Here is a 57,671-nt window from a genome sequence, read left to right as displayed (position 1 = left end):
GATAACATCTGATTCAATCGGGCAGATATATAACTGTGCTATTTCTGCTCCACTCACTTTTCCGATATTTTTAATTTTAAAACGAATTTGTATCTTTCCACCACTATATACTTCCGGTACATTCAATTCCGAATAGGAAAAAGAAGTATAGGAAAGTCCATAACCAAACGGATATTTTACCGGAACATGGAATGTCTCATAGTAACGATAACCTACAAAAATGCTTTCCCTGTATTCTACATCATCATTCGGAGGTGCAAAATATCTCCATGCCGGAGTATCTTTTTCTGAAAACGGAATTGTCTCTGCCAATTTACCGGATGGATTCACCTCTCCACTGATTAAGTCAGCAACAGATTCCCCTACAGCCTGTCCTCCGAGGTACATGTGAAGAATTGCTCCTACATTCTTTTCAAAACTAAAATCCATAGGCGCACCACCGAAACTAATTGCTGCAATATGATTTTTTCCGACAGTTTCTGCAATTTCAGCCAACAGCTCTTCCTGATTTTGAGGGATTTTAAGATTTTTCCTGTCGTATCCTTCTCCTTCATAAGATTCTGTAAGACCGATAAAATATAGAATCACACAATCCTTTTTTCTATATTCCTGTTTCAGTTTTTCTATCGTATCCTGTAGTTGCTTTTCTCCTAATTCCTCCGTTTCATTCTGATATCCCTGTATATAAGTTACCTGATATCCTTTTTCACGTATTGCTTCAATCGCATTTGTCATCTTCGTCGGCTGGATATGACTGCTCCCACCTCCCTGAAACCGCATCTGCCTGGCAAGCTCTCCAATAATGATTACCTTCTTCTCTTTTCCAATTGGCAAAACACTATTATTTTTCAAAAGTACTGCACTTTCATTTTCCAGTTTACGTGCCACCTGATTCTGTTCTTCCATATCTACCTCATAATTTTCTTCTATATTTTTATGAAGTGATACAAAATTCTGCAGAACATTCTTAGTCCAGTTATCCAGTTCCTGAGCCGTAATCCGGCCATCCTTATACGCTTCTTTTAACACATCTGTGTGGAAGCCTTTCGGATCTGGCATTTCCAGTGTCAGACCATTTTTCATACAGCTTACAATATCATTTGCTGCTCCCCAATCCGACACCACACCACCTTGATATTTCCATTCTTTTCTCAGAACATCTGTCAGTAAGTATTTATTTCTTGCTCCAAATTCGCCATTAATCCTGTTGTATGAAGCCATTACAGAAGTCGGTTTTGCTTTTTTCACAACTTCTTCAAAAGCCGACAGATATATTTCCCTAAGAGTTCTTTCATCAATCTGGCTATTGGATGTCATTCGTCTTGTTTCCTGTGAATTAACAGCATAATGCTTTAAACTCGTACCTATTCCAAGGCTCTGTACACCTTCGATATATCCCGTTGCCAGCTTTCCTGTCAAATACGGATCTTCACTGAAATATTCAAAATTTCTTCCGCATAAAGGAGAACGCTTGATATTGATTCCGCAGCCTAGCACAATGGATATCTGCTCTTTTTTTGCTTCTTTCGCAATCGCTTCACCCATCTTTTTAACAATAGCAGGATTCCAACTGCAGGCTATTGCACTTGCAGTTGGAAAACAGGTTGCAGGCTTACTGGTTTCAATATCCCCAACCTTTTCCTGTTCCAGTTTTCGAATCCCATGTGGTCCGTCTGTCATCATAATAGAGGGGATTTTCCCATTACAGTCATAAGTATGCCAGTCACCAACACCGCCTAAAAGCCGGATTTTTTCATCTATTGTTAACTGTTCACATATTTTATCAATGTTCATGGCTTATCCCCTCTTTCAAAGTCCACATCTAATGCCAATATTCTGTCGAAGTTGTTATCCATTGTGATTCATCTCTGCTTGGATATGTATCTGAGTATTTTTCTGCACGTTCTATCATTCTGATATACGCTTCAGCAGAATTAAATGTTGCATTAATATCCACAATATTGCTATTGGTTGACATCTTTTTCCAGAAATCTGGTACTAAACCATAATGTGCAACACCACGATCACCGTTAACATCAAATGTGACATTTCCTGTAGTTTGTTTATTAACCTTTGCTGTTACTCCATCCGCATAAATTCCCGGATATAAATCTGTAAAAGTGTCATAATCAACTGTATCGAAACTTTCTTGTACTTTATCAAAGTTCGGTAACATGCATGCACCATTAACATCGCTTCCATACGGTATTCCAAGAATCATGTCATCTGACTCATCATCGTTCATGTTATACCATGTAGTCGGCACTTCGTATGGTCCGTCATATTTAAAGTAATTTTGATTATCCAATATTCCTGTAGTCGGTGTTTCTGAATTATTACTCAGTTCTATCATATATTCCAGATAATCCGTTGCACATCTCTGATGTCCTGTTGTTGTTTCCCACATCATAGGTGATATAATTCCACCAAGCTGATATATTTTTATCATACGTGGAATATCCAATTGTTCCCATGCCTCATCTTCTGGATTAAACATATCCAAAATTCTTGTATGAGAACATATAATTCCCGGATATTTTTCTTCCCATAAGATATCCAAGGTATCATTTAAGGACTTGTCACTCATGTGATCAAGTTCTATAATCATGTGTCTGTTTATCATCTGATGAATCATCCATTTTCCAGTCTCTGTAAGTCCCTCAACATTGGCATGTCCCTGTGCATCTTCTGGAAGATCTGCTTTCGGCTGTTTGTAGAATACTCTTGGATTGGTGCTTACCTCTGGTTGATAAAAATCTGATGTTTTCAGGTAATTCATAATACTGAATATTTCCCCCTGATATAACTGACATCCACCGAAACCGTTATTCAATGCATGTATCATATAAAAACTTCTTATTCCCAGATCATATACTTCATCCAATTGCTTTTCTATATTTTCCAGACCTGTGTTCATTTCTTCTTCTGTGATTTCTCCAGCATTATATTTTCCAACAAAATCCGTATCTGCACCAAAAATTGTGTCTACTTCAATTCCTAAGAATACAGCCATTTTGCCCTGACTGATCACATCTCTTGCCTGTTCGGATGATGTTACAATTCTAAACCATCCTTCATTCGGTCCACCACACTGTGCATCTATATAATCCTGCATTTTATATACATACTCTATTTCCTGTCGGATTGCGTCCATATCATTTGTTACGCCATTTTTATAAGGCGGAAGTACATTGGTAACTTTTCCTAATATTTCATTATTTAAGCACTGATGTACCAGCACTCTTTGCCCCGCCAGATAGGAACGCTCCAGCCATTTATAGTATGTCTGTTCGTGGTTTGTAGAATAACTTGTAGGCCAGTAACTAAAATTTGGATATCCCGATGTATTATGTGTCGTTGCACCATCTACTGCTTTTCCCCAAATATCATACGCTCCATTTACTCCATGCAGATCCGTACAATCATTGAGTGCATCTGCAATTCCCAGGGGACTAAATGCATCTCCATTAAATACAACTTCTCCTGATCCTTTGTTATGACACAAATGTGCATGAGTATCTGCTGTTCCGATAATGTTTTCACCACTTGACGGTCTCGCCATCACGTTCGATGTCGTTATTGGATTCCCATCCCCGTCATAAAAATCAATATTTATATCTGCTTCCGGAAACGGGTTATTTCCTTCTGTAAGTTCCAGTTCAAACCGGCATGTATCATCCACATTGTCTTTCCAAACCAGTGAAGTTCCCTTAATTCCAACATATTTCTTTTTAACATAAGAATAAAAAGAAAAGGAATTATCTTCATACTGCTCTACTTTAAATCGCGTCTTATCTGACAATGTCTTATTTCGGACAATTGCATTAAAAATGTTATATGTGAGATACTTGCTATCCTGATCAAAAAGAATATATTCTCCCAAGTCAGATGCTTTAAAGTAGAATGTCATTCCACTATCGGCTGTATCTGCCTGAGCTTCATATCCTGCTTTATTTCCAAGCAAGTATTTCCCATTACTGATAGACTTGATTTTAAAATAATGATTGGCCAGTGAATAAATACTTTGTTCCGAAGAACTTTCTGTCTCTGCTGTTGCTGCATAACAATTACTTGGATATGCAAAACCACCAACAGAAGTTCCAACTAACAGCATTGCCAGTAAAAAAATTACTTCTTTTCGTTTCATAGCATCTATCTCCTCTCTCTTAATCTCTTAATTGCATTTTATCTATTTCCGGCATATAATTATATTGATTTATCGTGTTTTATGTCAATTTATCGTGTTTTTGACAGGAGGAATTACCTATGTATAAAATGAAGTCAGACATCAATTTTTCACTCACACATGAAATGTTGGAAAATGCAGAAAATGAACGGATACATACATCTTATGCACAGGAAAAAGCAATTCTCGAATGTGTTTCAAACGGAGATATTCACGCATTGGAGAATACCTATTATTCACTCCCAACAACTGTTTACGGAAAGATGACCTCTTCCAATTCCAAATTAAAATTACTTTTTTATGCAAGTATTGCTAATACAACTTTAGTTACCAGATATGCCATCGAAGGAGGACTTAATGAGGAAACTGCTTTTTCCTTAAGTGATGTATATATACGAAAAATGGAACAATGTACCGATGTTGACGCTTTAATGAAATTAAATGAACAGATGGCTATTGAATTTACGCTTCGTGTTGCTGAAGCAAAAAAGACGCAAAAAAACTACTATTCACCAGCTATTTCTCGCGTCATTAATTATATCTATCATGGTAAAAATAAAACTTTAACCTTAAATCAACTGGCATCTTTAGTTAATTTAACACCTAAATATCTGTCTGCCCTGTTCCATAAAGAAACCGGACAGACGCTTACTGTTTTTATCCATAAAGTTCTCATTGAAAAGGCACAGAATTTACTGGCACATTCCGACTATAGTCTGGGTGAAATCAGTACTTACTTGAATTTTTCATCTCAAAGTTATTTTATTTCTATTTTTAAGAGATACACTGGTATAACTCCCGGACAATATCGTAAAATGCATCGCCAGATTAGTTGGTAAAATAGAAAATAACATAAGAATATCGATGATTAAACATTACTATCGCCAGAACTTTTCTCGTCTTGAAGATAAAAGAAAGCTACCAGTTTTTCCTCTGATAGCTTTCCATTCATTCTTATTCTGTTGGGAACATCGCTGCTTCCAGCTTATTCATCTCTGTATCCGAAAGACCATATTTTCCTGAATTATCTTTTTCCACGGATACTTTTACAGTAACAGTTTTTCCATAACTGTTCTTTTCAAGACTCTTCTGGACACTTTCTGTTAATACGGCTGCAAAGACTTCCGGATCATTTCCATCCAATCCCTGCTTTATTTTTTCATTGCTTACCTCTGTAGAGCTTTGTTGCAATGTCTGAAATACATTGGATGGTTCAACTTGTACACTTACTGTATAAACTCCATCCTCTTCTTTCACATCCTGTACTTTGTATTTTGCCAGTTTCTTTACTTCTGTCAGTTTTTCCGTATAATCAGCAATTCCTTTATCCGTAATGTTATCGGAATCATCAAATTGCTATTGGATGCTCTCATTAAAATCCTCTTCGATTTCTTTGCATCTTTTTCCGAGAGTTCTAACAGATTCGCATAGTCCTTATATTCTCCATGATAGTATGCATCAAGAGAACTTTGGACGTAAGATTTGGCATCGAAGTCTGGTTGTTTAGAGCACGCACTAATCCCAATACTTAACATTATCGTTCCCAAAATCATTAGATACTTTTGTAAGTTTTTCATCCTGTTATCCTCATACTTTTACTTCACAAAAAAATCCACAAATTTTCCGGCCTTTGATGGCAGTTTAAATTTATATTCTTGTCCTTCATACTTGAAAGAAAACTTTCCACCAAATAATCCGGCTTTTCCTTGGATATTTTTCATATTTGGAATATAAATTTTTGCCCATCGTTCATCATACGAATTATCAATGTTAGCATGATGAATATATAATATATTTTCATTTATACTTAGCAATGCTAAACCTCTGATACTTCATATTGTCTCTTCTAATTTTCCAAGTAAATCATTCATTCATTGGCTTATTACAACAACTGTTCCAACTAATTCCTCTACTTCATTTTTAAACAGGATAAAAGTCGAATTTTAAGAAATGGCACTATATAACTCTATATAGCACCATTATCTCTTAAAAATTTCTTATACATCTCTTCAATTTTCTTCAAATCTTCATGGTGCAAATCACCTATTTTAAAAATAAAACTGTCTTTTGTAAGAAGTGTTACTTTTGATACTCTTGCAGTAGAAGCCAATCTTAAACCAGCTTCCTCCCAATAAATAATTGGTGTATCATAAGGATCTTCTTTCCTTGCTTTGTGTTTGGTGATTTTAACTGATAATACACCAAGAATATTTTCATCAAGTACAACAACAGGTCTATTTATTGATTTGCTTTCATCTTCCTCTAAAGGAAATTCCACAAACCACACTTCACCTTTGTTCACTATTTAACACCTTTCTCCTTTTTCATTTGTTCAAACATATCATTCCATTCAGATTCATCATTCCATTCGTCAGCAGATGATATGACAGCTTTGCCTTCTTTATTATAATTTGTGTTCTGCATTGCTAACTTATATGCTTGTAATCCATAAATTCCAGTATTCATATCAGGCTTAAATGGTAATGCTTGCTCCCTTACTGCCTGTTTCGCAGCCATAGTAAAGAAAGTAGTCATATCAAGTCCAAGACTGGACATAAGTTCTTGCAATTGAGCCTTTAACGTTTCATCAATTCTCATTGTTACATTTGTATTTGCCATATATATCACTCCTTTCTTAATATTATTATATTCTCCATTTTTGCCTTTGTCAATACAATGTATTAACATTGCACATGAAAATTAAAATTACTTGGCATTTTTAATCGAACATTTTCAGTTCTGGCATATATTTCTGTATTCAGCCTGCATTACGTCTACTATTGTGGATTCGAAGAATCTGTCTGAATATGGCTCATAAAATAATGTCTTCGGTATTGATTCGTTGATATAGGTGTTGCATTCACCAAACATATATGAACCGTATATATACCGTTCTTCCGCTTTTTTAACATTTAAAGCATCCATAATCTTTTCATGAGCTTCTTTACCATACAGTTCTTTAAGCTTTCTCTGATAATCTTTATAAGACTGGTCAACTAAAGCGTATATCTCTTGAATGATGTCGGAATAACACACTCTTCATCCATGACTATGACATACGATAAATACAGTTACAGTTTCACCAAGGTAATTGAGTCGCTCGGATTAAATAAGGAGCATCGACCACATAATCCACGAAAAACGTTTATAACCAGATGTAGGAAGGCGGATGTTGATATAAATGCTCTGAAGCAAATGGTTGGTCACTCGATTAAGGATATAACGGAATCGGTCTATACGGTTCGTGATGTAGAATGGCTAAAAAAAGACCTGGAAAAAATGCAATAAAAGGGAGCTCTCTTAATCAAAAGAAAAGCTCCCTAATAAATTACCATCTGGTTGTCAAACGTGGTTGTCAAATAAGTGTCAAACAGTTGTCAAACGGCACGATTTCAACTACTTTTTACCACATCTTAATACTCTTAAAAGTGTTGATTTTACGCACTTTCTTAGAATTTACCAGCTTTTGCTGCTTCCTCTACGGATACTGCTACAGCTACAGTAGCACCAACCATTGGGTTATTACCCATTCCGATTAAGCCCATCATCTCAACGTGAGCTGGTACGGAAGAAGAACCTGCAAACTGTGCATCAGAGTGCATACGTCCCATAGTATCTGTCATACCATAAGAAGCAGGACCTGCAGCCATGTTATCTGGGTGAAGGGTACGTCCTGTACCACCGCCGGATGCTACAGAGAAGTATTTCTTACCCTGCTCGATACATTCTTTCTTGTATGTACCTGCAACCGGATGCTGGAAACGTGTTGGGTTGGTAGAGTTACCAGTAATGGAAACACCTACGTTCTCATGATGCATGATTGCAACACCTTCCTGAACATCATCAGCACCGTAACATTTTACAGTTGCACGAAGTCCGTTAGAATATGCTTTTTCATATACAACATTAAGTTTTGCTGCTTTGTAATCATACTGTGTCTCAACAAATGTAAATCCGTTGATACGGGAAATAATCTGTGCAGCGTCTTTTCCAAGTCCGTTTAAGATAACACGAAGTGGTTTCTGACGTACTTTGTTTGCTTTCTCAGCGATTCCGATTGCACCTTCAGCAGCTGCAAAGGACTCGTGTCCAGCTAAGAAACAGAAGCACTCTGTCTCTTCCTCTAATAACATTTTTCCAAGGTTACCATGTCCAAGACCTACTTTTCTGTGGTCAGCAACAGAACCTGGAATACAGAATGCCTGAAGACCTTCACCGATTGCTGCAGCAGCATCAGCAGCTCTTTTGCATCCTTTTTTGATTGCGATTGCAGCACCTACAGTGTAAGCCCAGCAAGCGTTCTCGAAACAGATAGGCTGGATTTTCTTTACCTGATCATATACATCAAGTCCAGCATCTTTTGTAATTTTTTCAGCTTCTTCAATAGAGCTGATACCATAGCTGTTTAATACAGCGTTAATCTGGTCAATTCTTCTTTCATATCCTTCAAATAATGCCATTATCTTCGTCTCTCCTTTCTTACTCTTCTCTTGGGTCAATGATCTTAACAGCATCAGCTACACGACCATACTGGCCTTTTGCTTTTTCCCATGCAGTGTTAGGGTCATCACCTTTTTTGATAAAGTCTGTCATTTTTCCAAGAGAAACGAACTGATATCCGATAACTTCGTTGTTCTCGTCAAGAGCGATGCCTGTTACATAACCTTCAGCCATCTCTAAGTAACGAACACCTTTCTCCTTTGTTGCGTACATAGTACCAACCTGGGAACGAAGTCCTTTTCCTAAATCTTCCAGACCAGCACCTACTGCAAGTCCGTCATCAGAGAATGCACTCTGAGTACGTCCGTAAACGATCTGTAAGAATAATTCTCTCATTGCTGTATTGATTGCGTCACAAACAAGGTCAGTATTTAATGCTTCAAGAATTGTTTTTCCCTGAAGAACCTCTGCTGCCATTGCTGCTGAATGTGTCATACCTGAGCATCCGATTGTCTCAACCAGTGCTTCTTCAATCACACCATTTTTTACATTTAATGAAAGCTTGCAGGCACCCTGCTGTGGTGCACACCAGCCTACACCGTGTGTAAATCCTGAAATATCTTCAATTTTTTTGGAATGAACCCATTTTCCTTCTTCTGGAATTGGAGCTGGCTCATGTTTTGCGCCCTTGGCAACAGGACACATGTTTTCGACTTCCTTCGTGTAAATCATTATAAGACTCCTTTCGATATGAAATATATATCATGTTAAACTTTGTTATACATTTAACACACCGCCCTCATTTTCTCACATTTTTTGACATTCGTCCAGTCTTTTTTACAGGAAATGCCCCTTAATTTTCTCAATTTGTTAATCTAATGCCTCCATCCGCTCAAATGCAAAGGATGCTCCGATTGCTCCAACCAGTGTCAGCAGGAATATAACGACTATCATCATAATAAATCCTGCAGTCACAGAAATGAACGCTCCCGTTGCTACTACCACAATGATTCCGACACATAATACCAGTCCCTGGAACAGCATCCGAAGAATCGTTCTGCCCAGTTCTCCAAACATTTTCCCTATCACGACATCTGCCAGCATATTCATATAAAGCTTATTAGCATTCAGGCACATATATAAAATGACGGTCAAAATCATGTAAGACACCGGAAGTCCCATTACGATACTGCCCGGCAGCGTAATCAGAAGTCCGTCAATCAGCGCACGGATATGCTCCATTTTGGTGGCATACCACATTTTCTTAAAATTGCTGTCCGGAATCAGATAGGTGTATGGATTTGCCAGTTCCTTCGACCACTTCGTCTTATAACCGCTGAAAATAAAGATAACATAGGCAATGACGCCCGGAATTACAAACATTTTAAAAGGCTGGCTGGAAATTTTATTATAATAAGAAACAACCGCAATTGCCACACCTATAACCAGAAACAGCACCGAATTCCAGCCAAAGATAAAGAAACGGTTTTTACGGTATTCTAATACCTGCCGGTAGAAAATTGCTTTAGCGTAAGTTCCCTTATAAGCCATCTTTACATTCCGCAAATACTTTTTCTTGCCATTTCCCACTACGACTTCGCCCTTTTTCGAGCGTTTCATCCGGTCATCATAATCTTCTGCAAATTTTGCAGCATCTTCATAGAATTCTCCGGTACACTTCATCTTTTTCGCATAAAGTACCAGCAAAACAGTACTGGTTAAAAGAAGTACGGTTGCCACCACATTGATTCCTACAGGGCCTATGATAATAAGCTGAATCAATGCAATTTCCCAGCCTATAATCGGAATCAGCTGTACCACCGGAAGCTGGATTAAGTCCACAAACACAGATAACTGCATGCCTTTCACCGAAACAAAGTAGATTGCCACCAGTGTAAAAGCTGCCATTACTCCATACATAATATAAGTAAGTACGGTAAAGAACTGTTTGGGAAGTGTTTCATTTCCATAGCAGATAATCATTAACGCTCCCTCTAAAATATTTTCCAGCACACCAGCATAAAGGAAATATAAAATCATCTTATATGGTGTAACACCAAATACACCAATTCCAAGTACCAGTACAAATAGTTCAACAATAAAATTGGTTAAGAACTGCTTCATTCCGGCATGAAGAATAACTTTCTTCGGTTCTTCCGGTGCAGCAAATACAAAATGTACTTCTGACGGGCGGAACAACAGTCCTTTTCTCTTGATATAGGAAATCAGATTTGCCGGAACAATCATAACCATCAGTACGGATAAAACAGTTGCAATTCCTTCCGGGCTGTTTAATCCGAAATCGACAGACATGGAACCAAGTCCATACAATACCAATGCTGCATATAAAACAACAAATACCAGTGCAAGAAAAGTCTGTGGCCGTTTCAGGCTCCGCTTCAATTTATTCTTAATGGTCTGGAAAAAAACAAAGGAAAGACTACTCATGTTCTTCACCACCAGTCTTTGGTTCTGTCACTTCAAAGAATAGTTCTTCTATGTCTTTATCCGCAATTTCATTTTTGTTAAATGTTGCTATAATTTTCCCTTGTTCCATTACAAACATCACATCCCACAAATCTTTTACCATTTCAAGCATATGGGTACTGATAAGAATGGTACAGCCTTTCTCTTTTAACTCAAGCACAACTTCTTTCAGTTCTTTTATGGCTGCCGGGTCAAGTCCAACCATTGGCTCATCCAACATAACAACCTTTGGATGAATAGCAAGTGCACAACAAATACTGACCTTCTGCATCATTCCTTTGGACAATTCATTTCCCAGCTTCTCCTGTTTATCCAGAAGTTCAAAACGTGTCAGCAGTGCATCTATTTCTTTCTCTGTAATGTCACTGTTATATGCCCGCTTCACATATTCGATATGCTCCCGCACCGTCAGTGCTTCAAACATTGCCGGAATCTCCGGTACATAGCCAAATATTTTCTTCGCTTCCAGGCTTCTTGCCTTCATTCCATTAATACCAACACCGCCTTCATAACGAAGGAGTCCTGCAATACTCTTTATAATGGTTGATTTTCCGGCACCATTTGGTCCAAGCAGGATACCGACCTGACCATCCTGCACCATAAAGCTGACATGGTCCACTGCTACATTCTTTCCATATTTCTTAGTAAGCTCTTGTACTTCTAACATTTTCACCCTCCAAAATTCACGAGAAACACTCTTTGTAAGCTTCCCGTATATACTGCGAGAAACACTCTTTTCAAAGTTCTCGTCCAACTAAAAAGCAGCCGTATGTATTACTTAATTAATACAGTAATGCATACAGCTGTTTTTGTCAACCATTCATTTCTTAATTTTCTATTGTCATTTTTCTGCAAGCAGCTACCGCAGGTAACTTCTGCGGGTAAATTTCCATCCGTTTAACCTTCTGCTTTACTTACAATTTCATTCTTATTCTTATAAATAGAATGCGCCGGAACTACTCCACGTACCGGGGAAAGCGGATAAATATTGGTATGTGGTCCGATGACCGTTCCCGGATTCAATACGGAATTACAGCCGACCTCTACAAAATCTCCTAACATGGCACCAAATTTCTTACGTCCGGTTTCCATCTTCTCATCAGCAGATTTTACTACCACCAGTGTCTTATCGGATTTTACATTGGATGTGATGGAACCTGCTCCCATGTGTGACTTGTATCCTAAAATAGAATCTCCCACATAATTATAGTGTGGTACCTGCACGGAATTAAAAAGAATGACATTCTTTAACTCGGTAGAATTGCCTACCACCGTTCCTTTTCCGACAATTGCATTACCACGAATGAATGCACAATGTCGTATTTCAGCATTTTCATCAATAATTAAAGGACCATTTAAACATGCTGTCGGTGCCACGGCAGCGGATTTTGCCACCCAGATATCCTCACCCTTCTGTTCATAAACATCCGGATTCAATGTTTTTCCCAGTTCTTTGATATAATCTCCGATTCCGGCAAGTGCCTCCCACGGATAAGTAAATTGTGCAAGATAATCCTTTGCGATTGTCTCCTCTAATGTATACATATTACTGATTTTGCACTGTTCCATCTTTCTCTTCCTCTCTTTCTTCTTCCGGTTTCCGGTCAAAATCAAAACGGATTTCATCCTCTTCAAACTTCAGACAGGTATCAAATACATTTCCTGCTTTCGAAGTAAATCCGGTTATTTTTTTAGCGGTATATCCTTTTGCAAAAAGCTCTTCTAATACTTCTTCAGCCAGTTCCACCTTTGCTACATAACGGTTCACCCGGAATCCGCAGTCACATTCATAGTACCACTGGCTTTTCTTTAACAATGCCCCACACTTTGGACATTTTACTTTTGTCTCTTCCGGTTTCGGACGCTCCGGAAAGTCAAATTCAATGCGTCCATCCTCGGTAAGCTTCAATGGTGCATCAAATTTCTTGCCATTCTTAGATTTAAACCCTGTTATAATTTCTGTCTTTCCTGTCAGTAAAAGTGCTTTTACCTGAGTTTCCTTTAATTTTACTCCGGCTATTTTACCGATTGAGAAACGGCAGCTGTCCTCTTTGTTTCTGTCATAATTGGCACAGCCATAGCCAAATGGCGTCTGCACAATATCACCCTGACACAGTGGACATTTTACATCTTTTACCTTCTTTGCTTCCACATGCTCAAAATCAAATTTCAGGACTTTCTTTCCATTCTCATCTTCTCCAAGCATCAGGCAGGCATCAAATTTCTTCTTATTCTTTGAAGTAAATCCGCGAATCGTTCCGGTTCTTCCATTGGTCAGAAGCTCCTTCACCTGGGCGGTATTTAAATCTTTCCCGGCTATTTTGCCAATGGCAAACCGGCAGCCAGACTCATCTTCCGCTTTATAATTGGCACAGCCATAACCAAATGGCTTTATTTCTATTGCTCCGCCACACAACGGACAACTTACGCCCTCTATGGTCTCCGGTTCATTCTGTGAAAAATCAAAGGTTATATTCGGTTTTCCTTCTTCATCCTTTGTCATCACAAGGCAGGCAGAAAACTTCTTCTTATTCTTCGAAGTAAATCCCTTTAAGACTCCGGTTCTGCCTTCGCTTAATAACTGCTTTACTTCTTCATCGTTAAGCTCTCTTCCGGCGATGGAACCAATAGCAAAACGGCATCCACTGCCATCTTTATTATAATTCGAGCAGCCATAACCAAAAGGTGTAGTCTCAATCTCGCCGCCACAGACCGGACAGGTTGCTCCGATTTTAACCCTTGCCTTCATATCTTTGGCATTGCTGCCAGCCAATGGACGAATCTGACCGGCAATCTGGCTGGTGAGATTTTCATTTATCATGGAAACTGTTTCTTTCCGGATAAATTCCTCTAACTTCTCCCGATAATCTTCCATCGGAACCGTTCCCTGGGTAATGCCATCCAAGCCCTTTTCCCAGGAAGCGGTCATCTTCGGATTCAAAAGTGCCGGAACAGTCATATTCACCACTTCATAAACCATCTCGCCTAAGGCTTCCGGCGTCAGCACCTGTGTTTTCTTATTCAAAGCAAGGTAGCCGATACGCACCAGCTTCTTGATGATTTCTGCCCTTGTAGCAGAGGTTCCAATTCCGGAGCCTTTAATCTGTTCTCTTAATTCCTCTTCCTCGATTAACTGTCCCGCATTTTCCATGGCAAGCACCATGGAACCTGAAGTATAACGCTTTGGTGGAGAAGTCTTTCCCTCTTTTACCAGAAATTCTTTTACTTCTGCGGTATCTCCTTCTTTGAGACTATCTGCAAGTTTTAGTAATGCTGCGCTGTTCTTCGGATTGTTTTCTTCTCCGTCGCCATCTTCCTTTTCCCGCTTTTCTTTGGTATCCGGTCTTCCGGCAATTTCAAGATATCCGGGAACCTTTAATACTTTTGCCCCGGCAAAGAAAGATTCCTTTTCAATTCCGATGGTCAGCTTTACCGTCTGATACTGTGCCGGCGGATAGAAAATACTTAAGAAACGCCGCACGATCAGTTCATAGACCCGCTTCTGCAATTCCGTCAGCGACTTATATTCATTGACCTGTCCGGTTGGAATAATAGCATAATGGTCTGTAATCTTACTATCATCGGTATAACTGCTCTTTCCGATATTTTTATATAAACCATGCTCCACAATACTTTGTACAAAAGGTGCAACCGGCTCAAAGGAACGGAGTCCTCTGATATTCTTACTGATTTCTTTTGCAACGGCAGAAGATAATACTCTTGCATCTGTTCTCGGATAAGTAGTCAGCTTTCTTTCATATAAGTCCTGTGCTACCTGCAGCGTCTCGTCCGGGCTGATTTTAAACCTTTTCGAGCACTCTGCCTGCAGCTCCGCCAGGTTAAATAAAAGCGGTGCATGTTTCTTTGAAATCCCTTTATCTACTGTTCTTACAATCGCCGTTTTATTAGTTAAATCTTCAATTAATTTTTCTGCATGTACTTTTTCTTTGAATCCATTCTCTTTATAAAGCAACGGAGATGCATAATAAGAAGAACCTTCTATTGCTTTCCATTCACCTTCTATCTCTGCATCAAAGAAATTTCCCACCACCCGGTAAAATGGTGTCTCTACAAAATTACGGATTTCCCGCTCCCGGATTACAACCATGCCAAGTACACAGGTCATGACACGGCCAACTGCAATTGCAGTATAGGACTTGGTTCCTGCCGCATCATTTAAAAGATTTCCATATTTTACAGACATGACACGGGAAAAATTAATTCCCATGGCATAGTCTTCAATGGTACGCATAATCCCGGAATTAGCAAGATTATCATAATCCGCCATTGGTCTTGCTTCAGCAATTCCTCTTTTAATTTCTTCCTCTGTCTGCGAATCTATCCATACCCGCAGCTCTTTCATACCTTCACGGACTCCACCGAACCGCCGGATATTCTCTTCAATGGTCTGTCCTTCTTTTCCGGCATCGCCTGCCCAGTAAACGGTATCAATATCTTCCCGGTGTAAGAGCTTATGTACGATGTCATACTGTTTGCTTACAGATGGTATGACATTATATTTATAATCTTTCGGAAGAAATGGAAGGTCTTCTAACTTCCACTTCTTATATTTTATATCATATTCTTCCGGATATACCATTTCCACCAGATGACCAACACACCAGGTAATAGCATAGTGACTGTCTTCGATATATCCGTCATTTCTGCCGGATACGCCAAGAATTCGTGCAAATTCCCGGGCAACACTTGGTTTCTCCGTGATAATTAACGACTTACCCAACCGTTATTTCCTCCAATTTCTGTGCCATTTCTATTATTTTGTCTTTTTCAATCATTTGACTTTACTGTCATTTTTAGCTTTCCGGCACTTTATAATTCCTTCATATCGATCAGGACAAATCTTTTATCTTCTTCTGCCATCTGCTTTAAATCCTCTGCAAATTCCCGTGCGGAAAACATATAAAGATATTTTGCGGAAATTTTTGCCTGTTTCAGATTATCAAGCAATGCTTCACCTGACGAGCGGGTCATATAAGGCTCTGACCAGTTACAGATTCCGACAATGCTCTCACGGACACTGTTCTGGGCGACAATATCGATATTGCCCTTCTTTCCAACCCAGGTTCCAATCCGGTGAATGTCAATCGGAAGTTTACCAATACGATTTAATAAAGTAAGATATTCCCGGCACACCTTGACAAAATAACGGTTCATATAGTCATCTAAATCTTTTTCAATATAAGTATCATAAAATTCTTCCGGTGTCATCATATATAAGTCCGATAAATGTGGATAGACAAAACGGAACCAGAAATTCACATAAGTATTGGCAATGCGGTAAACACCCTTTTTCGTATTCTCCCAGCCACCGGTATCAAAGGAAACCACCTTTTCTACCACATCAAATGCCATCAGATTCTTCATGTAGACACTGATTTTTGCTCTGGAGAAGCCTGTCTTTAAAAAGAGGTCATTCAGCTTATTATTTCCCGAAGCCAATGCTGCAAGTATTGTATTATATACAGAAAGTTCTCTTAATTCAATGCTGATATAATTTTCTGCCTCATGGAACAGGAAGCCATCCGGAGACAAAATATGCCGACAGACATTTTCCTTAATACTCTTTTTGGAATTCCAGCGTGTAAGATAACCCGGCACACCTCCAATAATTCCATAGACCTGCACTGCCTGACTGGTTCCATATTCCGGGAAATGTCGAACCACATCAAGAAATGTCGCATCCTCCATGCGGATGGCTGCGTCTACCTTCTTTAAGTATTCACCATATTTTTCTCTGCAGTCTTCCTCTACCCATACCAGTGAAGAGCTGGTCAGAATAATCATAACAGGACCCGGATATAATTTCTTTGCTTTCAGTTTCAGAATGCTGTTCATAAAGCCAACATCTTTTCTGGCAATATACTGGAATTCATCAATAACAACCACAAGCTTGGTCGGGTCTCCACTCTTGATGCGGTTAAAGAATTCATCATAACTATAGCGTGTCAGACGAATTCCGTATTTTGTTTCCACTTCCTGCCCCATCTGCAAAACCTGTTCCCTTTCGGATGCCTGTCTGGCGCGATAGTAAAAAAACTTTTTCTCCTTACAGAATTCTTTTATCAACTGCTCTTTCTGGCAGTTATCTCTTCCATATAAAAGAACAATCTGATTGCCGGACTGTCCATATACCTCTTCTAATTTTTTTAATTCGGATGTCTGAATCATCATTGGTAATATCCTCCAAAATTTCTAATTCTAAGAAGTCACTCTAACAAAAATAATATCACATTTTAATTTTTCTATCAACGCCAAAACGATAAAAAAGCCATACTGCTTTCCTGCAATATGACTTTTCTATCTTCATTTTGTTACATATTTTGCTGCTTATTTTGCGGTAATGTAACCCTGTGCTTTTAAAAGTTCTGCGCAAAGAACAGCTCCACCAGCCGCACCACGTACGGTATTGTGGGATAATCCTACGAATTTCCAATCATATACGGTGTCCTCACGAAGACGTCCAACACTGATTCCCATACCGTTTTCATAGTTAACATCCATAGAAACCTGTGGTCTGTTGTCTTCTTCTAAGTACTGGATAAACTGCTTTGGTGCACTTGGAAGATTTAATTCCTGTGGTACTCCCTTGAAGTTTACTAATTTTTCGATTAACTGCTCTTTTGTAGGGTTCTTTTTGAACTTAACAAATACAGCTGCTGTATGTCCGTTTAATACCGGAACACGGATACACTGGCAGGTAATAACCGGTGATGTAGCAGGTACAATGACACCATCTTTGATTGCACCCCAGATACGAAGTGGCTCTTTTTCGGATTTTTCTTCCTCTCCACCGATGTATGGGATAATATTTCCAACCATTTCCGGCCAGTCCTTAAAGGTTTTTCCGGCACCGGAAATTGCCTGATAGGTAGTTGCTACTACTTCATATGGTTCAAACTCTTTCCATGCTGTAAGAACAGGAGCATAACTCTGGATGGAGCAGTTTGGTTTTACTGCAACAAATCCTCTCTTGGTTCCCAGTCTCTTGCGCTGGAATTCGATTACTTTCATATGTTCCGGATTGATTTCAGGTACTACCATAGGAACATCCGGTGTCCATCTGTGTGCACTGTTGTTCGAAACAACAGGAGTCTCTGTCTTAGCATATGCTTCTTCAATTGCTTTGATTTCATCTTTAGTCATATCTACAGCACTGAATACGAAATCAACTTCTGCTGCAACATTTTCTACTTCATTAACATTCTTTACTACAATATTTTTAACGGCTTCCGGCATTGGAGTATCCATTTTCCAACGATCTCCAACTGCTTCTGCATAGGTCTTTCCTGCACTTCTTGGGCTTGCTGCAATTGTAGTTACCTCAAACCATGGATGATTCTCCAGAAGAGAGATAAATCTCTGACCTACCATTCCTGTTCCACCTAAAATACCGACTTTTAATTTGCTGCTCATTTCTTTTTCTCCTCACGTTTTTATGTTCGTCTATCGCGAACAGTTGTCTTTCTGATAAATATACTATCCTATTTATACAAAAAATGCAATTCACAATTTATCAAAAATTACTAAGTGAATTGCATTTTTCTTATACATATGTACCAATTTTTTAAAATAAGCTACTTATTTTCTACGCCTCTTCCGGCAGATTCAACTCATCCTGCCAGTCCTTTGACAGATATTCCTTATGCAATGCAATGACTTTTTCCATTGCGTCTTTACCAGGCGCACCAACAGTCAGACGTTTATTAACACAGGTTTCCATGGAAATTGCTTCATAGATATCTTCTTCAAATACCGGACAGATTGCCTTTAACTCATCCAATGACATATCATCAATGGCAATCTTCTTATCCAGACAATAAAGCACGATTCTTCCTACAATACCGTGGGCATCACGGAAAGGAACGCCATGATTTACCAGATAATCTGCTGCATCTGTCGCATTGGTAAATCCCTTGTTGGCACTGTCATGCATTTTTTCTTTATTGAATTTCATAGTTGCGAGCATACCGTTAAAGAGTGCCAGACAGCCTTTTGCAGTATCCATGGCATCAAAGGAAAGCTCCTTGTCTTCCTGCATATCTTTATTATACGCAAGGGGAATTCCCTTCATTGTAGTAAGCAATGACATCAGTGCGCCATATACTCTTCCGGTCTTTCCACGTACCAATTCTGCAATATCCGGATTCTTCTTCTGTGGCATAATACTGCTTCCGGTACTGTATGCATCATCAATCTCTACAAACTGATATTCATTGGAATTCCAGATGATAACTTCTTCTGAGAAACGGCTTAAATGCATCATAATCGTTGATAATGCAGATAAAAATTCGATTAAGTAGTCACGGTCTGATACGCCATCCATACTGTTTAAGGTTGGTCCATAGAAACCAAGTAATTCTGCAGTATATTCACGGTCTAATGGATAAGTAGTTCCTGCCAGGGCACCGGAACCTAACGGACAGTAATTCATTCTCTTAAAAATATCCTGCAGGCGGAGTCTGTCACGGCGGAACATCTCAAAATAAGCTCCCATATGATGTGCCAGTGTAATCGGCTGTGCTTTCTGAAGATGGGTAAATCCCGGCATAATCGTCTCGGTATTTTCTTCCATAATCTTAAGAATGGTCTCAAGAAGTTCTTTTACCAGCTTGTCAGTATGCAATACTTCCTGTCTGGTATAAAGACGCATGTCCAGTGCAACCTGATCATTTCTGCTTCGTCCGGTATGTAATTTCTTACCGGTATCTCCCAGACGGTCAATGAGCTTTGCCTCTACAAAGCTGTGAATATCTTCGTATTCATCGGTAATAATAAGCTTTCCTTCTTCTACTTCTTTTAAAATTTCTTTTAAACAGTCTACAATATCCTGCATTTCTTTCTCTGTTAAAATGCCCTGTTTTCCAAGCATTTTCACATGTGCAATGCTGCCTTCCATATCCTGTTTATAGAATTTCTGATCAAATGATATAGACGCATTAAAATTGTAAACGAGCTTGTCTGTCTCTTTGGTAAAGCGTCCACCCCATAACTGTGCCACTCTTTTATCCTCTCTTTCCATACGGATGTCCGTACTTATTCTAAACAAAAATCCATAACTAACTTCTGAAAGTATACCTTATTTTTCATAAAATGACAACCAGAAGAAATCACTCCTGTACTGCTTGCTCACTTTCCTGTGCCGCACGTTCTCTTTTCTGTTCTTCCCGCTCCCGCTTCGAAAATACACAGCCACAATAATCCTGCCGGTACATGCCATACTCTGCCGAAATTACGGTAGAACGCTTATAGCCATCCCGTTTCTTAAAATCCGAATATAAATAGGGAATGCCATATTCTTCAGCCAGCCTTCCTCCAATCTCATTTAACTTTGCAGCATTCTTCATGGGACTGATAGACAGCGTTGTCGTAAAATAATCACAATTTAATTTTTTCGCATACTCTGCCGCTTCCCGCAGTCTTAATTCATAGCATCGGAAACACCGTTCGCCACCCTCCCGGATATTTTCATAACCTTTTACTGTTTCATAAAAAAGCTCCGGTTCAAAGTTTCCTTCCACAAAGGAGACCGCATATTTCGTTGGAAATTCTTTAATAAAGCGTTTCTGCTCCGCTGCTCTGTGATAGTATTCATCCTCCGGATAAATATTGGGATTATAATACAACACCGTAATATAAAAATAGTTGGAAAGATACTCTAATACATAAGAACTGCATGGTGCACAGCAGCTATGAAGCAAAAGTTTCGGAACTTCTCCTCTTTCTTCTAATCCGGCAATCGTTTCATCTAATATTTTCTGGTAATTCTCTTTCATCCTGTTTACCTTTCCCATTCAAAATTTCTGTCGATTCTGTTCCTATTATAATCTATCCTTTTCTTCTGTCAATCCGGGTGACCAATCTCATTTTTTCACATATATTATCCTATAAACTTCTATCAGGTGAATACCATGTGCTCCATCCTTGAATTGTCCAATATAGATTATATTTATCATACGAAAGACGGCGAAACCAAGGCTCTGTCCAATATCAGTTTTACTTTATCCAATGGAGAATTTGTTGCTATTGTAGGTCCCAGTGGATGTGGCAAATCAACACTTTTATCCCTTATCTGCGGTCTCCTTGTCCCATCCGGCGGCAGCATTTCCTTCATGGGACACCCCCTGCAGTCAAAGGATATTTTAAATATGGGATACATGCTCCAGAAAGACCACCTCTTAGAGTGGCGTACCATCGCATCCAATGTCCAATTAGGGCTGGAAATCCAGCACAAAATGACACCGGAAAATCTTGCTTATGCCAGCCGGCTGTTAGAAACTTATGGACTTGCCGATTTTGCTGCAAAACGTCCTTCTGAGCTTTCCGGCGGCATGCGGCAGCGGGCTGCCCTGATTCGTACCCTGGTACTCCGCCCGGAGCTGCTTCTCTTAGATGAACCCTTCTCGGCATTAGATTATCAGACCCGCCTTAATGTCAGCAATGACATCGGTACCATTCTGCGGCAGGAACATAAAACCGCCATTCTTGTAACCCATGATTTATCCGAAGCAATTTCCATGGGAGACCGTGTCATTGTCTTAAGCCACCGACCGGGCACAATCCGCTCCATTATACCCATATCCTTTGAGCCTGGTCTTACGCCTTTAGAGAAACGGAATGACAGCCATTTTAAATCCTATTTTAACTTAATATGGAAGGAATTTAATCAAAATGAATAACCCATCCTCTGCACAGCTTATGTACTTACGGCAATGCCGCAGACATCGGCTTAAAATAAAAATCTGTCGCATCCTGATTCTTGTTGTCTTTCTATTGCAATGGGAACTCTGTGCGAAATATGGAAAAATCGACCCCTTTATTTTCAGCAGTCCCACCAGACTTATCATCTGCTTCTACCAGATGATTACCGGTCAGAAGCTCCTTTATCACATTGGAATCACCCTGTTTGAAACCTTAAGCAGCTTTTTCTTTGTTATTATTTTAACATTACTGATTGCTGCAATCCTCTGGTTTTCCAAAACCTTATCCGAAACCTTAGAGCCTTATCTTGTGGTTTTAAATTCCCTGCCAAAATCCGCGCTGGCTCCACTGCTGATTGTATGGCTGGGCGGCAATTACAAGACCATTATCATCACCGGTATGTCCGTAGCTATCTTTGGCTCTATTCTGAGTCTTTACACTGCTTTTTGTGATATGGATAAAGAAAAGATTCTTCTGATAAAGACATTAGGCGGCACCCGTAATGATGTCATGTTTAAAATTATGCTGCCGGGCTGTGTTCCCACCCTGCTTTCTATTATGAAAGTCAACATCGGTCTTTGTCTGGTTGGTGTTATCATCGGTGAATTTATTGCAGCAAAAAAAGGCTTAGGCTATCTTATTATTTATGGCAGCCAGGTTTTTAAATTAGACTGGGTCATCTTATCGATTCTGATTCTCTGTCTCATTGCCATGCTGCTCTATCAGCTGATTGGAAGTTTTGAGAAGCTCTGCTTAAAGAGGAAATAAAGAAAGGCGGTATGAATTGCACCTGCTCTTCATACTGCCTTTCTCTTTCTTACTTTACAGGAAATTACTTATGAATTTTTATGCTTCTTCGATTTCTTCAAAGTCACAGTAATCTGCTCCTGCTTCAGAAGCAAACTTAAAACTTACTTTCTCGCCCTGATATTCCACGGTAAAATCACCTTCCATATCAAGGAAAGAATGTGCCTGGGCTATATTATCCAAGAATTCTGCCATATCTGCCGGAAAGTCTTTTGCGTCTGCCTCTACGCTGCACTCTTCTTCTAAGATTTCCTGCTCCACAAAGAGACGCAGGGTAAAGTCATCCAAATCACTTTCATCATCAAAATCTACACCCTGAAAATAATGATTGCCACAATTTTTAAATAAGTTCTTTACATAAGAGGTACTGGATAAAATTCTCGACTGGGATACATCCTCTGCCTCAAGATAAATATGATAGGTTATCTTCACCTGATTTTCTGCCATGGTATCTTACCTTCCTTCTTCTGCCTTGATCTGCTCTAAGAACAGCATTTCTAATTTATAATCCCGGTCCGGTTCCAACTTTTCCATATTCTTCTTTGGAATGAAGCCGCCAGCCATTGCCGGATGTCCGCCACCATTTCCATAATCTGCTAATGCCTTTGCTACAACTCTTCCGGCATCTACATGATTTAATGCACTACGGACAGAAAACTTAATGCCGTCAGAACGGATTGCATAAATCACGGAAATATTAACTACATCAAGAGATAAAATAAAGTCTGAAATAATTGCAATCAGCGCATCCGGACAATCAAACGGAATCGATGCAAATCCCACATCATCATAAATGTGAATATTATCGATTGCCGCACCATATGCCTTTAAATCAGAAAACTCCATTACATTTACATACATGGACTTTAACTCTTCCACATCTGCCATTGGATAGATGTATGCAAACATATCCACATCAAGCTTTGTTGTACCACGGACAAAGTCATCCGTATCCATCTTGATGCCATATGCCAGTGCTGCCGCCACATCCCGGCTCATTGGTGTATTGGTAAGATAAAAATACTCTGCAATCATTGTGGCACAGGCTCCTACACGGCGCACATCTTTATAAGCATATTCACAGGCAATTACTGTCGGATGATGGTCAATACATGCCACCTCATCCCCGATAAAATCGGTCAGATTCGCATTATATTTCTGGGAGTCTACGGTAACAATATAGTCCTCTTTCTTCATATCATCCAAATCTTCTTTAGACAAAATATCAATATGAAATGTGTCAAACATCTTTCTTGTACTCAGGCGTTCAATCTTACCATCATAACAGATATCTGCTTTAATCCCATGGTAATTTAAAAAATGCTGTAAGCCAAAGGCACTGGCAATCGCATCCGGATCTGGAAAATTATGTGTCTGAATATAAGTTCTGTGTCCTCTTAATAACTCTACTAATTGTAAGGGATCCATGTTTTATCTCCTGGTATGATTTCTTCTTATTTTAATATAGAAAGCGGATTATTTTCCTTCTGGAATTTCAATGCAAACAAAGCTGCCCCATAGCATAAAATTCCAATCAACATAAATATTACTTTACCGGAAATTATTCCAACGACAATCTCTGCTGCTGCAACAATTCCATGCAGCCAGACAGGAAGGTTATGCAGACATGCAGCAAGTCCCGCTTCAATCAACACTACAATACATACGCTCACTACCGGCATCTTCCATACCAGTATACCCAGTACAATTTCCAATACGGCAAAAACCACAAATACACATAACATAATCAGCGCGCTGTTTTCCTTTAATTCTGCAATCGTAAACTGACTGTTCTTCTTTGCATAATTTTTCTTTGCGCTGTTTATTTTCTTCTTCATATTCTTCTTACTGTCCTCAGTTTTCTTTCCCCCTGAAACAAATTCCTTCACTTCCATGAAAAAAACTTCCTCCTTGTAATGATTTCCCTTTTCATAAGCCGGTTCATCTTTCTGCGGTTCTTACATATCTACGCCCATTATACCAAGTAACCTTTGAAAGAACAACTTTTTTCAAAAAAACATTGCAAATTTATTTTTTTCTATATATAATATTATAGTATGATTTTAATAAATAAAGGGTTGTCTGAGGAAAATATTTTATTTCGCATATAACCAGATTATTCTGCTTCCGTGGCTCAGTTGGTAGAGCGGCGCATTCGTAATGCGTAGGTCAGGGGTTCGAGTCCCCTCGGGAGCTTTTTTTGTTGTCTAAAAATAATCTAAAAATAGTATTGACATTTCTCTTTCAATTTCTCATAATACTCCTTAGTGAGTTTATTATTATTAAACTTCAAATACATTATTAGCTTCATTTTGTAAAAACTATGTAAAATCACTTTTCATGGAAAGGAAGTACAAAATGGATATTGGAAATAAAATCAAGGAGCTGCGGATTCTCTACGGTCTCACCCAGCAGGAACTGGCTGACCGTCTGGAATTATCCAAAGGATTTATCTCCCAGTTAGAGCGTAATCTTACATCTCCTTCCGTGGGTACACTTTTAGATATTATCCAGTGTCTCGGCACTACGCCGGCAGAATTTTTTGCAGATGATGAACCTGCACAGCTTGTCTTTAAAAATGAAGATTATTTTGAAAAAGAAGATGCGGAACACAGGAGCTTAATCGAATGGATGGTTCCCGGTGCCCAGAAAGATATGATGGAACCGGTACGACTGACGCTGAAGCCCGGCGGCACATCAGACATCTATCTTCCACATGAGGGAGAAGAATTCGGCTATGTACTTAAGGGCTCCATTAAAATCATATATGGTACCCGTACTTATACTGCAAGACAGGGGGAGTCTTTTTATCTTAAGTCCAATAAAAAGCACCATATCGAAAATACCGGCAGGAAAGATGCCGTTCTTATCTGGGTTACAAACCCGCCAAGTTTTTAGGAGGTTATGATGGGCAAGAAATTAATACAATTAGAAAATATTACCAAAACTTATGACGGAAATATGATTTTGGATGACTTAAATCTTTATGTAAAGGAAAACGAATTCTTAACACTGCTGGGACCTTCCGGCTGTGGAAAGACTACTACCCTGCGTCTTATCGGTGGTTTTGAGACACCGGACACCGGACGTATTATTTTTGATGGAAAAGATATTACTTCTCTTCCGCCAAATGAGCGTAAATTAAATACCGTATTCCAGAAATACGCACTTTTTACCCATATGAGCATTGCAGAAAATATTGCTTTTGGGTTAAAAATCAGCAAGAAAAGCAAGGCTTATATTCAGGATAAAATCAAATATGCCTTAAAGCTTGTAAACTTAGACGGTTATGAAAACCGCAGCATTGATTCCTTAAGCGGTGGCCAGCAGCAACGTATTGCCATTGCCCGTGCCATTGTAAATGAACCAAAGGTGCTCCTTTTAGACGAGCCTTTGGGTGCACTGGATTTAAAAATGCGTCAGGACATGCAGTACGAACTGATTCGTCTGAAAAATGAACTTGGCATTACTTTTATCTATGTTACCCACGACCAGGAAGAAGCCCTTACCATGTCAGACACCATTGCCGTCATGAATCAGGGCTATATCCAGCAGATTGGTACTCCGGAAGATATTTATAATGAGCCGGAAAATGCATTCGTTGCCGACTTTATCGGAGACAGCAATATCATTGACGGTATCATGATTGAGGATAAATTAGTCAGCTTCTTAGGCATCAAGCACGAATGTGTCGACACCGGTTTTGGTAATAATAAACCGGTAGACGTAGTCATCCGCCCGGAAGATATTGAGATTGTAGAAGCCGGCACCGGTTTTATGGATGGTGATATTACTTCTGTTATCTTCAAGGGTGTCCACTACGAAATCGAAATTATGGCTGGCGGATATGAATGGCTTGTTCATACCACCAAATATTTCGAAACCGGAAGCCATGTGGGAATGAAGGTAATTCCTTTCAATATCCAGATTATGCATAAACCGGAATCCAGTGACGAAAAGGCGGTGGAACTCGATGCATAATGCCAGAAAAAGACTTTTAGCCGGACCTTATCTGGTCTGGATTATTGGATTTACTGTACTTCCGATTCTGATGATATTATATTACGCATTCACCAACAGTGACGGTGGTTTTACCTGGGCAAATATTGCTGCAATTGCAGACCCGGTACATATAAAAGCACTCCTGCTTTCCTTAAAGCTTGGTATCTTATGTACAATTGTCTGTCTCCTGCTCTCCTACCCGCTTGCCATGATATTAAATAGTCTTCATATCAAGCATCAGAGCTTTGTGGTATTTATCTTCGTCCTGCCAATGTGGATGAATTTTATGCTGCGTATTTTAGCATGGCAGATGTTACTTTCCAATAATGGAATTATCAATGGATTTCTTTCCATTTTCGGCATCCCGAAGCTTCATATGTTAAATACTCAGGGAGCCGTTGTATTTGGCATGATTTATGATTTTCTTCCATTTATGATTATGCCGATTTACAATTCCATAGTACGTATCCGCAAAGAAACCATAGATGCGGCAAGGGATTTAGGTGCCAACAGTTTTATCACCTTCTTCCGTATCATTCTGCCGCTTACTTTGCCTGGAATTGTCAGCGGAATTATTATGGTATTCGTGCCGGCACTTACCTCCTTTGTTATTTCAGAACTTTTAGGTGGAGGTAAAGTACTTCTCATTGGAAATGTTATTGAGCAGTCCTTCATGCAGGGTTCCTACTGGAATTTAGGTTCCGGACTTTCCATTGTACTTATGATTTTTGTTTTAATCAGTATGGCATTTATGAATCGTGCCGGTGAATCAGGAGGGCATGCAGTATGGTAAAGAAAAGTTTATCAAGAATTTATCTTGCAATTATTTTCCTGTTTCTGTATCTTCCAATTGGAGTTCTGATTGTACTTTCCTTCAACAACTCCCTCTCCCGTGTAAAATGGGGCGGATTTACGACAGAATGGTACCGCAATCTTGTTTCTGACCCGACTATTATGAATGCCTTTTATACCACGATTCTGATTACCGTTGCATCTTCTGTGATTGCTACAATAATCGGAACCATGGCAGCAATCGGAATCAGTGCCATGCGGAAAAGGAACCGTCAGATTATGCTTGGTGCAACTAACATTCCACTTCTGAATGCAGATATTGTTACTGGTATCTCCCTGATGCTGCTTTTTGTCCGCTTTACAGAGCTTGGAACATCAACCGTATTGATTGCACATATTACCTTTGACATTCCATATGTCATTTTAAATGTACTGCCTAAGCTTTCCAACACCTCCTCCCATACCTATGAGGCTGCCAGAGACTTAGGTGCAACACCACTTTATGCATTTTTCAAAATTGTATGGCCGGATATCAAGCCTGGTGTATTCTCCGGTTTTCTGATGGCTGTGACAATGTCCTTAGACGATTTTTCCATCACCTATTTTACCAAGGGTGCCGGTGTCAATACATTGTCCACCATGATTTATACCCAGCTGCGTAAAGGTATTATTCCGGAAATGTATGCACTGTCTACGATTTTATTCTTCCTTGCTCTGGTGCTTCTTCTGATTATGAATTACCGCAGTGTCAAGGATGCGAAAGGAAGGTCTTAAGAAATGAAGAAATTCTTATTTTCATTTATGCTTATTGCTGGTCTCCTTACTCTTTCCGGCTGTGGACAGAAAGAGGATGAAAATGCACTTGTTATTTTAAATTATGGAAAATATATAGAGCCGGATGTTATCCAGCAATTTGAAAAAGAAACCGGTATTACCATCAAATACGAAGAATATGAAAGTCCGGAGGAAATGTATACCAAATACAAAGCGGGTTCCATCAAATACGATTTAATCTGTACCTCCGACTATATGATCCAGAAGCTTATCAATGAAGGTGAAGTCTTAGAAATGGATTATGATAATATTCCACTTTACGAAAACATCGACCCGACCTATGTGGAATTTTCCAAGGCCTTTGACCCGGAAACAAAATACACACTGCCTTATTTCTTCGGCACACTTGGTATTCTCTACAATAAAACCATGGTAGATGAAGCTGATATGGACAGCTGGAATGTTCTCTGGAATCCGAAATATAAGGGACAGATTATCATGGAAAATTCCGTCCGCGATACCTTCGTTCCTGCACTCCGGCTTTTGGACTATTCCATCAATACTACGGATGAAGATGAATTAAACGAAGCACTTTCCATGCTTTGTGACCAGAAAGATTTAGTCTACTCCTATCTGGTAGATTCTTCTGCCGATGAAATGATTGCCGGAAATGCTGCCATGGCTCTTATTTATTCCGGAGAGGCTGCCTATGCACAGGATTATAATGATGATCTTGATTATGTGGTTCCGAAAGAAGGTTCTAATATGTGGATGGACTCCTGGTTCATTCCCAAAACCTGCCAGCATAAGGATGCTGCAGAACAGTTTTTAAATTATCTCTGTCGTGAAGATATCGGTATGGAAAACTTTGACTATGTCTGGTATGCTACACCAAACACCGCTGTTTATGACGAACTGGATGAAGAGGTTCAGGAAAGTACTACTATTTTTTCTGATCAGGAAACTTTAGAAAACTGTGAAATTTTTAACAGTCTTGATGTCCCGGCTACAGAAACTTATGACTATCTCTGGAAGAAATTAAAATCTTACTAAAATATTCTGGTCTCTAAAAGATTAGAAATTTTTTAGAAAAATTTCATATTACGTTTCTTGTTATTCAAGACACAAGATGATATATTGAAAGTCCATTGGAATAATCCATGGACTTTCTTTTCTATTTATTCATTTTTACCATTTCTAACCAGGAGGTCTTTATGACATATCAACAATTTCTTACTGAAATCCAGTTACAAATTCATTCTCTGTTTGATACAGATGTTACGATTCAGCTGCATAAAATCCAAAAAAATAATGGCGTTACTTTGGATGGACTCACTATTCTGCAAAAGGGCTGCAACATTTCTCCCACTATTTATCTCAATGATTATTACAAAGAATATCAGGCAGGAAAAAGCATACATAACATTATTTTACATATCCGGGAAATTTACCGGGCTTACCGTCCAAGCAGCTCTGTCGATGTAGCATTCTTTACTAATTTTGAAAATGTACGGCACCGCATCCTTTTTAAACTGATTCACTATCAGAAAAATGAGGAACTCCTCAAAGAAATTCCTCATTTTCGTTATCTTGATTTTGCAGTTGTTTTCTATTGTCTTTTATCTAGCTCAAGTCAGGGAAACGCCACTATTCTGATTCGTTCCACTCATCTTTCCTACTGGAACGTCTCCGCAGATGCGTTATATTCTTATGCCTTAGAGAATACGCCGGCACAGCTTCCTGCTGATTTTGAACCATTAATGCCATTACTCAATAAGCTTATGCCAATGCCCTTTCCTGCAGATAGCATGGAAGAAGAATCCGAAACACCGCTTTATGTATTAACCAATAAAGCCAGACTCTATGGTGCTTCCTGCATTCTCTATCCAAATCTTTTAGATTCCATTGCAGATAAGCTCACATGTGATTTTTATCTGATTCCAAGCAGCATTCATGAATTTCTGATTCTTCCTGTTCTGCCCGGAACCTGTATACAGGATTTAAATGCTATGATTCATGAAGTAAATTCCACTCAGGTTGAGGAAGAAGAAATCTTATCCGATCACGCTTATTTCTATTCCCACTCTGAAAAGCTTCTTACTTCTATGCCAGAAGAAAGGACTACAATCTAGCATATAATTTTTCATATTCCTTTGCAGAACTGGACCAGGAGAAATTCTGCTCCATGCCACGTCTTGCGATATCCAGCCACCCGGTCCGGTTCTCATGGAATACCTGATATGCATAAAGAAGACTGTCACGCATTTCATGAGCATTATAATTGGAAAAAGTAAAACCTGTTCCGGTATGCTGATACTCATTATATGGCTCTACGGTATCCTTTAAGCCACCGGTCTCGCGAACCACCGGTACTGTTCCATAACGAAGGCACATCAACTGGCTCAGACCACAGGGTTCAAATAAAGATGGCATCAAAAAAGCATCTGATGCTGCATAAATTCTATGTGCTGCTTCTTCGGAATACATAATATTTGCCTTCAGTCTGTCCGGATACCTGCTCTCATAATAACGGAACATATTCTCATAACGTTCCTCTCCGGTTCCTAAGGCAACAATCTCAAATTTACCGGAAGAAAGCAGTTCATCCATCATATAATCTACCAGTGCAAATCCCTTCTGCTCTGTCATTCTTGAAACAATTCCAACTAACATCACATCATCCGAATACGGAAGATTCATATCCTTTAAAAGTGCCTGCTTATTTTTCCGCTTGCCCTCTTCTAAATCATTGGCATCATATAAATAAGCAATCTTTGGATCCGCTTTCGGATTATATTCATTATAATCGATTCCATTAATAATACCGCTTAATTTATAGCTGTTACTGCGAATGAGACCATCCAAGCCTTCGCCACCATCCGGAGTTGTTATCTCATAAGCATATGTAGGACTTACCGTTGTTATAGCATCTGCATATACAATACCACCCTTCAGATAATTGCCCTCTCCATAGGATTCTAATTTATCCGGTGTAAAAAGAGCATCCGGCAATCCGGTAATATCTTTTACTGCCTTTAGATTCCAGCGCCCCTGGAACTGTAGATTGTGTATCGTAAATACCGTTTTCATATTCTGGTAAAATACATTTTTCTTATAGATATTCTCCAGATATACCGGAACCAGTCCCGTCTGCCAGTCATGGCAATGAATAATATCCGGCTGGTAATTCATATGCGGCAATGCTTCTAATACTGCCTTTGAGAAAAATGCAAATTTTTCTACATCTTCGTAAATATTATTATATGGTCTGTCTCCCGCAAAATAGAATTCATTATCAATAAAATAATACTGGATTCCATCTTCCTTTGCCTCCAGTATTCCTACATATTGTTTTCGCCAGCCCAGATCTACATAAAAATGCAATATATGATGCATTTTCTTACGCATATCCTCACGGATACACATATACTTCGGCAGCATGACGCTGACTTCATATTCATTTTTTGAAAAATATTTTGGCAGTGAACCTGCAACGTCTGCAAGACCGCCTGTTTTGATAAATGGAACTGCCTCTGATGTAACAAATAATACCCGCTTCATTTCTGTTACCCCCAAATCTGATACCCTTTTTACAAATACGCAGCGCTTTCTTTCGCAGTGCATCTCGAAAACCCTTGGTTTTCTCGATGTACGGGCATTCGCCCTATTTACGCTCACACTCGCAAATCCGCTGCGCTTTCTTTCGCAGTGCATCTTCGAAAGCCTACAGCTTTCTCGATGTACGGGCATTCGCCCTATCTACGCTCACACTCGCAAATCCGCTGTGCTTTCTTTCGCAGTGCATCTCGAAAACCATTGGTTTTCTCGATGTACGGGCATTCGCCCTATCAGCCGACAGAAATACGCGATACTTTGTGCAAGCACAGTATCGCGTATTTCTGTCGGCTGCACTGCTCATTGCTTACGCTCATTATACCACGTTATGGGGGAGCGGAAAATACCTAAAATGTCTGATTCAGATACTATATTTTGCTGCCATTTTTTTGTAGAAACCACCCTTTTAATACGCTTTATATTCCAGGCGGATTCTGTCTGCAATCAGTGCTATAAATTCTGAATTTGTCGGTTTACCTTTTCCATTGTTTATCGTATACCCAAACAGCTCATCAATCGTGTCCATTTTGCCACGGCTCCATGCCACCTCTATTGCGTGGCGGATAGCACGTTCTACGCGGCTGGCTGTTGTCTGATATTTTTTTGCGATTGTCGGATAAAGTATTTTTGTAATGGAATTAAGCATTTCAATATCATTTACCGACATAATAATTGCTTCACGCAAATACTGATATCCTTTGATATGTGCCGGAACTCCTATTTCATGTATAATATTTGTCACTTTACTTTCCAGATCCTCCGGTTTTGCCGAAGGCTTTTTCTCATATGCTCCGACTTTTTTTGATTCCGCAGCATTCATTCCCCGGAGCACTCTTGTACTTTTTATCCGATTGATAATCATATCATTATCAAAGGGCTTCATAATGTAATAATCCGCCCCCAGATTAAATGCATCTTCTGTAATCCGGTCCTGTCCTACCGCACTGATAATAATAAAACTAGGACATTTTCTTATGGATTTATCTTTTTTTACTTTTTCTAACAGTGCAAGTCCGTCAAGTTTTGGCATAACTATATCCAATAAAACAACATCCGGCTGTTTATGTTTGATAATCTCATATGCTTCGACCCCGTTCTTTGCCGTACCAACCACCTGCAAATCCTTATCGCTGGCTACGATTTCATCTAAAAGCTGTACCATTCTCTCGTTATCATCTGCAATTGCTACATTTAATTTTTCCATGTCAAACCTCCTGCCGTTTCCACTCTTTTGTGCAAAGATGAAACTACTTGTATTTAAACACAACTTTTCTGTCGTTTCAAGCTAAAGCGTTCATCTTATTTCGACATCAATGTCGTCTGGGAGACAACGGCTGCCTTCCTCCCCTTATACATTTTGTATCATAATTATATCCTGACATAAATTATGTCGAAACATGTCGTTAAATTATAAACTGTTTTTTCTTATGGATTCGACGTTTTCCCCATCTCTAACATATCCTCGATAAAAATACCATACCCTTTCTTTGCATCATCGACGAACACATGGGTAACTGCACCTATCAGCCTTCCGTTCTGGATCATCGGGCTGCCGCTCATTCCCTGTACAATACCTCCGGTGCTCTCTAACAGTGCCGCATCCTCTACTTCAAATAAAATACTTTTGTTCTCCTTATTCTTCCGATAATTAACTTCCGTAATTCTTATCTTATAATGCGCTATCGTTCCGTCGATATCACTGATAATTTCTGCTTCTCCAGGTTCAATATCCTGCTTATAACCAAACGGATAAGCTACGGCATGTTCCAGCAAATTATTTTTTTCATGTAATGTTCCATAGATTCCTCGTTCGCAGTTCTCCTCAATATCTCCCATACAATATTTTTCTTCATAATTAATGACTCCTGATAATTCACCCGGTTTACCGGATTCTCCTTTTACGATTCCCACCAGTCTGCTGTTATAAAGTTTTCCCGTCCCCACTTCCAGCATACTTCCGGTATCCATGTCTGTTACCGCATGTCCCAGTGCCCCATAGCTTCCATCCTGGCTGATATAGGTAAGTGTTCCGATTCCTGCCAGATCATCCCTTACCCAGACTCCTAATTTATACGTTTCTTCTTTTGACAATTTCGGCTGTATATATAATTCTAATGTTTCTCCATTTCGACGTATCCGAAGCACTAAAGATTTTCCTTCACATTTATCGACAGCATCCATTAACGCCTCCTTATTTTCAAGCTTTTTTCCATCTACTGCACAGATATAATCTCCACTCTTTAAAACATTCTGTGCCGGTGCATACAGCATACCGTCTAACCCTTCAAAATTTCCCGTTCCAATGACAAAGATGCCATCTGTCTGCACATAAATACCAATATTTTCCCCGCTGGCATAGACCTCCTGCTCCGCTACAATATCTGCCTGCACATCCTTTATGGGAATAATTCCAAAGAGCTTCGCTCGTAAAACAACCGTATCTGAAACCATATCTATTTCATTTCTTTCGTCACCGGCCTTGTCCATGCTGCTTTGCAGCTGCTGATTTTCCATTACAGATGTATCGATAAATCTCTTTCCGGAATCCCGGCATTCGAAGGTCACCGGCATGGAAATGTCCAGTTTACTTAAATCACCATCGATAAGTTTTACTTCATCCGGAACCATATTTAACATAAGCTGGTAAGCAAATACCAGCCAGACAATCACTATAATCTGCCATATATTTTTTATGCTTTTTCTTATTAATCTCATCCGCATTATATTTTCCTCACTACAGGCATAATAACTACAGGAAACTCTCTTTACAGCTTTCCCGCGTAAAATAAAAACAGGATATTCATTGAATATCCTGTTTTTATTATGTGTATTATTGTTTGATTCAATCGTTTATTTTTTAGCATTTTGTGCCAGGTTAAGCATTTCTCTTGCACTTTCCAATACGGTGTCTGTAATCCTCACTCCACCAAGCATTCTTGCTAATTCAGTTACCTGCTCATCCTCGGTGAGTCTTCGTATGGTAGAAATGGTTGTCTCATTTTCTACGGATTTTTCAATACTGAAATGGGCATCTGCCATTGCAGCAATCTGCGGCAGATGTGTGATGCAGATTACCTGATGATGTTCTGCAATCATATGCATTTTTTCAGATACCATCTGCGCCGTCCTTCCGCTGATTCCCGTATCAATTTCGTCAAAAATCAAGGTTTCTATTTCATCATTTTTAGCAAGCACTGTTTTTAATGCCAGCATAATTCTTGATAATTCTCCACCGGATGCTACGCTGCCAAGTGGTTTTAATGGCTCTCCCGGGTTGGTTGCAATGACAAATTCCACTTCATCAAAGCCATCTGCTCCAAAAGTCTCTTTCTGTTCAAATTTCATTTCAAAACGAACATCTAAGAAGTTCAAATCTACTAACTGCTCCCTGATTTTTTCTGCCAGTTCCTTCGCATATTTTTTGCGGATTGCAGATGCTTTTTCTGACTGCTTCTGCAATGTTTCTTTTAATGCATTTTCCTGTTGCAGCAGCTTCTTATGATACATATCAAAATTTTGTAATTTTTCTGCCTTTTCCTGCTTTTCCTCTAAGGATGCTAAAATTTCATCTATCGTATGACCGTATTTTGCCTTCAGATGATTGATTTCATCCAGACGCTGTTCTGTCCCGGCAAAAGTCTCATCATCAAATTCAGCCTCATCCATATAGTCTGCAATTTCCCGGTTCAAATCATTCAAAAGATTATCAATTTCCAAAAGTTCATCTGCCATCCCACGAATTGCATCATCATAATCTGCCACAGATGACAATTCTCTATGAGCTCTTCCGGTCAGCTCCGATGCACTGCCGTCTTCCATGCTGAGTAATCCATGGGCTGCATGAATTGCTTCCATAATTTTCTTTCCGTTCAGAAGCTTCCGGTATTTTGTTTCTAAAACTTCATCTTCGCCAGCTGTTAATGCAGCTTCTTCAATTTCATGGATTTCATATTCTAAAAGAGATAATTCCCGCATCCGGCTCTCTTCATCCAGAGAAGCTTCTTCTAGCTCTTTCGTAACTTCACGGTACTTTTTATAAGTTTCTTTCAACTCACTTTTGATGTCCGACAGTTCATTTCTTGCATAATCATCAAGGATTTCTAAATGCTTCTGTTTCTTAAGCAGCGACTGGTGTTCATGCTGTCCATGAATATCAATCAGCAACGCAGAAACTGCTTTCATCTTTGATGCCGGAACACTTTCCCCATTGATTTTGGCGATGCTTCTTCCTCCAGAAATCTTTCTGCTTAAAATCAGCATATCATCCTCCGGATAAACATCAAGCCCGGAAAGTGCTTTCTTTAAAGCATCTGATTCTACATCAAAAATCAGCTCCACAAAGGCATTCTCCTCATTATCCCTTAACATCTCTTTGGATACTTTTTCTCCCAGAGCCAGATTAATGGAACCAATGATAATTGATTTTCCGGCTCCCGTCTCTCCGGTCAGGATATTTAAACCTTTTTCAAAATCGACTTCCGCCTCATCAATGAGTGCCAGGTTCTTAACATGCAGGTTTCTTAACATATTTTCTCCTTCTACTCTCTCTCGTCTTCCACTCTAATCTTCCATAATCCGGCGAAGACGTCCCATTAACGTCGTGGTATCCTCTACGGTACGGACAGCGCACATAATTGTATCATCTCCAGCAATGCTTCCTACTATTTCATGGCAATCCATGGCATCCAATGCTGCCGCAACTGCCATTGCCATTCCGGATACCGTCTTAATCACAAGAATATTCTGTGCCATATCCATAGATACAAAACCATCCCGGAATACACGGACATACTTTTCTGTCATGTCCTCCTTATTTTCAGATAAAGCTACATATTTCTGACGGCCATTGCTCAATGCTACCTTAGTCAGTTTTAACTCTCTGATATCCCGTGAAACCGTTGCCTGTGTCACATGATATCCTTCCTGCTCCAACTTTGCTGATAATTCTTCCTGTGTGCCTATCTCATTCTTCTGAATTAATTCCAGAATCTTTGCATGTCGTCCTATCTTCATTACAGTCCCTCCTGTTATGTATAATTCTGCATCTTTTTCCGCAAAATTTCAAGGAAACTAATCTTACTCAAACGAATAATCCCTACAGATTCTTCTGCCTTATGCACTACAATCTTGTCACCAACCTTAAGTTCCACTCCGGAATCTCCATCGAAGCTCACTTCCACCTGCTCATCCCGCTGGCTTCTCCGCATGCCTACTTCAATGGTAATTTCATCTTCCGGTCCGATTACAATGCTCTTGGAATTCAACGTATGTGCATTGATCGGTGTCAACAGCAAAAGGTTGGCTTTCGGATCCACAATAGGGCCACCTGCCGACATACTATAACCGGTGGAACCGGTTGGTGTTGCCACAATAATTCCATCCGCCTTAAAATTATAGAGATACTCTCCATTTACATAAACATTCAGATTCACAATCTGAAGTGCTCCCGTACGATGGATGACCACATCATTTAACGCAACCCTCTGAATCTTCTCTCCGCCACTTTGTACGGTATATCCATCTAAAAGCATTCTCTGCTCTATGGTATAACGGTCAGCCATCAATTCATCAATTGCCGGGAATATCGTATTCTCTTCTACCTCACACAGATATCCAAGCTTTCCTAAATTAATTCCCAGCAACGGAATATTTTTCTTTACCAGATTGCGTGCCGCACGAATTAATGTTCCATCTCCACCAATAACAAGCACCGCCTCGGTTTCTGTTGGAATTTCTTTTTCCACTGCTTCCGCTTTTTCTTCCTCAAAGCTGGCAAAATAATCACAGGTTCCTCCCTTACGCCTGATGTAATCTATAATCTGATTGGTAAAAATAAGTTCACTGTCTTTTTGTGCGTTTACAATTATGAAAAAATGCTTCATATATCTAGGACAATGATGTATGTGCCGCCTCTACGATGGCATCCACATCAATGGTCTCCTCCTTCTTGCTCTCGCTGTTTTTCTCGATATATACCAGATATTCAATATTTCCCTCCGGGCCCTTAATCGGTGAATAGGAAAGATTATGAACAGAAAATCCATTTTCCAACGCAAAATCAATTACCTTATGGATGACTTCCTCATGTACCTTTGGGTCACGGACAACACCTTTTTTTCCTACTTTTTCCCTTCCGGCTTCAAACTGCGGCTTAATCAGGCAGACCATTCTTCCACCGTCCCGCAGCAGCTCCCTTGCCGGTACCAGCACCTTGGTAAGAGAAATAAAAGATACATCAACGGATGCAAAATCAAGGACATCTGCAATATCTTCCGGCGTTACATAACGGATATTGGTTTTCTCCATGCAGACAACCCTTGGGTCATTTCTTAATTTCCAGGCAAACTGTCCATATCCTACATCTACAGAATATACCTTCACTGCACCATTTTGCAACATACAGTCAGTAAATCCGCCGGTGGATGCGCCGATATCCATGCAGACCATTCCCTCTAAAGAAATATCAAATTCCTTCATTGCTTTCTCTAACTTCAGTCCACCACGGCTGACATATTTTAATGTATTTCCCCGGACTTCAATCTCTGCCTCTGTATCAAAATTTGTTCCTGCTTTATCCTCTCTCTGTCCATCCACAAAGACATTTCCTTCCATAATCATAGCCTTTGCTTTTTCCCTGGATTCTGCCAGCCCTTTTTGTACCAAGAGAACATCCAATCTTTCTTTCATCGTTCTTATTGTGCCTTTCTGTCTATAATCTTACCGATAATTCCATCTGCATCGATTCCTGTTTCTTTGCGGAGAAGTTCTACATTTCCATGCTCTACATATACATCCGGTATTGCAATATTTAAAACCTCCATGGAACCATCTCCATTTGTATTCATAAATTCCAATACATGCTCTCCAAAGCCTCCGGATTGCACATTTTCTTCCAGCGTAACCAGAAGCTTATGATTCTTCTGCAGCTTAAGAAGCAGTTCTTCATCAAAAGGCTTCACAAATCTTGCATTAACAAGAGAACAGGAATAACCTTTTTCTTTTAATTGTTCCCTTACAGTAAGTGCTGTCTTTACCATGCTTCCTACTGCCAAAAGTAAAATTTCACTTTCTTCAAAAAGAACTTCTGCCTTACCATATTCTAACGGTGCCCGGTATTCCTTTAATTCATCAAAGGCTTCGCCTCTCGGATATCGTACTGCAATCGGTCCGGAAAAATCTACCGCATATTTTATCATATCTGATAATTCCCACTTATTCTTAGGTGCTAAAATTGTCATATTCGGCAGACAGGAAAGATAAGATAAATCAAAGATTCCCTGATGAGTCTCTCCATCACTGCCCACAAGTCCTGCACGGTCAATGGCAAATACTACATGCAATTCCTGTATACAGACATCATGCAGAATCTGGTCATATGCTCTTTGCAGGAAAGAAGAATAAACCGCTACAATCGGCTTCAAACCGGCTGCTGCCAATCCTGCGGCAAAAGTCACTGCATGTTCTTCTGCAATTCCCACATCAAAGAAACGTTCCGGGAACATATTCCGGAATCTTTTTAGTCCGGTTCCATCTGCCATTGCCGCTGTAATGGCAACCACTTTTTCATCCCGGTCGCCCAATTTACGCATAACCGTAGAAAAAATATCGGTATAATTGGCTTTTACCCGTTTCACAAGAGGCAGTCCTGTCTCAACATCAAAGGCTTCCGTTCCATGAAAACGTGCCGGATGGCGTTCTGCCGGAAGGTATCCTTTTCCTTTTTCCGTAATCACATGTACCAGAACCGGTCCTTCCACCTTAGAGGCTTCTTTGAATAATTTCACCATGGCAGGAATATTATGACCATCTACCGGTCCTAAATAAAGGATTCCCATATTTTCAAAGAGCATGCCCGGAATCACAAGCTGCTTGATTCCATTTTTGGTCTTACGGATTTTCTCAACAATACGTTCTCCATATTTCGGAATGCTGTTCAGGGAATTCGTAATACCATTCTTTAATCCCTGATAAGATTCTGCGGTACGAAGTCCGCTTAAATATCTGGATACACCGCCGACATTTTCCGATATAGACATCTTATTGTCATTTAAAACAATAATCAGATTTGACTTTAATTTGGATGCATTATTCAATGCCTCATAAGCCATTCCTCCAGTCAATGCACCATCTCCGATAACAGAGATGACTTTGTACTTTTCTCCGGTAATCTCCCTTGCCATAGCATAGCCTAATCCTGCGGATATGGAAGTCGAACTGTGTCCCGTATCAAAGCAGTCGCAATCACTTTCATGACGTTTGGGGAATCCGCTCATGCCGCCGTATTTTCTCAGTTCATCAAAACCGGCTTTTCTTCCTGTCAGTAATTTATGGGTATAAGACTGATGTCCTACATCCCAGATAATTTTATCCTCTGGTAAATCAAAAGCAAGATGCAGTGCCATGGTAAGCTCTACCACGCCAAGATTGGAGGCAAGGTGCCCACCGGTTTTTGATATTTTGTCAATCAAAAAAGAGCGGATTTCCTCTGCCAGAATCGGAAGTTCGTTTTTATTTATCCTTTTTATATCATTTTCATGCTCAATCTTTTCCAGCACCATGTATCTTTACTCCTTTGGTTTCTGAAGTTCTTATTTTTCCCTATGAATCAGATATTCTACCAGATGAATCAGAAATTCATTTTTTACCACCAGTGATTCTAATAAATTCACTGCATGTTTTGAATATCGTTTCACATCTTCCTGTGCTTTTTTCAATCCCTCATATGTAACATAAGTTGCCTTTTCGTTTTTGGCATCACTGCCAACCGGTTTCCCAAGCACTTCCTGATTACCGGTAACATCTAAAATATCATCCTGTATCTGGAATGCCAGACCAATCTCTGATGCCGCCTCTTCGATAATCTTCTGCTCGCTTTTCGTGGCACCTGCAAGAATTGCACCGATTAACATAGACGCTTCAATCAAAGCACTGGTCTTTAATTTATAAATAAAATCTAACTGGTCTCTGGTGACAGACTGTGTTTGATCCGTTTCCACATCTACGGTCTGTCCCCCTACCATACCATAAATTCCGGCTTTCTGCGATAATACAAGCAATGCCTTTGCCACATTAGGCGTCTGTTCCGTCTGTAATGCTGTCAATGCTGTCTCATAGGCAAAATTCAAAAGACCATCCCCGGCAAGAATTGCCATAGCTTCTCCATAGACAATATGCGTTGTCTTTCGTCCGCGGCGGTATTCATCATTATCCATTGCCGGCAGATCATCATGAATTAAAGAATAAGTATGAATCATCTCAATGGCTGCCATGAATGGCTCAATTACCTCTGATTTTCCACCAAACATGCGGTAAGTTTCCAACATCAGCATTGGTCTTAACCGCTTTCCTCCTGCAAGAAAACTATAATTCATGGCTTCAATTACCTGCTTCTGATAGCCTTCTTCCTCCGGAAGATATTTTTTTATGATGTTTTCAATCTGTTCTGTCCGCTTTGTAAGCTCTGCTGTCATATCCATTAAAATTCCTCCAGCATTCCCTGTTCATTCAACACTAACATTTTCTTTTCAATCGAATCTATCCGCTCACTGCAGTGTTTCAGCTTCTTCATGCCCTGCTCATAGCAGAGAAAGGATTCATCCAGAGAAATGTCTTCCTCCATATGTGCAATCAGCTGTTCCACTTCTGCAAATAAATCCTCTAAATTCTCATTTTCTTTTTTTTCCGTTATATTATCTGTCTCATTTTCATTGATTGTATAATCTGTCATCTTCCGATTTCCTCCTGGCATATGATTTCTTCTACTCTTGCCTTAACGGTTCCGTCTTTTACACTGATCTGCAATTGTTCTCCTTTTGAAACCTGTGAAACACTTTTTAAACCATTCTGCCGGCTGTCAGAAACATATGCATATCCCTGTCCCAATCGTTTCAATGGCGAAATATCATCGAAATGCTGGGCTAACATCCGAAGTCTTGCCTTATTCTTATCTAACTGCTGTGTCATGCCATGCTCTAAGCGAAGCTGTAATTCCCCCAGATACTGTTTCTGACTGTTCAGACGATATACAGGACTCTGTTGCATTAATCTTGCCTTCAGTGTCTCCATGCGTCCCTGTATCACAGCAATTTTACTCTTCATGCTGCGCATCAGATGTACCCGGTCAGTCTGTATCCGCTGTAACATCTGATTCCTGTCATATACCGCAAGTTCTGCCGCTGCAGACGGAGTCGGTGCCCGCAAGTCTGCCACATAATCCGCAATGGTGTAATCCACTTCATGTCCCACTGCAGAAATAACCGGTGTTTCACATTCAAAAATTGCCCTTGCAACAATTTCTTCGTTGAATGCCCATAAATCCTCTATGGAGCCACCACCACGCCCCACAATGATAATGTCCAAATGCATGGCATCCAATGCATGAATCCCATTTACAATGCTTTCTTTGGCACCCTCACCCTGTACCAGTGCCGGATATAGAATAAGCTGCACATAAGGATTTCTTCGTGCAGCAATATTACGGATATCCTGTATTGCAGCCCCGGTAGGTGCTGTAACAATTCCAATACGTCCGGCATACTGCGGAATCGGTTTTTTATACTCTTCCGCAAACATGCCCATTTCCTCAAGTTCCTGTTTCAATTGAAGAAATCTGGAATATAAATCCCCTGCACCGGCAAGTGTAATTTCTTTTGCATATATCTGATATCTGCCATCACGTTCAAATACTTCAATAGAACCTGTTACCTCGACTTTGTCGCCATCCTTCATACGAAAGGATAAACCACCCCGGTTACCGGCAAACATAATTGCACTGATGGCACTGTTATTTTCCTTTAAAGTAAAATAAATATGACCGGAGGAATGATATTTACAATTCGATACCTCACCCTTCACACATACCTGATGCAGGACAAAATCCTGGGCAAACATATTTCTGATGTATCGGTTAATCTGGGTTACCCCATATACTTTCTTTATCATGCGATTTTTGCCAATACTCCGTTGATAAATGCCGGTGAATCATCTGTTCCATATTTTTTTGCCAGTTCTACTGCTTCATTGATGGCTACTCCGGTTGGAATATCCTCTTCATATTTCATCTCATATACAGCAAGACGAATCAGGGTCAGATCAACTTTGCCCATACGGGTTGTTTTCCAGCCTTTGGATGATTCATTGATAATCTTATCGATTTCCTCTAAAACAGCAATAATCTTATTAAATTTGTCTTCAATATAACTCTCATCCGGCTTCTCAATCGGTTCATTCTCTTCGATAAACAGATTCATCTGCTCTTCGTATTCCTTCTCACTATGAAATTCCACACGGAATAACATTTTAAATATCTGTTCTCTGATTTCTCTCCTGCTCATGTTGTATCCTTTCATTATTGGTCTTCCATGTAACTATAAAAAAGAATGCTTTAACAGCATTCTTTATTATACTACATCTGCGGTTATCACAAAAGTTTTATTTCGTATTTTTCATGTCAACCGTTGCAATTCTGACGTTAACAATTGCTACGGATAATCCTGTCATAGTCTCAATTGCAGATTTTACTTTCTCCTGTACCTTCTCAGATACTTCCGGAATAGAATAACCATAAGAAATATTTAAAGCTACTTCTACGCTGACCGTTTTCTCTGCCACTTCTACCTTAACACCCTTAGATAAATTCTTCATTCCAAGTTTGCTCACCAGTTCATTGGTAATATTGCCAGCCATGGATGCAACTCCTTCTACTTCTGTTGCTGCAAGTCCTGCAATAATAGCAACGACCTCATCTGCCACATGTACTTCCCCAAGGTTATCTTCTTTTATTTTAACAACTTTTCTATTATCTGCCATCGTTTTGCCTCCTACAAAAATATTATGTGGTTATTATATCAGATAATTCATTTTTTGAAAACCTTTCCGCATAATATTGTACATTTTCCCTGCGTAAAAGTTCTAAGAAATCTCTGTCCGGAATCGGCTTGGAATAAAAATATCCCTGTAGATAATCACAGTGCTGTTCTGTCAGATAATCTACATATTCCTGATTTTCTACTCCTTCTACCACAATCTCAAGCCCAAGTTCTTTAATCATGCGGATAGTATTACGCAATGCAATCATTGCCTTTTCATTTTTAAACGCTTCCCACAGAATGGTTTTATCAATTTTTACGATACGGAACGGGAACCGGAACAGATAATCCGTATTGGAATATCCTGAGCCATAATCATCCAAAGAAAACTCAATGCCCTGCTTATGCAGTATCTTGATATTGTTTTCCAACATATCACTATGGGCTGCCGCTGTCTCAGTAATCTCAAGATTGATCTGGGCTGGTGCTACATAATACTTCTTCATTATTTCCGTCAACCTCTCGGCAAGATTTTCCTGCATACACTGCACCACAGACAGATTTATTTCTATATACTGTAAGCCATAGTCTGTAAGCTGCTTTTCCCGGATAAAACGACAGACTGTCTCAAATACAAATTCTCCAATCTGCATAATCATTCCGCTCTTTTCTGCAATTGGAATAAATTCTTCCGGAGAAATGTAGCCCATACTCTGATCTTTCAGCCGGACCAGTGCTTCCGCAGATACGATTCTGTTTTCTGTCACCGAATAAATCGGCTGGTAAAAGACTTCGAAACCTTTATGGTCTACTGCATCATTCAAAAGTTTCCGGATACGAAGTTCCCTCTTTGGCCGGTCAATATCCATCTCAGCAGTCTTTAATACTACATTTCCATTTTCAGATGATATTGAACGCATATACTGGATATAGTCAATTAATCCATTCAGATTATTCGTATCACGCGGACACACAATACTGCTGATATGAATCCGGAATTTTGTCTCTACACTGCCGGAATGCCATGGCTGTTCAAACCGGTTCAGAATCTGCCGGATCAGTAAGGAAGAATCAATATCCTTCTTCTTCCGGTCTAACGCCAGCACATATACGCTCTGTGAAAACTGGTAAATACGTGAATTGTCGATAAGCTTGCGAAAAAATGCCGCCATTTCCTTCAGGAATTCATTGACGGAATCATTTCCCAATGTCTGCCGCATCACCTTTAAATTATGCACTTTAATGACAAGCATCGGAAAACGCTCACTTCCTAACAGGCGTTCCTCTGACTCTTTTAAAAATGCCCTCCGGTTCATAATTTCAAGCTCCGGCACCGTATATTCCTGTGGTCTTTCCGAAGAAATCAGATATAAAAGTACACACATTGCCATTCCAAAAAACTGAAACCGGAAACCCGGAAATGCAATATGAAGCACCAGTGTAAATACACTTACAACTGCAAATACAGTCGTAGAGAATAATAATTCAAAGCTGAGCCTTTTCCGGAAACGAACCAGAAACACTTCCCCCATCAGATAAAAACAAATCATACAAAGGTAGAATAACATAATTCCATTCTGTCTCTGATAGCTGCCATCCATTCCCACTTTAAAAAGATATGGTATAAATAACTGTACTACCAGCAATGCAATTACAATCCAGGCCGGTACAAACAACCATCCCTTTTCCTTCCGGATAAAGCGTTTCACTCTTCCTGTCAGGCACAGAATATACAAAAGATATGCTGCCGCTGCCACAACCTGTCCTAAAATACAGATATAGAGCAGGACTGTAGTTCCTGTTTTTCCAAAAGTAATTCCCTCCCAGAACAGTAAAAAGTCGCTGGTAGATACAACAAGCAGAGCATACAACATTACGCGGTATACCCTGCTTTGAAAATTGTCACTGTATTTTCTTAAATGATAAGCAACTAATGCAGTCAGAAGAACAAATGCAGCCGCAATATCGTAGTATACTAAATGCTCCATTCTTATCCCTCACACTCTGCATAAATATTATCTGAAAGATATTTTACATCACTGAACGGTTCCTGCTCTGTTGTTTCTTCTGCCATTCCTGCCGCCTTTATCTTCGTCAGTTTGTCGATATAAAAATCCACAGCCTTCTTTGACTCTTCGAAAGTATATAACGCTGCCGGGGAATTCCATTCCCTGATATAAACCTTGTTGTAGTCAATATAAGCAATCATGGCAAAATCGCCGTCTTCGGGGTTTAGAAATGTCTTCTGCATGGATGCATGCATATCACAGCCACGGATGATTTTATCCTCTTTGTTTTTCTTCTGCCCGGTTACAGCTTTTGCAGACTTCTCTCCGGATTCCGTTTTATTTCCGGATGCCTTCTTTTTCTTCTGGTCTTCTTCCACCATCCGGTCTATGGCATCTGCTGCACGATTCATTGCTTCGAAAATATCAAGTTGTCCCTCTACACCTTTTTTCTCCGTTTTCATTGTGCCCCCTGTATTTTCTTAAGCCTTTTTCCAAAAAGAAATCTGCTTATTTTCCCACAATTTTTCTGGTATTGATATAATCATATGGTGTCTGCTGATACACATAATAATTCAGCCAGTTTGCATATAACATATTACCGTGTGAACGCCACTGCAGTAATGGTTTTGCATTGATATCATTGTCCGGATAATAATTCTCCGGCATGGCAATATCCATCCCTTTCTGCAGATCACGCTTATATTCCTCATCCAATGTATAACGGTCATATTCCGGATGTCCCATCACAAAAATTTTGCGTCCCTCATTGGCAATTGCCAGAAATACACCTGCTTTTTCTGATTCTGCAAGAATGGTAATATCCTTTACCTTCTCAATATCCTCTTTACGGATTCCGGAATGTCTCGAATGCGGTGCCATAAAGCGGTCATCAAATCCCCTTACCAGTGGTACTTTGCGGTTCTTTACCTGATGTTCGAAAATTCCAAACATTTTCTCATCCAGCATATATTTTGGGATACCATAGTGATAATAGAGAGCAGCCTGTGCACCCCAGCATAAATGCAGGGTTGATGTTACGTGGGTCTTAGACCACTCCATAATATCACAGACTTCCTTCCAGTAATCCACCTCTTCGTATTCCATGGTTTCTACCGGTGCACCGGTTATAATCAGTCCGTCCAGATTCTCATCCCAGATTTCATCCATTGTCTGATAAAAATGATTCAGATGACTCATGGATGTATTCTTTGATTCATGGGATGATACCGTTAAAAAGGTAACATCAACCTGTAATGGTGTATTTGCAAGTGAACGCAGCAACTGCAGTTCCGTTTCTTCTTTTAATGGCATCAGATTCAGTATTCCAATCCGGATTGGGCGGATATCCTGATGTTCTGCTCTTCCCTCATCCATAACAAACACATTTTCCCTTTCCAGAATCTCTCTGGACGGTAAATCGCTCATTATCTTAATCGGCATATTATCTAACCTCTTTTCATCATATACACATATCTCATTTCATAATACCTTAATTTTACGAATACTTCAATATGCAATTCACTTTCCGAAACGTTCCACAAACATATCTTCAGAAATAATCGGAATGCCAAGACTCTTTGCTTTCTGATTCTTTGATGATGTGGATTCAATATCATTATTCACAAGATAATCTGTTTTCTTAGAAACACTGCCGGTAACAGAGCCGTTCTGGCTCTCCACATACTCTTTAAATTCGGTACGGTTTTTAAACTGATGGACATCACCGGTAATGACAAAGGTAAGTCCTTCACAGGTTCCTCCCTCTGTCACCTTCGGCTCTACTTCCGCAATGTTTAATATTTCTTCTAATGCAGCTACCGTATGACGGTTTTGATTCTGTCTGTACCAGTCCAGCATGGAAGTCGAACGCTCCGGTCCGATTCCGTCAATATCCTCAAATCCTTCCCCTGCATGCAGTTTCTGAAAGAAACCTCCTGTGCCAAGGGCAGCAATCATTTTCTTTCCTGCATCGGTGCCAATCTGCGGAATGCATAGTGCATAAATAAAATGTACCGGATCAACGTTTTTGCTCTTTTCAATTGCCTGCAGCATATTGTTACAGGATTTCTCGCCAAATCCGTCTAAAGAGCGGATTTCATCCGCATGATTTTTAAGAGTATAAATATCTTCAAAATAATGGATATATCCTAAGTTCATAAACTTTAGCATGGTCTGTATGGACAATCCGTCAATGTCCATGCCAGGCTTGCTGACAAAGCGGCTGAATTTTTTTACATGCTTTGCGGTACAGTCCGGATTCGTACAATGTAAAGTCTTTGTTCCGCTGTGTTCACTGATTCTGATTTCCGTTCTGGCATGGCATACCGGACAGAATTCCGGAATCGTAAAAGTTCCTTCCTTTTTCTTTACGCCGATACATTTTGGAATAATCTTATTTGCTTTAATAATATCAAGTGTTGTCTTCCCATCTTCTCCGATTCCAAGACGTTCCATTTCACTGATATTGCAAAGAGAGGCGCGGCTTACGGTGGTTCCCTCCAGTGCAACCGGCTCAAATACTGCTACCGGAGAAATGGTAGATGCCGCACAGGACCACTCTACATATTTTAATGTGGTCTCCACAGAGACATCCTGCCATTTAAACGCATAACCGGCTCTTGACGCATGATGTCCAGTAACATTACCGGTCTGGGCATAATCATTATCTTCATAACAGATAACCAGTCCATCTACCGGAATATCCATTTCACCATCTTCTACCTTCTTTGTCCAGCGTTCTACAACTTCCTCCAACCCTTTCGCATCGGTCAATTCATGTGCTACTGTCGTAAATCCAAGCTTCTCAAGATAATCCATCCGTTCTCCCCAGGATGACATTGTTTCATCCAGATGCACCAGTGTAAATGCATAAAAATGAATATGGCGTTCCTTTACTTTATCAAGATTGCTCTTATCCAGACCTAAAGTGCCGGATGCAAGATTTCTCGGATTGGCATATTTTTCATCATCATCTTCAATGGTATCATTGATTAATTCAAAATCTGTATAGGTAATAGCCGCTTCGCCACGGACTACCAGATGTCCCTTATATTTTACAGTCTTTGGAATCCCTTCAATGGCATCCTTCATAAATGTGATATTGCTGCCGACGGTTCCATTTCCTCTTGTTAAAATCTTAACAAGTTTTCCGTTATCATAAGTTACTACCAATGTTAATCCATCCAGTTTCCAGGATAACCAGACTGGTCTTTCTCCCGCCCACACCTGTAAATCAGAAATCCGTTTTGTCTTGGCAAGGGAAAGTGCCGGATATTCATGCGCTTCCCGTTCACCATTGCTTTCCTCAAATCCGGCATTCTGTGTCGGACTTTCCGGCAGAATATATCCTGTTTTTTCTTCTAACCGGGTCAGTTCGTCAAACATGCCATCCCATTCATAGTTTGACATAATTTCATCCTGTCCATTGTAATATGCTTCGGACGCCTCATTTAACGTTTTTACCAGTTCCTCGATTCTCTTCTTCTCATCCATGGATATGCTCCTTACCCTCAATCTATTTTGGCATTACTGTTGTATTGCTGGAATTTAAAATGCGCCGGTTCAGCTCAGTCCACTCCTCCGCCGTTACTCTGCGGTACTTTCCTTTTTTGAGACTGCCCAGTTCTATATTCATAATGCGGACTCTCTTTAATTTTACTACTTTATATCCGCAATACTCACACATCCGGCGGATCTGCCGGTTATACCCCTGGGTTAATATGATTCGGAATTTACGCACATCCAGTTTTTCTACTGCACATGGTCTTGTAACCACACCAAGTTCTTCCAGTGGAACTCCCCCGGACATTTTCTTTAAAAATGTCTCCGTTATGTCATGATTTACGGTAACTTCATATTCCTTTTCATGCATATTCCCGGCACGCATCATCTTATTTACAATATCCCCATTATTTGTCAATAATATAAGTCCCTGGGAATCTTTATCCAGTCTTCCTACCGGATAAATACGTTTCGGATAATGAATATAATCAACAATATTGTCTTTTTCGTCTTTTGCAGCAGTGCAGACAATACCCACCGGCTTATTAAATGCAAGAAGAATCATTTCCTCTTCTTTTTTTATTTCTTTTCCATCTACGCGCACTCGCTGTCCCGGCATCACCTTACAGCCAACAGAAAGAACTTTTCCATCTACCGTAATGCGTCCCTGCTCAATCAGACGGTCAGCTTCTCTCCGGGAACAATATCCTGCTTCACTTAAAAATTTATTGATTCTGACTCCGTTTTCTTCCATCGATATTTTCACCCTGTGTAAATTTTCTCACTGCCCGCGGAACAAAGAATGTGTCTTGGTACATCCTCGCGGAGCGTTTTTTACTTTACAGAAAAGCAATTTCCTGTAAAGTAAAAATAACGGAGGTCCTAAGACCTCCATCTGTTTATTATTTTAAGAACTCTGTCTTAACATATCCTTCTTTATCTTTCCAGGTGACTTTTGTCCACCCTTCTGCATAGCTCATCTGAACAGTAACAGAATCTCCTGCATAAGCAACTCCAACCTTGGATGCGGTCTCACTCATAGAGGAACGGATATTAACCGTATTGGTTAATGTAATCTTAGTGCCCGCTGCAATTCCGCTGGTGTCTGCCGCCGGCTCCTGTGCCGGTGCTTCTGTTGAAACATAGTCACTCTTTACATATGCCGGTGTACCATTGTAATCAATGCTGCTCCATCCATCTTCTGTCGTACCGGTTCTTGTCAGTGCAGTTCCCCTTTCAACTGTTCCAAGCAATGCTCCGGACTCATTCGGTTCCTGTCTGACATTTACTTTATCCAGTGTATATACCGTCTCCGTTGTCACTTCCGGCTCAGTTGGTGTCTCTGGTTCCACCGGTGCCTCTGGTTCCGCCGGTGTCTCTGGTTCCGCCGGTGTCTCTGGTTCCGCCGGTGTCTCCTCTGTTGCCGGCTGCTGCTGTGCCTGTGCCTGTGCGATTGCTGTTGCCCATGCATTATATGCATCAGCAATTGTAACCGTTACCATATTAGAAAGATTTTCATCTGAAGCAATTGCTTTTTCATAATTTGCCTGTACTTCTGCCTGTAATGCAATAACATCTTCCTGTGTTTCAAAACTACTGATTAAGTTTTCCACATTATTGTCGGTCGGCTGTTCTTTATAATGACGGTTAAAGCTGCTGTATAAGTTGTCAACATAAAATGCCCCCTGCTCATTCTTCTTTACATAGAAGAACTCCATACCAGGTGCTGTAGTATCTACTCCTGCGAATTTCAAATCCAGCGTTACACAGACAAGATAAGAATCTGCTTCTAATCCTGACTTGGTATAACATTTGATATTCTGATAACTCTCTGCATACTGTGACATCATGGTAATCAGGCTCTGTTCATTCTCGGAAACAGGTGTTGCATAGGTCTGTAATGTTGCCAGATCACCTGCCGCATATGCATTGTAATAATTCTGCATCAGGGTATTGATTTCCGGAACGGCATCTACCTGAAAGCTCTCTGATTCGGTACTCTGTTCCGTAGAAAGTCCATTATCTTTATCTTTATTTCCACTGCTGAATTTTATCATTACTACTGCCAATACAACAAATAATATTACTGCAGTAAAATATTTCCAGTTCTTCTGAAAGAAACTACTTATATCATTCTTTGATATCTTACTCATTTTTTCTTTGATTTCTGACGCTTTCATATCTGTCCTCCTAACCTTACCCGTGACCCCCCAAAAAAAGCATGCTTTGTGAGCTGCCCGTGTAAATAATGAAAAACGTTTCTTATAAGTTTTGCGGGACATAAATCCCGCAAAAAAATGTGTTAATATAAATTATAAAATGCACCCGGCGGGAATCGAACCCGCATTATCAGAGTCGGAGTCTGACGTTCTATCCATTAGACTACGGTTGCAGCTTATTTATACTAACACATCTATATAAAAAAATCAAAGGTTTTATTTAAGAAGCTTCTTCAAACTGGGAATTATAAAGCTGTGCATAGAAACCATTCTTCTGTAACAGTTCTTCATGATTTCCCTGTTCAATAATATCACCATCTTTCATAACAAGAATCAGATCAGCATCACGAATGGTAGACAGACGATGGGCAATAATAAAACTTGTTCTTCCTTTCATCAGGTTATCCATAGCCTTCTGGATTCTGTGCTCTGTTCTGGTATCAACAGAAGAAGTTGCTTCATCTAAAATCAATACCCGGTTGTCTGCTAAAATGGCACGGGCTATGGTAAGCAACTGTTTCTGTCCCTGGGATACATTGCTGGCGTCCTCATTTAATTCCATATTATAACCACCCGGCAGTGTCTGGATGAAATGATGGGCATGGGCTGCTTTTGCTGCTGCAATAACTTCTTCGTCCGTGGCATCCAGTCTTCCGTAACGGATATTTTCCATAATAGTACCTTTAAATAACCAGGTATCCTGAAGTACCATGCCGAAGGCATCTCTTAGCTCCCGGCGGTTATAGTTTCTGATATCGTTACCATCTAATCTGATGCTTCCACTGTTGACATCATAAAAACGCATCAGCAGCTTCACCATGGTAGTCTTACCTGCTCCGGTTGGTCCTACAATGGCAATCTTCTGTCCCGGTTCTACCTTTGCTGAGAAATCATTAATGATAATCTGATCCGGATTGTATCCGAAATGCACATGGGAGAATTCTACTTCTCCACGAACATCCTTTAATTCCACTGCATTTTCTGTGGTCTGGTCTTCTTCCTCTTCACCTAAGAATTCAAAAACACGTTCTGAAGCTGCAGTCATGGACTGTACCTGGTTAATGACCTGTGCAATCTGCTGGATTGGCTGGGTGAAGCTCTTTACATACTGGATAAATGCCTGAATATCACCAATTCCGATTGTTCCGTTAATTGCAAGCATTCCACCGGAAATTGCCACACCTGCATAGCCAAGGTTACCGACAAATACCATAACCGGCTGCATCATTCCTGATAAAAACTGGGATTTCCAGGCAGACTCATATAATACATGGTTTGTATCATTAAACCGTTTTATGGTTTCCTTTTCTTTATTAAATGCCTGGATAACTAAATGTCCGGAATAAGTCTCTTCCACCTGTCCATTAATATGTCCCAAGTACTCCTGCTGGGTACGGAAATATTTCTGTGAAAATTTTGCAATTGCCGAAACCATCAACGCTGAAATCGGAAGAATTACTAATGCAATCAGTGTCATCAGTGGTGAAATAGAAAGCATCATCACAAGCACTCCGATAATGGTTGCCACGCTGGTAATAATCTGTGTCACACTCTGGTTTAAGCTCTGTCCCAAAGTATCCACATCATTGGTAATACGGGAAAGAACTTCCCCATAAGTTCTGCTTTCAAAATATTTCATCGGCATACGGTTGATTTTTTCAGAAATCTCTTTACGCATACGATAGCAGATTTTCTGTGTGATTCCAGTCATAATAAACCCCTGAAAAAAGCTGAATACCGCACTGATAATATATAAGCCAAGAGTAAATAATAATATCTTTCCAATCAGTGTAAAATCAATTCCGCCGGTTCCTGCTACTTTATTCATCAGACCGTCTGCCAATGCCGTAGTAGCTTTACCCATTACCTTTGGTCCTAATACAGAAAATACGGTAGAACAGATTGCAAGTATCATAACTGCAACAATTCCAATTTTATATTTTCCAATATAAGAAAGAAGTTTCCGGAAAGAGCCCTTAAAATCTTTTGCTTTTTCACCCGGCATCATTCCACCGCCCATTGGTCCTCTCGGACCTCTACGACGTGGTGCACGATAACTTTGCTCATTACTCATGTTATTTTTCCTCCTTTCCCTCTTCTAATCCCAATTCCTTTGCGGATAACTGTGACTGTGCAATCTGCTGATATACTTCACAATCCCGTAATAATTCTTCATGAGTACCTTTTCCGACAATCTTACCTTCATCCAATACAAGAATCTGGTCGGCATGTAAAATGGTACTGATTCGCTGTGCCACGATAATTACACTGCTTTCTTTTGTTTTTGACTCCAATGCTTTACGCAGTGCCGCATCGGTCTTCATATCAAGTGCAGAGAAACTGTCATCAAAGATATAAACATTCGGATTCTTTGCGATTGCTCTGGCGATGGATAATCTCTGTTTCTGTCCACCGGAAACATTCGTTCCACCCTGTGCAATCCCGCTGTCATATTTTTCCGGCTTTTCATTAATAAATTCTGTTGCCTGTGCAATCTCTGCAGCCTCTGTCATTTCTGCTTCCGTAGCTTCCGGTCTGCCAAATTTCAGATTGGATGCAATGGTTCCTGAAAACAGAATTCCCTTCTGTGGTACGAATCCGATTTCGTCTCTTAATTCAGCTAAGCTTAAATTCCGGATATCCACACCATCTAAGGTAATCTTACCGGCTGTTACATCATAGAATCTCGGAATCAGATTAACCAGCGTTGACTTTCCACAGCCGGTACTTCCGATAATCGCTGTTGTCTTTCCCGGTTCTGCTGTAAAATCAATATCTTCCAATACATCTTCATCTGCACCCGGATAACGGAAGTTTACATGATGGAATTCCACTTTTCCGGTATGTTTTTCAATTGTTTCTTTTTCTGCCTTTTCTATAATAGAAGAATTTGTAGTAATAACTTCATCAATCCGGTCTGCTGCAACACCGGCACGCGGCAGCATAATAGACATCATGGTAAGCATCAGGAATGCCATAACAATCTGCATGGTATAAGTAATAAATGCGGTCATTGCTCCTACCTGAAGCTGTCCGGCATCAATACGATGTGCCGATACCCAGACAATCAGTATGGTTACTCCATACATAATAAACATCATGCCCGGCATCATAAAAGTCATGACACGGTTGGTAAATAACTGTGTTCTGGTAAGATTCCGGTTTGCTTCATCAAACCGCTCTTCTTCCTTTTTTTCTCTTCCAAAAGCACGGATTACGGAAAGTCCCGTAAGAATCTCTCTGGATACTAAGTTCAGGGCATCCACTAACTTCTGCATTATTTTGAACTTCGGAAGTGTAATGGACATCAACACCATAACCAGTCCGGAAATTACCAGTACTGCCATTACGATAATCCATTCCATATGTGCTCCGGTCTTTAATACTTTATAAATTCCACCAATTCCGATGATTGGTGCATATAAAAGCATTCGAAGCATAATTGCTGTTACAAACTGAATCTGCTGAATATCATTGGTGCTTCTTGTAATTAAGGAAGCGGTAGAGAATTTATCCATCTCAGTATTGGAAAAGCCTACTACCTTACCAAAGATTTTCTCTCTTAAGTCTCTTCCGACTCCTGCGCCGACTCTGGATGCAAGATATCCGACTACCACTGCAACTGCCAGCATGAGTAATGACATAGCTGCCATCTTTCCACCCTCTGACCAGAGATAATTCTTCTGGATATGCTCCACATCAAGTCCTGCCTTTTCGTCACAGGATGCTGCATATGCTGTTCCCATGGCATGTAAGGTACTGCTCCCCACAGAATCTATCATATTTTCCATATATTCTCTGGACTGTGCTATACCATCCTGCGTCATTGCACCGCTTGCAATCAGCTGCTTCATCATCGGACGCATATCCACATAAGTTACCATTTCGCCATCATCATTTTCCGCTTCATATGTGGTCAGTTCCATCTGCATCATCTGTCCGATTTCTTCAATGGACATCTCATCTAAGCTTTCTTTGGTAATCTGGTTCTGCGGATTCTGCTCCAATGCTTCCGCAATCGTATTCTTAAAATCCGTTTCACTCATATTTGCCATACGGTAAGTCAGTACGATTGGTGTCAGTAGTTCATCATCCAATGTTTCTAATGTCTCTTTATCCGCAGTACATACATAAGTATCGTCTTTTTTTTCATAGACCGCTTCAAAAGTATCCTTTTCACCATCTGTCATAAAAAGTTCTGCCAGCTGATATTCTTCCTCCGGCATCTTTTCCGGCAAAATATGTTTGATTCCCTTATTCTGGATTCCTACATCGATGATATCGGATGTATATTGTGGCAACGACAAATCGCAATAAGCCTGCACTCCAAGGAGGAGAAATATTACCACGATGATATGCCAGTACGGGAGCATATTTTTAAATATTTTCCGCATCTTTCCTGTTCCTTCCTTTTCTATATTATTTATAAAATATTTCTATTTTAATTGCTGTTTCAACTGTCTTCTCTTTTCAATCTCAAGCTCTGCTATCTGCTCTAATTTATTCAGATAGCCAATCAGCCGGTTCATATCTTCTTCTCCCATTTTCTCCGTAACCGACTTTAATAATTCACTCAAAATCCGGTTGCATTCATTTAAAACCTCTTTTCCTTCCTCAGTTACTCTCACATAAACATTCCGCCGGTCACCCTCACACACCATACGTTCAACATATTTTTTCTCTTCCAGGGAACGAAGTGTCCGGGACACCGCCGGTGCTGCCACACGCATATAACGTACCACTTCCGATACCGTAACCTTTGCATCTATCGATTTGCTATCCGGCTCTTTGGCATCTGTCTCTTTGGTAGCCATCTCTTTTTCTTTGCGGCAATGCTCGATGGTCTTTAAGGTTCCCATTTCCACGGATGAGACCCCCGGCAGAATTGATGAGATTTTCAAACGATGAAAACGATTAAATATGGAAAATATTTCATTTCCACAACCCTGCATCATTTTCACCTCCCTTTCTTTACATTTTATATTTTCTATTTATTTAACATTGTTAACTATTAACATGTGAAAACAATAATAGCACCATGATTAAGATAGGTCAATTAAAAAAGTATAAAATTATTATTAAATCATATCATTGACAGTTAAAAACGAATCTTATAATATAAAAAAAGCAAGTTTTTTTACTAAAGGAGACTAAAAATATGAGTTTTAATTTTTTAAACCAATTACCAAGTCCAGAAGAAATCAAAAAAGAGTATCCGCTTCCAGAGAAACTGGCACAGATAAAAAAAGAACGGGACGCTGCAATTCGTAAAGTCTTAACCGGCGAAGATGACCGTTTCTTAGTTATCATCGGACCTTGTTCCGCTGACAGCGAAGAACCTGTCTGCGACTACGTCAGCCGCCTGACTAAAATTGCAGAAGATGTCAAAGACCGTCTGATTATTATTCCTCGTGTCTACACCAATAAGCCAAGAACAACCGGCGAAGGCTATAAAGGTATTGCTACCCAGCCTGACCCTGAGAAAGCTCCTGATATGGTTGCCGGACTGATTGCAATGCGTAAGCTGCACATCCGTACCATTGAAGAAAGTGGTCTGACCCCTGCCGACGAAATGCTTTATCCGGAAAACTGGAGTTACATTGACGACCTGCTCTCCTACGTTGCTATCGGTGCACGTTCTGTAGAAGACCAGCAGCATCGTCTTGTAGTCAGTGGGTTTGATGTTGCATCCGGAATGAAGAACCCGACCAGTGGTGACTTCTCCGTTATGCTCAATTCCGTATATGCTGCCCAGCATCCACATCATTTCGTATATCGTGGATATGAAGTAGAGACTCCTGGTAACGACTTAACTCACGTTGTTCTCCGTGGTGCTGTAAGCAAACATGGTAACAGCACACAGAACTACCACTACGAAGATATTATGCGTCTGATTGAAATGTATAATGAACGTGACCTTAAGAATCCAGCTGCTATCGTAGATGCAAACCACTCTAACTCCAATAAAAAATACTTCGAGCAGATCCGTATCGTCAAAGAAGTGATGCATAACCGCCAGCTCTCCCCTGAAATTCACAAGATGATTAAGGGTGTTATGATTGAAAGCTACATTGAACCGGGCAATCAGAAAATCGGCGAACACATCTATGGTAAATCCATTACTGACCCATGCTTAGGCTGGGAAGATTCCGCTCGTCTTATCTATGACATTGCAGAAATGAATAAATAATAATTTCATCTACAGGAGCTGCCTCCGGCAGCTCCTTACGAATGCCTGACAATGGAAAAAGGGGGCAGCCATTTTTTTAGAAAGTGTACCGACCCCTAAAAGTTAGACCAAAAAATCTAACGA

52 protein-coding genes and 2 tRNA genes (1 of these 54 running past the window's edge) are annotated in these 57,671 nt (G+C 39.9%); 12 read left to right on the top strand and 42 right to left on the bottom strand.

Translation table 11 applies throughout. The features are described from left to right. Positions 1-1,794: the 5' portion of a glycoside hydrolase family 3 C-terminal domain-containing protein gene (locus DWX65_RS00275; RefSeq protein ID WP_118172537.1), read on the bottom strand. Its footprint begins 624 nt before the window's first position; the window shows 1,794 of its 2,418 coding nt (coding positions 1-1,794); it begins with the start codon at positions 1,792-1,794; its stop codon lies off the left edge, out of view. Between the two features lie 28 nt (positions 1,795-1,822). After that, positions 1,823-4,147 (bottom strand): hypothetical protein, encoded by a 2,325-nt coding sequence (locus DWX65_RS00270; protein ID WP_118172536.1) that lies wholly within the window; start codon positions 4,145-4,147, stop codon positions 1,823-1,825. Positions 4,148-4,266: 119 nt separating this feature from the next. On the opposite strand from DWX65_RS00270, the gene DWX65_RS00265 reads away from it, so the two are divergent. Beyond that, positions 4,267-5,025, top strand: coding sequence for a helix-turn-helix domain-containing protein (locus DWX65_RS00265; protein ID WP_118172535.1), 759 nt, complete (start codon positions 4,267-4,269; stop codon positions 5,023-5,025). A gap of 115 nt (positions 5,026-5,140) precedes the next feature. Here the strand turns inward: DWX65_RS00265 and DWX65_RS15260 are convergent, their stop codons facing one another. The 4 genes from DWX65_RS15260 to DWX65_RS15725 form a co-directional block, all read right to left on the bottom strand. Next, positions 5,141-5,443, bottom strand: coding sequence for a hypothetical protein (locus tag DWX65_RS15260; RefSeq protein WP_242997775.1), 303 nt, complete (start codon positions 5,441-5,443; stop codon positions 5,141-5,143). A 709-nt stretch (positions 5,444-6,152) separates the two neighbouring features. Continuing rightward, positions 6,153-6,488 (bottom strand): type II toxin-antitoxin system PemK/MazF family toxin, encoded by a 336-nt coding sequence (locus DWX65_RS00250; protein WP_227700970.1) that lies wholly within the window; start codon positions 6,486-6,488, stop codon positions 6,153-6,155. Beyond that, positions 6,488-6,805, bottom strand: a complete 318-nt coding sequence (locus tag DWX65_RS00245) for a type II toxin-antitoxin system RelB/DinJ family antitoxin (protein ID WP_117947094.1) — start codon at positions 6,803-6,805, stop codon at positions 6,488-6,490. The genes DWX65_RS00250 and DWX65_RS00245 overlap by 1 nt, the downstream gene beginning before the upstream one ends. A gap of 114 nt (positions 6,806-6,919) precedes the next feature. Beyond that, entirely contained in the window at positions 6,920-7,222 is a 303-nt protein-coding gene (locus DWX65_RS15725) for a DUF6353 family protein (RefSeq protein WP_442969675.1), read from the bottom strand. Positions 7,223-7,231: 9 nt separating this feature from the next. Here DWX65_RS15725 and DWX65_RS15645 point away from each other — a divergent pair, with 9 nt between their 5' ends. Then, positions 7,232-7,474: a tyrosine-type recombinase/integrase gene (locus DWX65_RS15645; protein ID WP_334294237.1), complete on the top strand. Its 243-nt coding sequence runs from the start codon at positions 7,232-7,234 to the stop codon at positions 7,472-7,474. Positions 7,475-7,635: 161 nt separating this feature from the next. On the opposite strand, the gene DWX65_RS00230 is transcribed toward DWX65_RS15645, so the two are convergent. From DWX65_RS00230 to DWX65_RS00185, 10 genes are all read right to left on the bottom strand, one after another. After that, a complete protein-coding gene (locus DWX65_RS00230) occupies positions 7,636-8,646 on the bottom strand; it encodes a GGGtGRT protein (protein WP_118172534.1) in 1,011 nt (336 codons plus the stop codon). Between the two features lie 19 nt (positions 8,647-8,665). Further along, entirely contained in the window at positions 8,666-9,358 is a 693-nt protein-coding gene (locus DWX65_RS00225) for an iron-sulfur cluster assembly scaffold protein (RefSeq protein ID WP_022243201.1), read from the bottom strand. A 138-nt stretch (positions 9,359-9,496) separates the two neighbouring features. Next, positions 9,497-11,074 carry a putative ABC exporter domain-containing protein gene (locus DWX65_RS00220; RefSeq protein WP_118172533.1) on the bottom strand — a complete coding sequence of 526 codons (1,578 nt, stop codon included), beginning with the start codon at positions 11,072-11,074 and terminating at the stop codon, positions 9,497-9,499. Then, entirely contained in the window at positions 11,067-11,780 is a 714-nt protein-coding gene (locus DWX65_RS00215; protein WP_118172532.1) for an ABC transporter ATP-binding protein, read from the bottom strand. The genes DWX65_RS00220 and DWX65_RS00215 overlap by 8 nt, the downstream gene beginning before the upstream one ends. A gap of 230 nt (positions 11,781-12,010) precedes the next feature. Further along, entirely contained in the window at positions 12,011-12,682 is a 672-nt protein-coding gene (locus tag DWX65_RS00210; RefSeq protein ID WP_117841114.1) for a UDP-N-acetylglucosamine pyrophosphorylase, read from the bottom strand. Beyond that, on the bottom strand, positions 12,660-15,854 hold the full coding sequence (locus DWX65_RS00205) for a type IA DNA topoisomerase (RefSeq protein WP_118172531.1): 3,195 nt from the start codon (positions 15,852-15,854) through the stop codon (positions 12,660-12,662). Before DWX65_RS00205 ends, DWX65_RS00210 begins: the two co-directional genes overlap by 23 nt. Before the next feature lie 89 nt (positions 15,855-15,943). Then, a complete protein-coding gene (locus tag DWX65_RS00200; RefSeq protein ID WP_118172530.1) occupies positions 15,944-17,305 on the bottom strand; it encodes an ATP-binding protein in 1,362 nt (453 codons plus the stop codon). 156 nt (positions 17,306-17,461) lie between these two features. Then, positions 17,462-18,547 (bottom strand): aspartate-semialdehyde dehydrogenase, encoded by a 1,086-nt coding sequence (gene asd, locus DWX65_RS00195; RefSeq protein ID WP_118172529.1) that lies wholly within the window; start codon positions 18,545-18,547, stop codon positions 17,462-17,464. A 172-nt stretch (positions 18,548-18,719) separates the two neighbouring features. Continuing rightward, positions 18,720-20,132 (bottom strand): argininosuccinate lyase, encoded by a 1,413-nt coding sequence (argH, locus tag DWX65_RS00190; RefSeq protein WP_117698565.1) that lies wholly within the window; start codon positions 20,130-20,132, stop codon positions 18,720-18,722. 109 nt (positions 20,133-20,241) lie between these two features. After that, complete coding sequence (locus tag DWX65_RS00185) at positions 20,242-20,925, bottom strand: epoxyqueuosine reductase QueH (protein ID WP_118172528.1); 684 nt, start codon at positions 20,923-20,925, stop codon at positions 20,242-20,244. 117 nt (positions 20,926-21,042) lie between these two features. On the opposite strand from DWX65_RS00185, the gene DWX65_RS00180 reads away from it, so the two are divergent. Together DWX65_RS00180 and DWX65_RS00175 are read left to right on the top strand one after the other, a co-directional pair. After that, entirely contained in the window at positions 21,043-21,810 is a 768-nt protein-coding gene (locus DWX65_RS00180; protein WP_117698567.1) for an ABC transporter ATP-binding protein, read from the top strand. Beyond that, on the top strand, positions 21,803-22,600 hold the full coding sequence (locus DWX65_RS00175; protein ID WP_117698568.1) for an ABC transporter permease: 798 nt from the start codon (positions 21,803-21,805) through the stop codon (positions 22,598-22,600). Before DWX65_RS00180 ends, DWX65_RS00175 begins: the two co-directional genes overlap by 8 nt. Positions 22,601-22,678: 78 nt before the next feature. Here the strand turns inward: DWX65_RS00175 and DWX65_RS00170 are convergent, their stop codons facing one another. From DWX65_RS00170 to DWX65_RS00160, 3 genes are read right to left on the bottom strand one after another with little or no spacing between them, the layout of a single operon-like run. Beyond that, positions 22,679-23,086, bottom strand: coding sequence for a hypothetical protein (locus tag DWX65_RS00170; protein ID WP_022243212.1), 408 nt, complete (start codon positions 23,084-23,086; stop codon positions 22,679-22,681). A gap of 6 nt (positions 23,087-23,092) precedes the next feature. Continuing rightward, positions 23,093-24,067: a DHH family phosphoesterase gene (locus DWX65_RS00165; RefSeq protein WP_117698569.1), complete on the bottom strand. Its 975-nt coding sequence runs from the start codon at positions 24,065-24,067 to the stop codon at positions 23,093-23,095. Positions 24,068-24,093: 26 nt separating this feature from the next. Continuing rightward, complete coding sequence (locus DWX65_RS00160) at positions 24,094-24,534, bottom strand: hypothetical protein (RefSeq protein WP_022243214.1); 441 nt, start codon at positions 24,532-24,534, stop codon at positions 24,094-24,096. Positions 24,535-24,762: 228 nt separating this feature from the next. Here DWX65_RS00160 and DWX65_RS00155 point away from each other — a divergent pair. The 7 genes from DWX65_RS00155 (at position 24,763) to DWX65_RS00125 (ending at position 30,339) form a co-directional block, all read left to right on the top strand. After that, positions 24,763-24,835, top strand: a tRNA-Thr gene (locus DWX65_RS00155). A gap of 162 nt (positions 24,836-24,997) precedes the next feature. Next, positions 24,998-25,537, top strand: coding sequence for a helix-turn-helix domain-containing protein (locus DWX65_RS00150; protein WP_022243215.1), 540 nt, complete (start codon positions 24,998-25,000; stop codon positions 25,535-25,537). A gap of 9 nt (positions 25,538-25,546) precedes the next feature. Next, the gene (gene potA / locus DWX65_RS00145) at positions 25,547-26,620 is read left to right on the top strand and encodes a spermidine/putrescine ABC transporter ATP-binding protein (protein WP_117698571.1); all 1,074 of its coding nucleotides are present in this window, start codon (positions 25,547-25,549) and stop codon (positions 26,618-26,620) included. Continuing rightward, a complete protein-coding gene (locus DWX65_RS00140; RefSeq protein ID WP_118172527.1) occupies positions 26,613-27,434 on the top strand; it encodes an ABC transporter permease in 822 nt (273 codons plus the stop codon). Before potA ends, DWX65_RS00140 begins: the two co-directional genes overlap by 8 nt. Beyond that, positions 27,428-28,207 (top strand): ABC transporter permease, encoded by a 780-nt coding sequence (locus DWX65_RS00135; protein ID WP_117698573.1) that lies wholly within the window; start codon positions 27,428-27,430, stop codon positions 28,205-28,207. The genes DWX65_RS00140 and DWX65_RS00135 overlap by 7 nt, the downstream gene beginning before the upstream one ends. A gap of 3 nt (positions 28,208-28,210) precedes the next feature. Then, the gene (locus DWX65_RS00130) at positions 28,211-29,260 is read left to right on the top strand and encodes an ABC transporter substrate-binding protein (RefSeq protein WP_022243219.1); all 1,050 of its coding nucleotides are present in this window, start codon (positions 28,211-28,213) and stop codon (positions 29,258-29,260) included. Positions 29,261-29,421: 161 nt separating this feature from the next. Next, the gene (locus tag DWX65_RS00125; RefSeq protein ID WP_117698574.1) at positions 29,422-30,339 is read left to right on the top strand and encodes a DUF5688 family protein; all 918 of its coding nucleotides are present in this window, start codon (positions 29,422-29,424) and stop codon (positions 30,337-30,339) included. Here the strand turns inward: DWX65_RS00125 and glgA are convergent. The 23 genes from glgA to DWX65_RS00010 form a co-directional block, all read right to left on the bottom strand. Further along, positions 30,329-31,768: a glycogen synthase GlgA gene (gene glgA, locus DWX65_RS00120; protein WP_118172894.1), complete on the bottom strand. Its 1,440-nt coding sequence runs from the start codon at positions 31,766-31,768 to the stop codon at positions 30,329-30,331. The genes DWX65_RS00125 and glgA overlap by 11 nt on opposite strands. A 460-nt stretch (positions 31,769-32,228) precedes the next feature. After that, positions 32,229-33,026 carry a sporulation transcription factor Spo0A gene (gene spo0A / locus DWX65_RS00115; RefSeq protein ID WP_117698575.1) on the bottom strand — a complete coding sequence of 266 codons (798 nt, stop codon included), beginning with the start codon at positions 33,024-33,026 and terminating at the stop codon, positions 32,229-32,231. A 221-nt stretch (positions 33,027-33,247) separates the two neighbouring features. Next, entirely contained in the window at positions 33,248-34,537 is a 1,290-nt protein-coding gene (spoIVB, locus tag DWX65_RS00110) for a SpoIVB peptidase (RefSeq protein WP_158564670.1), read from the bottom strand. Between the two features lie 135 nt (positions 34,538-34,672). Then, positions 34,673-36,349: a DNA repair protein RecN gene (recN, locus tag DWX65_RS00105; protein ID WP_117841126.1), complete on the bottom strand. Its 1,677-nt coding sequence runs from the start codon at positions 36,347-36,349 to the stop codon at positions 34,673-34,675. Between the two features lie 33 nt (positions 36,350-36,382). Continuing rightward, entirely contained in the window at positions 36,383-36,835 is a 453-nt protein-coding gene (argR, locus tag DWX65_RS00100; protein WP_118172525.1) for an arginine repressor, read from the bottom strand. Between the two features lie 14 nt (positions 36,836-36,849). Next, positions 36,850-37,704 carry an NAD(+)/NADH kinase gene (locus DWX65_RS00095; RefSeq protein WP_118057364.1) on the bottom strand — a complete coding sequence of 285 codons (855 nt, stop codon included), beginning with the start codon at positions 37,702-37,704 and terminating at the stop codon, positions 36,850-36,852. A gap of 4 nt (positions 37,705-37,708) precedes the next feature. Continuing rightward, positions 37,709-38,509: a TlyA family RNA methyltransferase gene (locus DWX65_RS00090; RefSeq protein ID WP_118057365.1), complete on the bottom strand. Its 801-nt coding sequence runs from the start codon at positions 38,507-38,509 to the stop codon at positions 37,709-37,711. A 5-nt stretch (positions 38,510-38,514) separates the two neighbouring features. Further along, on the bottom strand, positions 38,515-40,380 hold the full coding sequence (gene dxs, locus DWX65_RS00085) for a 1-deoxy-D-xylulose-5-phosphate synthase (protein WP_118057366.1): 1,866 nt from the start codon (positions 40,378-40,380) through the stop codon (positions 38,515-38,517). Positions 40,381-40,410: 30 nt separating this feature from the next. Further along, positions 40,411-41,298: a polyprenyl synthetase family protein gene (locus tag DWX65_RS00080; RefSeq protein WP_022243229.1), complete on the bottom strand. Its 888-nt coding sequence runs from the start codon at positions 41,296-41,298 to the stop codon at positions 40,411-40,413. Then, positions 41,298-41,549 (bottom strand): exodeoxyribonuclease VII small subunit, encoded by a 252-nt coding sequence (gene xseB, locus DWX65_RS00075; RefSeq protein WP_117841131.1) that lies wholly within the window; start codon positions 41,547-41,549, stop codon positions 41,298-41,300. The genes DWX65_RS00080 and xseB overlap by 1 nt, the downstream gene beginning before the upstream one ends. Continuing rightward, positions 41,546-42,763, bottom strand: a complete 1,218-nt coding sequence (xseA, locus tag DWX65_RS00070) for an exodeoxyribonuclease VII large subunit (protein WP_117841132.1) — start codon at positions 42,761-42,763, stop codon at positions 41,546-41,548. Before xseA ends, xseB begins: the two co-directional genes overlap by 4 nt. After that, positions 42,760-43,155, bottom strand: coding sequence for a transcription antitermination factor NusB (nusB, locus tag DWX65_RS00065; protein ID WP_197420811.1), 396 nt, complete (start codon positions 43,153-43,155; stop codon positions 42,760-42,762). Before nusB ends, xseA begins: the two co-directional genes overlap by 4 nt. A gap of 97 nt (positions 43,156-43,252) precedes the next feature. Continuing rightward, positions 43,253-43,630, bottom strand: coding sequence for an Asp23/Gls24 family envelope stress response protein (locus DWX65_RS00060; protein WP_022243233.1), 378 nt, complete (start codon positions 43,628-43,630; stop codon positions 43,253-43,255). Positions 43,631-43,652: 22 nt separating this feature from the next. Beyond that, positions 43,653-45,617: an EAL domain-containing protein gene (locus DWX65_RS00055; RefSeq protein WP_118172524.1), complete on the bottom strand. Its 1,965-nt coding sequence runs from the start codon at positions 45,615-45,617 to the stop codon at positions 43,653-43,655. Positions 45,618-45,619: 2 nt separating this feature from the next. Beyond that, the gene (locus tag DWX65_RS00050; RefSeq protein WP_117698585.1) at positions 45,620-46,099 is read right to left on the bottom strand and encodes a hypothetical protein; all 480 of its coding nucleotides are present in this window, start codon (positions 46,097-46,099) and stop codon (positions 45,620-45,622) included. Positions 46,100-46,145: 46 nt separating this feature from the next. Continuing rightward, positions 46,146-47,078 (bottom strand): homoserine O-acetyltransferase MetA, encoded by a 933-nt coding sequence (gene metA / locus DWX65_RS00045; RefSeq protein WP_022243236.1) that lies wholly within the window; start codon positions 47,076-47,078, stop codon positions 46,146-46,148. A gap of 78 nt (positions 47,079-47,156) precedes the next feature. Beyond that, positions 47,157-49,130, bottom strand: a complete 1,974-nt coding sequence (ligA, locus tag DWX65_RS00040) for an NAD-dependent DNA ligase LigA (RefSeq protein WP_118172523.1) — start codon at positions 49,128-49,130, stop codon at positions 47,157-47,159. A 22-nt stretch (positions 49,131-49,152) separates the two neighbouring features. Beyond that, positions 49,153-49,893, bottom strand: coding sequence for a pseudouridine synthase (locus DWX65_RS00035; RefSeq protein ID WP_022243238.1), 741 nt, complete (start codon positions 49,891-49,893; stop codon positions 49,153-49,155). Between the two features lie 148 nt (positions 49,894-50,041). Continuing rightward, a complete protein-coding gene (locus DWX65_RS00030; protein ID WP_118172522.1) occupies positions 50,042-51,319 on the bottom strand; it encodes an SH3 domain-containing protein in 1,278 nt (425 codons plus the stop codon). 140 nt (positions 51,320-51,459) lie between these two features. Beyond that, positions 51,460-51,531, bottom strand: a tRNA-Arg gene (locus tag DWX65_RS00025). 47 nt (positions 51,532-51,578) lie between these two features. Further along, positions 51,579-53,432 carry an ABC transporter ATP-binding protein gene (locus DWX65_RS00020; RefSeq protein WP_022243240.1) on the bottom strand — a complete coding sequence of 618 codons (1,854 nt, stop codon included), beginning with the start codon at positions 53,430-53,432 and terminating at the stop codon, positions 51,579-51,581. Between the two features lies 1 nt (position 53,433). Next, positions 53,434-55,752 carry an ABC transporter ATP-binding protein gene (locus DWX65_RS00015; RefSeq protein WP_118057373.1) on the bottom strand — a complete coding sequence of 773 codons (2,319 nt, stop codon included), beginning with the start codon at positions 55,750-55,752 and terminating at the stop codon, positions 53,434-53,436. A 42-nt stretch (positions 55,753-55,794) separates the two neighbouring features. After that, positions 55,795-56,313 (bottom strand): MarR family winged helix-turn-helix transcriptional regulator, encoded by a 519-nt coding sequence (locus DWX65_RS00010; RefSeq protein WP_117947078.1) that lies wholly within the window; start codon positions 56,311-56,313, stop codon positions 55,795-55,797. A gap of 203 nt (positions 56,314-56,516) precedes the next feature. Between DWX65_RS00010 and DWX65_RS00005 the strand changes: the two genes are divergently transcribed. Further along, positions 56,517-57,548 (top strand): 3-deoxy-7-phosphoheptulonate synthase, encoded by a 1,032-nt coding sequence (locus tag DWX65_RS00005; protein ID WP_117698729.1) that lies wholly within the window; start codon positions 56,517-56,519, stop codon positions 57,546-57,548. The last annotated feature ends 123 nt before the right edge of the window (positions 57,549-57,671 follow it).

It is taken from the genome of Roseburia sp. AF20-18LB (assembly GCF_003461185.1).
In the GTDB taxonomy this organism is placed as follows: domain Bacteria; phylum Bacillota; class Clostridia; order Lachnospirales; family Lachnospiraceae; genus Roseburia_C; species Roseburia_C amylophila.
Note: the sequence above shows the minus strand (reverse complement) of the source record. Positions and strands in the feature narration are given on the sequence as shown.

Bases quoted from the DNA above. Each gene is read 5' to 3' on its own strand.
- DWX65_RS00270 (WP_118172536.1), bottom strand. From the start codon at position 4,147: ATGAAACGAAAAGAAGTAATTTTTTTACTGGCAATGCTGTTAGTTGGA.
- DWX65_RS00265 (WP_118172535.1), top strand. From the start codon at position 4,267: ATGTATAAAATGAAGTCAGACATCAATTTTTCACTCACACATGAAATG.
- DWX65_RS00245 (WP_117947094.1), bottom strand. From the start codon at position 6,805: ATGGCAAATACAAATGTAACAATGAGAATTGATGAAACGTTAAAGGCT.
- DWX65_RS15645 (WP_334294237.1), top strand. From the start codon at position 7,232: ATGACTATGACATACGATAAATACAGTTACAGTTTCACCAAGGTAATT.
- DWX65_RS00230 (WP_118172534.1), bottom strand. From the start codon at position 8,646: ATGGCATTATTTGAAGGATATGAAAGAAGAATTGACCAGATTAACGCT.
- DWX65_RS00225 (WP_022243201.1), bottom strand. From the start codon at position 9,358: ATGATTTACACGAAGGAAGTCGAAAACATGTGTCCTGTTGCCAAGGGC.
- DWX65_RS00220 (WP_118172533.1), bottom strand. From the start codon at position 11,074: ATGAGTAGTCTTTCCTTTGTTTTTTTCCAGACCATTAAGAATAAATTG.
- DWX65_RS00215 (WP_118172532.1), bottom strand. From the start codon at position 11,780: ATGTTAGAAGTACAAGAGCTTACTAAGAAATATGGAAAGAATGTAGCA.
- DWX65_RS00210 (WP_117841114.1), bottom strand. From the start codon at position 12,682: ATGGAACAGTGCAAAATCAGTAATATGTATACATTAGAGGAGACAATC.
- DWX65_RS00200 (WP_118172530.1), bottom strand. From the start codon at position 17,305: ATGATGATTCAGACATCCGAATTAAAAAAATTAGAAGAGGTATATGGA.
- asd (WP_118172529.1), bottom strand. From the start codon at position 18,547: ATGAGCAGCAAATTAAAAGTCGGTATTTTAGGTGGAACAGGAATGGTA.
- DWX65_RS00185 (WP_118172528.1), bottom strand. From the start codon at position 20,925: ATGGGAAAGGTAAACAGGATGAAAGAGAATTACCAGAAAATATTAGAT.
- DWX65_RS00180 (WP_117698567.1), top strand. From the start codon at position 21,043: ATGTGCTCCATCCTTGAATTGTCCAATATAGATTATATTTATCATACG.
- DWX65_RS00175 (WP_117698568.1), top strand. From the start codon at position 21,803: ATGAATAACCCATCCTCTGCACAGCTTATGTACTTACGGCAATGCCGC.
- DWX65_RS00170 (WP_022243212.1), bottom strand. From the start codon at position 23,086: ATGGCAGAAAATCAGGTGAAGATAACCTATCATATTTATCTTGAGGCA.
- DWX65_RS00165 (WP_117698569.1), bottom strand. From the start codon at position 24,067: ATGGATCCCTTACAATTAGTAGAGTTATTAAGAGGACACAGAACTTAT.
- DWX65_RS00160 (WP_022243214.1), bottom strand. From the start codon at position 24,534: ATGGAAGTGAAGGAATTTGTTTCAGGGGGAAAGAAAACTGAGGACAGT.
- DWX65_RS00150 (WP_022243215.1), top strand. From the start codon at position 24,998: ATGGATATTGGAAATAAAATCAAGGAGCTGCGGATTCTCTACGGTCTC.
- potA (WP_117698571.1), top strand. From the start codon at position 25,547: ATGGGCAAGAAATTAATACAATTAGAAAATATTACCAAAACTTATGAC.
- DWX65_RS00140 (WP_118172527.1), top strand. From the start codon at position 26,613: ATGCATAATGCCAGAAAAAGACTTTTAGCCGGACCTTATCTGGTCTGG.
- DWX65_RS00135 (WP_117698573.1), top strand. From the start codon at position 27,428: ATGGTAAAGAAAAGTTTATCAAGAATTTATCTTGCAATTATTTTCCTG.
- DWX65_RS00130 (WP_022243219.1), top strand. From the start codon at position 28,211: ATGAAGAAATTCTTATTTTCATTTATGCTTATTGCTGGTCTCCTTACT.
- DWX65_RS00125 (WP_117698574.1), top strand. From the start codon at position 29,422: ATGACATATCAACAATTTCTTACTGAAATCCAGTTACAAATTCATTCT.
- glgA (WP_118172894.1), bottom strand. From the start codon at position 31,768: ATGAAGCGGGTATTATTTGTTACATCAGAGGCAGTTCCATTTATCAAA.
- spo0A (WP_117698575.1), bottom strand. From the start codon at position 33,026: ATGGAAAAATTAAATGTAGCAATTGCAGATGATAACGAGAGAATGGTA.
- spoIVB (WP_158564670.1), bottom strand. From the start codon at position 34,537: ATGAGATTAATAAGAAAAAGCATAAAAAATATATGGCAGATTATAGTG.
- recN (WP_117841126.1), bottom strand. From the start codon at position 36,349: ATGTTAAGAAACCTGCATGTTAAGAACCTGGCACTCATTGATGAGGCG.
- argR (WP_118172525.1), bottom strand. From the start codon at position 36,835: ATGAAGATAGGACGACATGCAAAGATTCTGGAATTAATTCAGAAGAAT.
- DWX65_RS00095 (WP_118057364.1), bottom strand. From the start codon at position 37,704: ATGAAGCATTTTTTCATAATTGTAAACGCACAAAAAGACAGTGAACTT.
- DWX65_RS00090 (WP_118057365.1), bottom strand. From the start codon at position 38,509: ATGAAAGAAAGATTGGATGTTCTCTTGGTACAAAAAGGGCTGGCAGAA.
- dxs (WP_118057366.1), bottom strand. From the start codon at position 40,380: ATGGTGCTGGAAAAGATTGAGCATGAAAATGATATAAAAAGGATAAAT.
- DWX65_RS00080 (WP_022243229.1), bottom strand. From the start codon at position 41,298: ATGGATATGACAGCAGAGCTTACAAAGCGGACAGAACAGATTGAAAAC.
- xseB (WP_117841131.1), bottom strand. From the start codon at position 41,549: ATGACAGATTATACAATCAATGAAAATGAGACAGATAATATAACGGAA.
- xseA (WP_117841132.1), bottom strand. From the start codon at position 42,763: ATGATAAAGAAAGTATATGGGGTAACCCAGATTAACCGATACATCAGA.
- nusB (WP_197420811.1), bottom strand. From the start codon at position 43,155: ATGAGCAGGAGAGAAATCAGAGAACAGATATTTAAAATGTTATTCCGT.
- DWX65_RS00060 (WP_022243233.1), bottom strand. From the start codon at position 43,630: ATGGCAGATAATAGAAAAGTTGTTAAAATAAAAGAAGATAACCTTGGG.
- DWX65_RS00055 (WP_118172524.1), bottom strand. From the start codon at position 45,617: ATGGAGCATTTAGTATACTACGATATTGCGGCTGCATTTGTTCTTCTG.
- DWX65_RS00050 (WP_117698585.1), bottom strand. From the start codon at position 46,099: ATGAAAACGGAGAAAAAAGGTGTAGAGGGACAACTTGATATTTTCGAA.
- metA (WP_022243236.1), bottom strand. From the start codon at position 47,078: ATGCCGATTAAGATAATGAGCGATTTACCGTCCAGAGAGATTCTGGAA.
- ligA (WP_118172523.1), bottom strand. From the start codon at position 49,130: ATGGATGAGAAGAAGAGAATCGAGGAACTGGTAAAAACGTTAAATGAG.
- DWX65_RS00035 (WP_022243238.1), bottom strand. From the start codon at position 49,893: ATGGAAGAAAACGGAGTCAGAATCAATAAATTTTTAAGTGAAGCAGGA.
- DWX65_RS00030 (WP_118172522.1), bottom strand. From the start codon at position 51,319: ATGAAAGCGTCAGAAATCAAAGAAAAAATGAGTAAGATATCAAAGAAT.
- DWX65_RS00020 (WP_022243240.1), bottom strand. From the start codon at position 53,432: ATGAGTAATGAGCAAAGTTATCGTGCACCACGTCGTAGAGGTCCGAGA.
- DWX65_RS00015 (WP_118057373.1), bottom strand. From the start codon at position 55,752: ATGCGGAAAATATTTAAAAATATGCTCCCGTACTGGCATATCATCGTG.
- DWX65_RS00010 (WP_117947078.1), bottom strand. From the start codon at position 56,313: ATGATGCAGGGTTGTGGAAATGAAATATTTTCCATATTTAATCGTTTT.
- DWX65_RS00005 (WP_117698729.1), top strand. From the start codon at position 56,517: ATGAGTTTTAATTTTTTAAACCAATTACCAAGTCCAGAAGAAATCAAA.